This is a genomic window from Ruegeria sp. BHSC026 (assembly GCF_059613065.1).
The window spans coordinates 224,819-278,446 of the sequence record NZ_JBXWRV010000005.1; the positions used below are offsets into that span (position 1 = coordinate 224,819).

General features: G+C 61.4%; 60 protein-coding genes and 1 tRNA gene. 34 read left to right on the top strand and 27 right to left on the bottom strand.

Annotation, left to right across the window (positions count from 1 at the left end):
- Positions 1-83 precede the first annotated feature (83 nt).
- Positions 84-869, bottom strand: a complete 786-nt coding sequence (locus AC2FME_RS08940) for an enoyl-CoA hydratase (RefSeq protein ID WP_496711116.1) — start codon at positions 867-869, stop codon at positions 84-86.
- Between the two features lie 58 nt (positions 870-927).
- Between AC2FME_RS08940 and AC2FME_RS08945 the strand changes: the two genes are divergently transcribed.
- Positions 928-1,371, top strand: coding sequence for a PaaI family thioesterase (locus AC2FME_RS08945; protein ID WP_496800223.1), 444 nt, complete (start codon positions 928-930; stop codon positions 1,369-1,371).
- Positions 1,372-1,432: 61 nt separating this feature from the next.
- Here AC2FME_RS08945 and AC2FME_RS08950 read toward each other — a convergent pair whose 3' ends face one another.
- On the bottom strand, positions 1,433-1,660 hold the full coding sequence (locus tag AC2FME_RS08950; RefSeq protein WP_496800224.1) for a DUF1127 domain-containing protein: 228 nt from the start codon (positions 1,658-1,660) through the stop codon (positions 1,433-1,435).
- A gap of 99 nt (positions 1,661-1,759) precedes the next feature.
- On the opposite strand from AC2FME_RS08950, the gene AC2FME_RS08955 reads away from it, so the two are divergent.
- The 3 genes from AC2FME_RS08955 to rpsI all read left to right on the top strand — a co-directional run bounded on the left by AC2FME_RS08955 (position 1,760) and on the right by rpsI (position 4,279).
- A complete protein-coding gene (locus AC2FME_RS08955) occupies positions 1,760-3,163 on the top strand; it encodes an aminotransferase-like domain-containing protein (RefSeq protein ID WP_496800225.1) in 1,404 nt (467 codons plus the stop codon).
- Between the two features lie 165 nt (positions 3,164-3,328).
- Positions 3,329-3,787: a 50S ribosomal protein L13 gene (rplM, locus tag AC2FME_RS08960; RefSeq protein WP_068344207.1), complete on the top strand. Its 459-nt coding sequence runs from the start codon at positions 3,329-3,331 to the stop codon at positions 3,785-3,787.
- A gap of 6 nt (positions 3,788-3,793) precedes the next feature.
- Positions 3,794-4,279: a 30S ribosomal protein S9 gene (rpsI, locus tag AC2FME_RS08965; RefSeq protein WP_149775125.1), complete on the top strand. Its 486-nt coding sequence runs from the start codon at positions 3,794-3,796 to the stop codon at positions 4,277-4,279.
- A gap of 70 nt (positions 4,280-4,349) precedes the next feature.
- Here the strand turns inward: rpsI and AC2FME_RS08970 are convergent, their stop codons facing one another.
- The 9 genes from AC2FME_RS08970 to AC2FME_RS09010 form a co-directional block, all read right to left on the bottom strand.
- Complete coding sequence (locus AC2FME_RS08970) at positions 4,350-5,510, bottom strand: ABC transporter substrate-binding protein (RefSeq protein WP_496800226.1); 1,161 nt, start codon at positions 5,508-5,510, stop codon at positions 4,350-4,352.
- A gap of 31 nt (positions 5,511-5,541) precedes the next feature.
- Positions 5,542-7,428: an AMP-dependent synthetase/ligase gene (locus AC2FME_RS08975; RefSeq protein WP_496800227.1), complete on the bottom strand. Its 1,887-nt coding sequence runs from the start codon at positions 7,426-7,428 to the stop codon at positions 5,542-5,544.
- A gap of 5 nt (positions 7,429-7,433) precedes the next feature.
- Complete coding sequence (locus AC2FME_RS08980) at positions 7,434-8,207, bottom strand: ABC transporter ATP-binding protein (protein ID WP_496800228.1); 774 nt, start codon at positions 8,205-8,207, stop codon at positions 7,434-7,436.
- Complete coding sequence (locus AC2FME_RS08985) at positions 8,204-8,968, bottom strand: ABC transporter ATP-binding protein (RefSeq protein WP_149775121.1); 765 nt, start codon at positions 8,966-8,968, stop codon at positions 8,204-8,206. The genes AC2FME_RS08980 and AC2FME_RS08985 overlap by 4 nt, the downstream gene beginning before the upstream one ends.
- The gene (locus tag AC2FME_RS08990; RefSeq protein WP_170445877.1) at positions 8,965-10,062 is read right to left on the bottom strand and encodes a branched-chain amino acid ABC transporter permease; all 1,098 of its coding nucleotides are present in this window, start codon (positions 10,060-10,062) and stop codon (positions 8,965-8,967) included. Before AC2FME_RS08990 ends, AC2FME_RS08985 begins: the two co-directional genes overlap by 4 nt.
- 4 nt (positions 10,063-10,066) lie before the next feature.
- The gene (locus tag AC2FME_RS08995) at positions 10,067-10,942 is read right to left on the bottom strand and encodes a branched-chain amino acid ABC transporter permease (protein ID WP_149775119.1); all 876 of its coding nucleotides are present in this window, start codon (positions 10,940-10,942) and stop codon (positions 10,067-10,069) included.
- Between the two features lie 81 nt (positions 10,943-11,023).
- Complete coding sequence (locus tag AC2FME_RS09000) at positions 11,024-12,052, bottom strand: zinc-binding dehydrogenase (protein ID WP_496800229.1); 1,029 nt, start codon at positions 12,050-12,052, stop codon at positions 11,024-11,026.
- Between the two features lie 228 nt (positions 12,053-12,280).
- Positions 12,281-12,799 carry a hypothetical protein gene (locus tag AC2FME_RS09005; protein WP_496800230.1) on the bottom strand — a complete coding sequence of 173 codons (519 nt, stop codon included), beginning with the start codon at positions 12,797-12,799 and terminating at the stop codon, positions 12,281-12,283.
- Between the two features lie 44 nt (positions 12,800-12,843).
- Complete coding sequence (locus AC2FME_RS09010) at positions 12,844-13,140, bottom strand: hypothetical protein (protein ID WP_496800231.1); 297 nt, start codon at positions 13,138-13,140, stop codon at positions 12,844-12,846.
- 47 nt (positions 13,141-13,187) lie between these two features.
- On the opposite strand from AC2FME_RS09010, the gene AC2FME_RS09015 reads away from it, so the two are divergent.
- The 8 genes from AC2FME_RS09015 (at position 13,188) to AC2FME_RS09050 (ending at position 20,350) form a co-directional block, all read left to right on the top strand.
- Positions 13,188-14,402 carry a tyrosine-type recombinase/integrase gene (locus tag AC2FME_RS09015; protein WP_496800232.1) on the top strand — a complete coding sequence of 405 codons (1,215 nt, stop codon included), beginning with the start codon at positions 13,188-13,190 and terminating at the stop codon, positions 14,400-14,402.
- Positions 14,403-14,727: 325 nt separating this feature from the next.
- Positions 14,728-14,913, top strand: coding sequence for a helix-turn-helix transcriptional regulator (locus AC2FME_RS09020; RefSeq protein ID WP_496800233.1), 186 nt, complete (start codon positions 14,728-14,730; stop codon positions 14,911-14,913).
- Positions 14,914-14,916: 3 nt separating this feature from the next.
- Entirely contained in the window at positions 14,917-15,216 is a 300-nt protein-coding gene (locus AC2FME_RS09025; RefSeq protein ID WP_496800234.1) for a hypothetical protein, read from the top strand.
- A gap of 161 nt (positions 15,217-15,377) precedes the next feature.
- Positions 15,378-16,097: a DUF7146 domain-containing protein gene (locus tag AC2FME_RS09030; protein ID WP_496800235.1), complete on the top strand. Its 720-nt coding sequence runs from the start codon at positions 15,378-15,380 to the stop codon at positions 16,095-16,097.
- Positions 16,094-17,593, top strand: coding sequence for a YfjI family protein (locus AC2FME_RS09035; RefSeq protein WP_496800236.1), 1,500 nt, complete (start codon positions 16,094-16,096; stop codon positions 17,591-17,593). The genes AC2FME_RS09030 and AC2FME_RS09035 overlap by 4 nt, the downstream gene beginning before the upstream one ends.
- A gap of 384 nt (positions 17,594-17,977) precedes the next feature.
- Positions 17,978-18,673 carry a hypothetical protein gene (locus tag AC2FME_RS09040; RefSeq protein WP_496800237.1) on the top strand — a complete coding sequence of 232 codons (696 nt, stop codon included), beginning with the start codon at positions 17,978-17,980 and terminating at the stop codon, positions 18,671-18,673.
- Complete coding sequence (locus AC2FME_RS09045; protein WP_496800238.1) at positions 18,670-19,287, top strand: hypothetical protein; 618 nt, start codon at positions 18,670-18,672, stop codon at positions 19,285-19,287. Before AC2FME_RS09040 ends, AC2FME_RS09045 begins: the two co-directional genes overlap by 4 nt.
- Positions 19,262-20,350: an MBL fold metallo-hydrolase gene (locus AC2FME_RS09050; RefSeq protein WP_496800239.1), complete on the top strand. Its 1,089-nt coding sequence runs from the start codon at positions 19,262-19,264 to the stop codon at positions 20,348-20,350. Before AC2FME_RS09045 ends, AC2FME_RS09050 begins: the two co-directional genes overlap by 26 nt.
- A gap of 363 nt (positions 20,351-20,713) precedes the next feature.
- On the opposite strand, the gene AC2FME_RS09055 is transcribed toward AC2FME_RS09050, so the two are convergent.
- Positions 20,714-20,803, bottom strand: a tRNA-Ser gene (locus AC2FME_RS09055).
- Between the two features lie 123 nt (positions 20,804-20,926).
- Here AC2FME_RS09055 and AC2FME_RS09060 point away from each other — a divergent pair.
- From AC2FME_RS09060 to AC2FME_RS09100, 9 genes are all read left to right on the top strand, one after another.
- Entirely contained in the window at positions 20,927-21,769 is an 843-nt protein-coding gene (locus tag AC2FME_RS09060) for a DUF2059 domain-containing protein (protein ID WP_496800240.1), read from the top strand.
- Positions 21,769-22,578 carry a DUF2059 domain-containing protein gene (locus tag AC2FME_RS09065; RefSeq protein WP_496800241.1) on the top strand — a complete coding sequence of 270 codons (810 nt, stop codon included), beginning with the start codon at positions 21,769-21,771 and terminating at the stop codon, positions 22,576-22,578. The genes AC2FME_RS09060 and AC2FME_RS09065 overlap by 1 nt, the downstream gene beginning before the upstream one ends.
- A gap of 209 nt (positions 22,579-22,787) precedes the next feature.
- On the top strand, positions 22,788-23,402 hold the full coding sequence (locus AC2FME_RS09070; RefSeq protein WP_170367097.1) for a 50S ribosomal protein L21: 615 nt from the start codon (positions 22,788-22,790) through the stop codon (positions 23,400-23,402).
- Between the two features lie 11 nt (positions 23,403-23,413).
- Positions 23,414-23,683 (top strand): 50S ribosomal protein L27, encoded by a 270-nt coding sequence (rpmA, locus tag AC2FME_RS09075; protein WP_005983052.1) that lies wholly within the window; start codon positions 23,414-23,416, stop codon positions 23,681-23,683.
- 95 nt (positions 23,684-23,778) lie between these two features.
- Positions 23,779-24,387 carry a LysE family translocator gene (locus AC2FME_RS09080; RefSeq protein WP_093962047.1) on the top strand — a complete coding sequence of 203 codons (609 nt, stop codon included), beginning with the start codon at positions 23,779-23,781 and terminating at the stop codon, positions 24,385-24,387.
- Positions 24,384-24,920: a GNAT family N-acetyltransferase gene (locus AC2FME_RS09085; protein ID WP_093962048.1), complete on the top strand. Its 537-nt coding sequence runs from the start codon at positions 24,384-24,386 to the stop codon at positions 24,918-24,920. The genes AC2FME_RS09080 and AC2FME_RS09085 overlap by 4 nt, the downstream gene beginning before the upstream one ends.
- A 37-nt stretch (positions 24,921-24,957) precedes the next feature.
- A complete protein-coding gene (gene obgE, locus AC2FME_RS09090; RefSeq protein WP_005983058.1) occupies positions 24,958-25,992 on the top strand; it encodes a GTPase ObgE in 1,035 nt (344 codons plus the stop codon).
- A complete protein-coding gene (gene proB / locus AC2FME_RS09095; RefSeq protein WP_496682943.1) occupies positions 25,980-27,086 on the top strand; it encodes a glutamate 5-kinase in 1,107 nt (368 codons plus the stop codon). Before obgE ends, proB begins: the two co-directional genes overlap by 13 nt.
- Before the next feature lie 51 nt (positions 27,087-27,137).
- Positions 27,138-28,400 (top strand): glutamate-5-semialdehyde dehydrogenase, encoded by a 1,263-nt coding sequence (locus tag AC2FME_RS09100; protein WP_496800242.1) that lies wholly within the window; start codon positions 27,138-27,140, stop codon positions 28,398-28,400.
- A 9-nt stretch (positions 28,401-28,409) separates the two neighbouring features.
- Here the strand turns inward: AC2FME_RS09100 and AC2FME_RS09105 are convergent, their stop codons facing one another.
- Complete coding sequence (locus AC2FME_RS09105) at positions 28,410-29,006, bottom strand: histidine phosphotransferase family protein (RefSeq protein ID WP_496800243.1); 597 nt, start codon at positions 29,004-29,006, stop codon at positions 28,410-28,412.
- 46 nt (positions 29,007-29,052) lie between these two features.
- Between AC2FME_RS09105 and AC2FME_RS09110 the strand changes: the two genes are divergently transcribed.
- The 5 genes from AC2FME_RS09110 (at position 29,053) to tsf (ending at position 32,841) form a co-directional block, all read left to right on the top strand.
- Positions 29,053-29,235 (top strand): DUF3553 domain-containing protein, encoded by a 183-nt coding sequence (locus AC2FME_RS09110; RefSeq protein ID WP_496682951.1) that lies wholly within the window; start codon positions 29,053-29,055, stop codon positions 29,233-29,235.
- Between the two features lie 108 nt (positions 29,236-29,343).
- Entirely contained in the window at positions 29,344-30,099 is a 756-nt protein-coding gene (olsB, locus tag AC2FME_RS09115; protein ID WP_496800244.1) for an L-ornithine N(alpha)-acyltransferase, read from the top strand.
- A complete protein-coding gene (gene olsA, locus AC2FME_RS09120) occupies positions 30,086-30,940 on the top strand; it encodes a lyso-ornithine lipid O-acyltransferase (protein WP_496800245.1) in 855 nt (284 codons plus the stop codon). Before olsB ends, olsA begins: the two co-directional genes overlap by 14 nt.
- A 168-nt stretch (positions 30,941-31,108) precedes the next feature.
- Positions 31,109-31,888: a 30S ribosomal protein S2 gene (rpsB, locus tag AC2FME_RS09125; protein WP_496800246.1), complete on the top strand. Its 780-nt coding sequence runs from the start codon at positions 31,109-31,111 to the stop codon at positions 31,886-31,888.
- Between the two features lie 77 nt (positions 31,889-31,965).
- Positions 31,966-32,841 (top strand): translation elongation factor Ts, encoded by an 876-nt coding sequence (gene tsf / locus AC2FME_RS09130; protein ID WP_496711098.1) that lies wholly within the window; start codon positions 31,966-31,968, stop codon positions 32,839-32,841.
- Positions 32,842-33,186: 345 nt separating this feature from the next.
- Here tsf and AC2FME_RS09135 read toward each other — a convergent pair whose 3' ends face one another.
- The 3 genes from AC2FME_RS09135 to AC2FME_RS09145 form a co-directional block, all read right to left on the bottom strand.
- Positions 33,187-33,939: a helix-turn-helix transcriptional regulator gene (locus AC2FME_RS09135; protein WP_496800247.1), complete on the bottom strand. Its 753-nt coding sequence runs from the start codon at positions 33,937-33,939 to the stop codon at positions 33,187-33,189.
- The gene (gene aroQ, locus AC2FME_RS09140) at positions 33,936-34,385 is read right to left on the bottom strand and encodes a type II 3-dehydroquinate dehydratase (RefSeq protein ID WP_496689279.1); all 450 of its coding nucleotides are present in this window, start codon (positions 34,383-34,385) and stop codon (positions 33,936-33,938) included. Before aroQ ends, AC2FME_RS09135 begins: the two co-directional genes overlap by 4 nt.
- Positions 34,386-34,511: 126 nt before the next feature.
- Positions 34,512-35,513 carry an NADPH:quinone oxidoreductase family protein gene (locus tag AC2FME_RS09145; protein ID WP_496800248.1) on the bottom strand — a complete coding sequence of 334 codons (1,002 nt, stop codon included), beginning with the start codon at positions 35,511-35,513 and terminating at the stop codon, positions 34,512-34,514.
- A gap of 151 nt (positions 35,514-35,664) precedes the next feature.
- On the opposite strand from AC2FME_RS09145, the gene AC2FME_RS09150 reads away from it, so the two are divergent.
- From AC2FME_RS09150 to AC2FME_RS09170, 5 genes are read left to right on the top strand one after another with little or no spacing between them, the layout of a single operon-like run.
- Entirely contained in the window at positions 35,665-36,483 is an 819-nt protein-coding gene (locus AC2FME_RS09150) for an SDR family NAD(P)-dependent oxidoreductase (protein WP_496741166.1), read from the top strand.
- A 24-nt stretch (positions 36,484-36,507) separates the two neighbouring features.
- The gene (locus tag AC2FME_RS09155) at positions 36,508-37,545 is read left to right on the top strand and encodes a phosphotransferase (protein WP_496689285.1); all 1,038 of its coding nucleotides are present in this window, start codon (positions 36,508-36,510) and stop codon (positions 37,543-37,545) included.
- 3 nt (positions 37,546-37,548) lie between these two features.
- Positions 37,549-38,343 (top strand): IclR family transcriptional regulator, encoded by a 795-nt coding sequence (locus AC2FME_RS09160; RefSeq protein ID WP_496800249.1) that lies wholly within the window; start codon positions 37,549-37,551, stop codon positions 38,341-38,343.
- 52 nt (positions 38,344-38,395) lie between these two features.
- On the top strand, positions 38,396-39,613 hold the full coding sequence (locus AC2FME_RS09165; protein WP_496800250.1) for a serine hydrolase domain-containing protein: 1,218 nt from the start codon (positions 38,396-38,398) through the stop codon (positions 39,611-39,613).
- Positions 39,614-39,665: 52 nt separating this feature from the next.
- Complete coding sequence (locus AC2FME_RS09170; protein ID WP_496800251.1) at positions 39,666-40,535, top strand: acyl-CoA thioesterase; 870 nt, start codon at positions 39,666-39,668, stop codon at positions 40,533-40,535.
- Here the strand turns inward: AC2FME_RS09170 and AC2FME_RS09175 are convergent.
- Both AC2FME_RS09175 and AC2FME_RS09180 read right to left on the bottom strand, forming a co-directional pair.
- Positions 40,532-41,299, bottom strand: coding sequence for an SDR family oxidoreductase (locus tag AC2FME_RS09175; RefSeq protein WP_496800265.1), 768 nt, complete (start codon positions 41,297-41,299; stop codon positions 40,532-40,534). The genes AC2FME_RS09170 and AC2FME_RS09175 overlap by 4 nt on opposite strands.
- A gap of 129 nt (positions 41,300-41,428) precedes the next feature.
- Entirely contained in the window at positions 41,429-42,658 is a 1,230-nt protein-coding gene (locus AC2FME_RS09180) for an acyl-CoA dehydrogenase (RefSeq protein ID WP_496800252.1), read from the bottom strand.
- 97 nt (positions 42,659-42,755) lie between these two features.
- Here AC2FME_RS09180 and AC2FME_RS09185 point away from each other — a divergent pair, with 97 nt between their 5' ends.
- Complete coding sequence (locus AC2FME_RS09185) at positions 42,756-43,667, top strand: LysR family transcriptional regulator (RefSeq protein ID WP_496800253.1); 912 nt, start codon at positions 42,756-42,758, stop codon at positions 43,665-43,667.
- Positions 43,668-43,678: 11 nt separating this feature from the next.
- Here AC2FME_RS09185 and phoU read toward each other — a convergent pair whose 3' ends face one another.
- From phoU to AC2FME_RS09215, 6 genes are all read right to left on the bottom strand, one after another.
- Entirely contained in the window at positions 43,679-44,380 is a 702-nt protein-coding gene (gene phoU, locus AC2FME_RS09190) for a phosphate signaling complex protein PhoU (protein WP_496711087.1), read from the bottom strand.
- Positions 44,381-44,395: 15 nt separating this feature from the next.
- Positions 44,396-45,163 carry a phosphate ABC transporter ATP-binding protein PstB gene (pstB, locus tag AC2FME_RS09195; protein WP_496796595.1) on the bottom strand — a complete coding sequence of 256 codons (768 nt, stop codon included), beginning with the start codon at positions 45,161-45,163 and terminating at the stop codon, positions 44,396-44,398.
- 140 nt (positions 45,164-45,303) lie between these two features.
- Positions 45,304-46,350: a sensor histidine kinase gene (locus AC2FME_RS09200; RefSeq protein WP_496742307.1), complete on the bottom strand. Its 1,047-nt coding sequence runs from the start codon at positions 46,348-46,350 to the stop codon at positions 45,304-45,306.
- 16 nt (positions 46,351-46,366) lie between these two features.
- Entirely contained in the window at positions 46,367-46,900 is a 534-nt protein-coding gene (locus AC2FME_RS09205) for a gamma carbonic anhydrase family protein (protein ID WP_496800254.1), read from the bottom strand.
- Positions 46,897-47,538, bottom strand: a complete 642-nt coding sequence (gmk, locus tag AC2FME_RS09210; RefSeq protein ID WP_496711083.1) for a guanylate kinase — start codon at positions 47,536-47,538, stop codon at positions 46,897-46,899. The genes AC2FME_RS09205 and gmk overlap by 4 nt, the downstream gene beginning before the upstream one ends.
- Positions 47,539-47,554: 16 nt before the next feature.
- On the bottom strand, positions 47,555-48,445 hold the full coding sequence (locus AC2FME_RS09215; protein WP_496742306.1) for a YicC/YloC family endoribonuclease: 891 nt from the start codon (positions 48,443-48,445) through the stop codon (positions 47,555-47,557).
- A 232-nt stretch (positions 48,446-48,677) separates the two neighbouring features.
- Here AC2FME_RS09215 and AC2FME_RS09220 point away from each other — a divergent pair, with 232 nt between their 5' ends.
- Positions 48,678-49,349, top strand: coding sequence for a PAS domain-containing protein (locus tag AC2FME_RS09220; protein ID WP_496800255.1), 672 nt, complete (start codon positions 48,678-48,680; stop codon positions 49,347-49,349).
- 66 nt (positions 49,350-49,415) lie between these two features.
- Here AC2FME_RS09220 and AC2FME_RS09225 read toward each other — a convergent pair whose 3' ends face one another.
- Positions 49,416-50,786 carry a class II 3-deoxy-7-phosphoheptulonate synthase gene (locus tag AC2FME_RS09225; protein ID WP_496689306.1) on the bottom strand — a complete coding sequence of 457 codons (1,371 nt, stop codon included), beginning with the start codon at positions 50,784-50,786 and terminating at the stop codon, positions 49,416-49,418.
- A 169-nt stretch (positions 50,787-50,955) separates the two neighbouring features.
- On the opposite strand from AC2FME_RS09225, the gene AC2FME_RS09230 reads away from it, so the two are divergent.
- Positions 50,956-51,960, top strand: a complete 1,005-nt coding sequence (locus AC2FME_RS09230) for a GlxA family transcriptional regulator (protein ID WP_496684074.1) — start codon at positions 50,956-50,958, stop codon at positions 51,958-51,960.
- 189 nt (positions 51,961-52,149) lie between these two features.
- On the opposite strand, the gene AC2FME_RS09235 is transcribed toward AC2FME_RS09230, so the two are convergent.
- Together AC2FME_RS09235 and AC2FME_RS09240 are read right to left on the bottom strand one after the other, a co-directional pair.
- A complete protein-coding gene (locus tag AC2FME_RS09235) occupies positions 52,150-52,374 on the bottom strand; it encodes a hypothetical protein (RefSeq protein ID WP_496689308.1) in 225 nt (74 codons plus the stop codon).
- Positions 52,375-52,406: 32 nt separating this feature from the next.
- Complete coding sequence (locus AC2FME_RS09240) at positions 52,407-53,504, bottom strand: PQQ-dependent sugar dehydrogenase (protein ID WP_496800256.1); 1,098 nt, start codon at positions 53,502-53,504, stop codon at positions 52,407-52,409.
- Positions 53,505-53,628: the final 124 nt, after the last annotated feature.

Consider the following 53,628-nt stretch of genomic DNA (forward strand, 5'->3'; position numbering starts at 1 on the left):
TCTGTCTCAGCATTGCCACAGAGTTGCCCTTTTGGAAAGTGAAAAAATGCGAACATTCGAGAATTTTGTTCATCACCTTTGCGTCATTGCGTCCAATTGGGCGGTCGTTTTTCGATGAAGGCGGAAATTCCTTCCTCGGTGTCGCGATGCATCATATTCTGTGCCATTACCTCTCCGGTATAGGCATAGGCCTGTTCCAGCGGCATCTGGATCTGCTCATAGAACGCCTGCTTCCCGATCTTGACGGCAGCCCCCAGTTTCGAGGCCAGCTTTTCGGCCAGGGCCCATGTTTCCTGTTGTAACTCGGTTTCGGGGACCGCGCGATTGATCAGGCCCAACTCGGCTGCGCGTTGGGCCGGGATGAAGTCGCCGGTGGTCAGCATTTCAAAGGCCTGTTTGCGCGGGATGTTGCGACTGAGCGCGACCATCGGCGTCGAGCAGAACAGGCCGATATTCACGCCGTTCACACCGAACCGGGTGCTGTCTGCCGCTATGGCCAGATCACAGGTCGCCACCAACTGGCATCCCGCTGCGGTAGCGATCCCGTGAACCTGCGCGATCACCGGCTGGGGCAGCGACTGGATCGACATCATCATCCGCGCGCAACGGTTGAACAGGTCGGTGAAATAGGCCTTGCCGCCGTCCTCGGCCTGACGGCCCGCCGTCATCTGTTTCAGGTCGTGGCCGGCGCAGAAAGCCTTGCCTGCGCCCGACAGGATCACCGCGCGGATGGACCGGTCATCGCGCAGAGCGTCCAGTTCGGTTTGCATCGCGGCCAGCATCTCGTCGCTCAGGGCGTTCAGTCGCTCGGGCGCGTTCAGTTTCAGATGGGCGATCGCCCCGGTGTCGCTACGTTCCAAAATTGCCATCTTGCCCTCCCGCTGGCTGTCGGGCCAACTCTAGGTCGGCAAATCGAGGAGGGGAAGCATGTCATTGGCAATGAACAAGGAAGAACTGTCGCAGTACCTGGCGCAGGTCTTTCCGCAGGTACACAGGGATTTCGTGATCGAAGCCCTGACCGAGGACACGATCACCTTGCGCTTGGTTGTCGAAGACCGGCACCTGCGCCCGGGCGGCACCGTGTCCGGGCCCTCGATGTTCGCCCTGGCCGATGTGTGCGTCTATTCGATGGTTCTGGCGCGAAGGGGCCGGCAATCGCTGGCGGTGACCACCAACAGTTCGATGGATTTCCTGCGCAAGCCCGAAGGCGGCACCGATCTGATCGCGCATTGCCGGTTGCTCAAGCTGGGGCGGTCGCTGGCCGTGGGGGACGTTTTGATGTATTCGGACGGGGCCGACGCCCCCTGCGCCCGGGCCAGCATGACCTATTCGCTGCCCCCCGCGGGCTCGGCTGCGGCGGCGTTCGGATGAAAAAAGGCCGGGGACTGACCCCGGCCGAGGAAGAGGTCCCGTGAACGGGACTGGGGATGCTTTATCCGATCCAGAAATGGCGCCGGCTTTCGCGGTCCGCCTCGAAGCGGTTCAGTCCGACATCGCGCAGCAGGCGATCATCCAGCTTGCCAAGATTGATGCGGCTGCGGCGCCGACGTTCCCATTTGGTGACAGTAGCCGCAAACCGTACGGCCAATGCGGCGACCAACGGCAGCCGCGGGCTGTCGTTCAGCAGCAGAAGGGCGGAGGTGTGCATTGCGCGTGTCATCTGGGTATCCTTCCAAAATTGTATTGACACAAAACTTAAATACTCGGTACATTGTTGTGGTACACTCGGGATTGTGATGAAGGCAAAGGAAGAATTGTAATGGATACAATTTGGCCGCAGGCGTTGCCTGAATCCAAGGGACCCAAATATACTCTTGTGGCGGACACAATCCGAAGGGCCATAGAAAACAATACGCTAAAGGTTGGAGCGAAACTGCCGCCGGTGCGCGAGCTGGCCTATCGGCTGAAGATCACCCCCGGTACGGTGGCGCGGGCCTATTCAATCCTGACCGACGAGGGATTGCTGAGCGCCGAGGTCGGACGTGGTACATTCGTGGCGCCGCCGAAGACGCCTCTGCTGGATGACGTATGGTCGCGGCAGTTGCATTTGCGCGATGACAAATACGAAAAGAATGTGAGCCTATTCAGCCCCCGTCTGCCGGATGTGGGGCAGGTGGCCCTGATCCGGTCCTGCCTTGCCCGCGTGGCGCAGAGCGATCCGGCCTTGTTCATGAACTATCCCACCCGCGACGCTTATCAGGGCGTGCGGCAGGCGGTGGTCGACTGGCTTTCCGACCTGCCGCTTGGCGCTTTGAACGCCGACGACGTCGTGCTGACCCATGGTGGCCAAAGCGGGTTGTGCGTTGTGTTCCAGACCCTATTGCGCGGGCCGAAACCCGTGGTTCTGGTCGAGGACCTGTCCTATGCCGGGTTCCGCCGCGCCGGTGAGTTGATGCGGGCCGAGGTCGTCGGGGTAAAGATGGACAAGTGGGGCATCGACCCCGAAGCGCTGGATCATGTACTGCGCCAGACTCCGGCGCAGGCGATCTGCGTCTCGCCCGAGGTGCAGAACCCGACCGGCAGCCACACGCCACTGGAGCGGCGTCAGGAAGTGGTCGAGATCGCCCGACGGCACGACCTGCAGATCATCGAGGACGATTGCTATCGCATGGGCGAGGCGCGTGCGCCCAGCTATCGGGCGCTGGCGCCCGAGCGCGGCTGGCATGTCTCGTCCATTTCCAAGACCCTGACACCGGCCCTGCGTGTGGGCTTTGCTATCGCTCCGCGTGACCGCGGCAGTGATCTACGTCGGTCAGCCGAATACGGCTATTTCGGCCTTGCCCAGCCATTGGCCGAGCTGACCCGTCTGCTGCTGACCGATCCCGCGGCCCGTCGGCTGGCGCGGGATGTGCGGGTGAAGATGGGGGAGTATGTGCGTGTGGCGGTAAATGCTCTGGGCGGGTTCGATTTGAGTTGGGATCCGGAAATTCCCTTTGTGTGGCTGCACCTGCCGTCAGGCTGGCGCGCCGCTGCTTTCAGTCGCGCGGCCGAGCGTGAGGGGATTCAGATTCGATCCGCCGATGAATTCGCCCTGCGGGACGGGCGCGCACCCAACGCTGTGCGCATCGCGATGAACGGACACGTCTCCCTGCGGAAATTCGAAGAAGCAATGTTGCGCCTGCGTATCCTGCTGGACAATCCACCCGAGCAAATCAGCGTCTGACTTCGTGGGGTAAATAAATACCTATTTTGCAAGTCATTGAAAATAAACACTTAAAACACGTTGGTTGCGCTTGACCTGAAGTTTCCTTGCGTCTAGATACCCATTCATCGAATTCGGGCCGCCTCGGCAGGGGCGGTCTTTCACATCAAACAGGATTGTCCTGACATGAAAACCTTCTCTGCAACTCCTGCAGACATCGACAAGAAGTGGATCCTGATCGACGCCGAGGGCGTTGTTCTGGGCCGTCTTGCCTCGATCGTCGCCATGCGCCTGCGTGGCAAGCACAAGCCGTCGTTCACCCCGAACATGGACATGGGCGACAACGTCATCGTCATCAACGCCGACAAGGTCCAGATGACCGGCAAGAAGCGCGACGAGCACTTCTACTGGCACACCGGCCATCCGGGTGGCATCAAGTCGCGCACCAAGCAGCAGATCCTGGAAGGCGCGCACCCCGAGCGCGTGGTCTACCAGGCCGTCAAGCGCATGCTGCCGGGCAACCGTCTGTCGCGCAAGCAGATGACCAACCTGCGCATCTATGCCGGTGCCGAGCACCCGCACGAAGCCCAGGCCCCCGAAGTTCTGGATGTCAAATCCATGAACAAGAAAAACACCCGGAGCTAATGACCGATGGCTGATCAGATCAATACTCTCGAAGAGCTGAGCGCCGTCGCAGGCGTTGAAACCGTGGCCGAAGAAACCGTCGTGCGCGAGCCCGTGCGTGACGAGCTGGGTCGCTCCTATGCAACCGGCAAGCGGAAAGACGCTGTTGCCCGCGTTTGGATCAAGCCGGGCTCCGGCAAGGTCACCGTGAACGGCAAAGACCAGGACGTGTATTTCGCACGGCCCGTTCTGCAGCTGATCCTGCGCCAGCCGTTCCAGGTTGCCGGTGTAGAAGGTGAATTCGACGTGGTCGCAACCGTCAAAGGCGGTGGCCTGACCGGTCAGGCCGGTGCGGTCAAGCACGGCATCTCGAAAGCGCTGCAGCTGTACGATCCCAGCCTGCGCGGTGCCCTGAAGGCCGCGGGCTTCCTGACCCGCGACAGCCGCGTCGTGGAACGGAAGAAATACGGCAAGCGCAAAGCCCGCCGTTCGTTCCAGTTCTCGAAGCGTTAATCGCTGCCGAGGGCACAAAATGGAAAGGGCTCGCATCCGCGAGCCCTTTTTTCGTGGTCGGAAGTTGGTGTTATTCCTCGTGCATCTTCTTCCACGCCCCGTTTTCCACCACGCTGACATAGACCGTATCGGCGCCCTGATGGTCGTCGGGGCCAAAGGTCATGTGGTTGCCCACCAGATCATCCTGATAATCCAGTGACTCCATCGCAGCGATAAAGCTGTCATGTGTCAGCTCGGGGCCGGCGGCCTCCAGCGCCTTGACCATCATTTCGGCCGCGGCATAGCCCAGCATCGAAAAGCCCACCGGGTCTTCGCCGGTGGCGGCCTTGTATTCCTCGATGAAGGCCTTGGGGGCGGGTTCATCCGCGCGGGCCCACAGGTCCTGCCACGAGGCGGCGGCGTAAAAGCCGTCGGTCACGCCACCCGGCACCTGTGCCACCACGGTCAGGAAGCTGGCCGAAGTGCCCATGAACTTCATGTCGGTCAGGCCCATCTTTTTGGCGGTGCCGACCACGGTGATGGCCTGCCGCACGCCGAGGGCGATTGTGACGATATCGCAGCCTTCTTCCTTCAGCTTGCTGAGCGAGCCCACGAAATCAGTTTCGTCAGGTTTGTGAGTGGTTTCCGCGGCAAAGGTAATGCCGGCTTCCTTGGCGCCTTCCTGGCTGCCTTCAAGGATTTCCTTGCCGAAATCGGTGGGCAGATACATCGTGCAGACCTTGTCGCCGCCGAATTCCTGCGCCAGATATTTCACGCCCACGCGCGCCTGGTCGTAATAGCTGGAAAACGAGGTGAACTTGTTCTTCATCGGCTCCTGCAGCATCTGCCGCGCGGCCGACAGGGGGGCGACGTTGGGAATGCCTTTTGGGTCCAGCAGTTTGAACCCGGCCAGGTTCATCGGCGTGCCCAGCGATTGCAGCATCGCAAACACCTTGTCGCGGTTCAGCAGCTTGTTGTAGCCCTGCATCGCGCGCGGCATCTGGTAACCGTTGTCTTCGACCACATAGCGGATCTTGCGGCCATGCACGCCGCCATTGGCGTTGACCCGGTCGAACACCACGTTCGCGCCCTTGGTGGCCGGAACCCCCACGGCGGCAAAAATGCCGCTGAGGTCATTGACCGAGCCGATGACGATCTCATCGTCGGTCACGCCTTGGGTTTCGGCCCAGCCCATCGAGGCCAGGGCGGACAGGGCGGTTGCCGCCGCCAGCCGTCTGATTGCTTTGGTCATGTGTCTTCCTCCCTTGGGATTGATCCCTGTTCTATTTGTACATGTCTTCAATGAGATGCGCGTGTTTCTTTTCCACCAGGCTGCGTTTCAGTTTCATCGTCGCGGTCAGTTCGTCATCTTCGGCGGTCAGCAGCACGTCGATCAGGCGGAAATCCTTGATCTGTTCGACCCGCGCGAATTCCTTGTTCACCGCGGCCACTTCCGCGCCGATCAGTTCGCGCACTTCGGCGGCGGCGCAGAGCGAGGCGAAGTTTGAGAACGGCACCTTGCGGTCCTGCGCGAATTTTTCGACGTTTTCCTGATCGATCATCACCAGCGCCGTCAGGTACTTGCGGCGATCGCCGATGATCACCGCGTCCGAGATGTAATGCGAGAACTTCAACCGGCTTTCGATCTCGGCCGGGGTGATGTTCTTGCCGCCGGCGGTGATGATGATGTCCTTGAGGCGGCCGGTGATGGTGACATAGCCGTCCGCGTCCACGTGCCCCATATCGCCGGTGCGCAGCCAGCCATCGGCGGTGAAGGTTTCGGCAGTCTTGGCATTGTTGCGCCAATAGCCCTGGAACACGTTCAGGCCGCGGATCTGGATTTCGCCCTCGTCCGAGATACGCAGGTCGATCCCCGGTGCGGGCTTGCCGATGGTACCGATGTGGTTGGCCTCGGGCGTGTTCAGCGTGGCGATGCCCGAGGTCTCGGTCATGCCGAAGCCCTCGACCAGCGGCACGCCGATGGCCCAGTACCAGTTCAGCAGCTCGGGCGAGATCGGGGCCGCGCCCGACCCGCCGCGCCGCAGCCGGTCCATGCCCAGCATCCGGCGCAGGTTGCGCAGCACCAGCCGGTCCCACAGCCAGAAATTCGCGGCCACCGCCGGCGGCACCGGTTTGCCCTGCAGGATGTACTCGGCCCGTTTCATCCCGGCCTTCAGCGCCATGCCAAAGGCGGCACGCCCGGCCGGGGTGGCCTCTTGCGCCATGATCAGCACCTGCGAATAGATCTTCTCCCACACGCGCGGAACGGCGGTGAAGGTCGAGGGCGACACTTCCTGAAGGTTGGCAAAGACCGTCTCGGGGCTTTCCGCGAAGTTCACCGTGCATTTCGAGGCCAGCGGGAAGTAAATCGAAACATCGCGTTCCAGGATATGACACAGCGGCAGAAAGCAAAGCTGCTCATCCGTCTCCAGCGCGGGCAGGCAGCGTGCGCCGCATTCGATCGCGGCCATGATGTTTTCGTTACTAACCATCGCGCCCTTGGGCATGCCGGTGGTGCCCGAGGTATAGATCAGCAGCGCCGTGTCCTGCGGCGTGGCCAGCGCGATTTCGGCTTCGAATCGGCCCGGCTCTTCGCGCTCGGCCTCACGGCCGAGGGCATAGAGATCCTTGATCATCATGCAGCGGGGATGGGCCAGGTCGTGCAGGCCTTCGTCTTCAAGGATGATGACCTTCAACAGGCCGGGCACCTCGTCTTCAATGTCCAGAAACTTGTCCAGCTGCTCCTCGTCCTCAACGATCAGAAAGCGGCTGTCGCTGTCATTGACCAGGTATTTCAGCTGGCTGGCGGAATCGGTGGTGTAGACTCCCGAGGCGATGCCGCCGACGCATTGGATGCCCAGATCGAACCAGGCCCATTCCTTGCGGTCCTCGGACAGGATCGAGACGACCTCACCGCGTTGCAGTCCCAGCTTGCGCAGCGCCAGCCCGATCCATTTGGCGTGCTGCCAGTAGTCGGCCCAGGAATAGGATTTCCAGATGCCCAGATCCTTTTCCCGATGCGCGGTGCGGTCGCCCAGGGCGGCGCAGCGTTTCTGGAACAGCTCGGGGATGGTAACGCAGCCATCGACCCTCACGGGGCGCTGGCCGGGCGTGGCGTTGAATTGAACGCCGTTGATGGTGGTCTGCGGGGGCAGGGTGGTCATGTTCATCCGGCTCACCTCCACGTCTTCTTGCGTTTCCAGCGGCGGTTTTCCCGCGCGCCTTCCTCCTGCACGCCCAGATAGAAGTTCTGGATGTCCTCGGACCGCATCAGCATGTCGGCGGGGCCGTCCATCACGATGCGCCCGACCTCCATGACATAACCATGATCGGCCAGTTCCAGCGCGGCGTTGGCGTTCTGCTCGACCAGCATCATGGTCATGTTTTGCTCGTCGTTCAAACGTCTGAGGATGCCGAAGATCTCTTGGACCAGCAGCGGCGACAGGCCCAGCGAGGGTTCGTCCAGCAGCATGATGCGCGGGTTGGCCATCAGGCCGCGGCCGATGGCCAGCATCTGCTGCTGCCCACCCGACAAAGTGCCGGCCTCTTGATTGCGGCGTTCCTTCAGGACCGGGAAGTAAGAAAACACCAACTCGCGGTCGCGCTCGATCTGGGCCTTGTCGTGCAGGGTATAGGCCCCCAGGCTGAGGTTTTCGTTCACCGTCAGCAGCGGGAACACCTCGCGCCCCTCGGGCACATGCACGATGCCCTTCTGGACGATCTTGTGCGGCTCTAACCCTTGGATTTCCTCGCCGTCGAAGGTGATGGTTCCCTTTTCCGGGTCCATCACGCCCGAGACGGTCTTCATCAGCGTCGTCTTGCCCGCCCCGTTGGCGCCCAGGATCGAGACGATCTGGCCCGGGTGCACGTCCAGCGACACGCCGCGGATCGCCATGATCGGGCCATAGAAGCTTTCGATGTTGCGGATGCTCAGGATCGGTGCGCTCATGAGGCTTTCCCCAGATAGGCTTCGACGACGGCGGGGTGCGATTGCACCTGCGCCGGTGTCCCCAGGGCCAGTTTCGCCCCATCGGCCATGGCCAGCACCCGGTCGGACACGCCCGAGACCAGCCCCATGTCATGTTCGACCATCAACACTGTGATCCCCATCTGCCGCCGGATGTCGTCGATCCACCAGCGCATGTCGGTGGTTTCTTCGACCGACAGCCCCGAGGCCGGTTCATCCAGCAGCAGCAGCTTGGGGTCGGTGGCCAGCGCGCGCGCGACCTCGACCACCTTGCGGACGCCGTAGGGCAGGCCGGCGATCATCTTGTCGCGATAGGCCTGCAGGTCGAGGAAATCGATGATCTCTTCGACCTTCTCGCGGTTCTCCAGCTCTTGCCGGCGGGCCGAGGGAGTAAAGAATACCTCAGACAGCAGGTTGGTACGCCGGTGGCGGTGCCGCCCGACCAGCAGGTTCTGCAACACGGTTGCATGTTCGAACAGCTCGATGTTCTGGAAGGTGCGCGCCACGCCATAGGCGGCCACGCCCGAGGGCTTCACCTGCAGCAGATCGTGCCCGTCGAACCGGATCTGGCCCGCGTATGGGTCGTAAAAGCGCGAGATCAGGTTGAACACCGTGGATTTGCCCGCCCCGTTCGGGCCGACGATGGCAAAGACCTCGCCTTCTTCGACCGAAAAGGACAGGTCGTTCACCGCCGTCAGGCCACCGAATTTCAGGGTGACGTTCTCGAATTCCAGCAGGCTCATCTCAGGCGCTCCGTCTTGAGATAGGATTTCTGACGCTTGAACATGTCCTTGCGGTAGAAGGGGAACAGCTCGAACCAGGTGCGGATTTTCAGCCAGCGACCATAGATGCCCATCGGCTCGAACAGGATGAACCCGATCAGGATCATGCCGAAGATGCCGAATTCCAGCCCCGGAATGGCGACGGTTCCGCCACCGAAAAGGGCGCCCGCGTATTCCTTGGCGATCGACAGGAATTGCGGCAGAAACCCGATGACGATGGCGCCCAGAAACGCGCCGTGGATCGAGCCCAGCCCGCCGATCACGATCATCATCAGCAGCTGGATCGAGATTACCACGCTGAAGGTTTCGTTGTTGAAGGCCCCGGCATAGAGGCCCATCAGCGCCCCCGCCCATCCGGTCACGGCGCAGGACAGGGCAAAGGACACGGTCTTGGTGCGGGCGATGTCGATGCCCATCGCCTGCGCGGACACTTCCGAGTCGCGCACGGCGATGAAGCTGCGCCCCAGCGGCGTGCGCAGAAGGTTGATATAGCCCAGCGTGACCAGAACCGTGACGGCCAACACCAGCCAGTAGAACTGCTCGGGCGTGCCCCAGCGATCGACCAGATGGCCGAATATTTCGACCCCGCCCATGTACTTGCCCGCCACGCCGCCGGTGATCGGTTCCGCCAGAACGATGAGGTCGTCCATCAGGATCGACAGGGCCAGGGTGAAGATCGCCAGATAGATGCCGTGCAGCCGCAGGGCAGGGATGGCAACCGTGACCCCGGCGATGCCGGTCAGAATGCCGGCCAGCGGAAAAGCCACCAGAAACGGCACGCCGGACTCGATCAGGATCACGTTGGCATAACAGCCAAAGGCCAGAAACGCCGCGTGGCCCAGGCTGGCCTGGCCGGTATGCCCGGTCAGGATCATCAGCCCCAGCCCGGCGATGGCCCAGATCAGAACGTTCGTCAGCTCTCCCAGATAGAACGCGTCCAGCCACCACGGCGCGGCAATGACCACCGCCAGCAGGATCAGGTAGAGCGACAACTGGTATCCGTCCTTCCACGGGCGGATGTCCTGCATGTAGTCGGTTTTGAAAACGATCCTCATGCGCTCAGACCTTCTTGACCCGGACCTGGCTGAACAGGCCGTGCGGACGGAAGATCAGCACCGCCAGCAACAGCGCATAAGGCGCGATCTGACTGTAGCCCGCGGCGATGTAGCGGCTGGCGAAGGGTTCGATCACGCCGACGATCAGACCGCCCGCCAGGGCTCCGGGCAGGCTGCCGAACCCGCCGATGACCGCAGCCGCAAAGGCCTTGATCCCCAGCAGCCCGGTGGTCGGGTCGACCGAACCCTTGGCGGCAAACAGGATGCCCGCGATCCCGGCCACGACACCGGCCAAACCCCAGATGAACCCCTGCACGCGCTTGACCGGGATGCCCATGTAATAGGCCGCCAACTGGTTCTGCGAGGCGCCCTGCATCGCCAGACCCAGCTTGGTCTTGCTGAAAAACACATACAGCCCCCAGGTCAGCAGCACGGTCACGACGATGACCGCCACGTCCTCCATCCCCAGAACCAGCCCGCCAAAGCGGACCTCCTTGCCGGCCAGCGGGTTTTCCAGCGTCTGCGGCTCGTGCCCCCAGATCAGCCCGGCAACAAAGCGGATCACGAAGCCTAGGGCGATGGTCAGGATGACCACGGCGGTCTGGCTTTCCCCGAACAGGCGGCGGATGATCAGCCGATCCAGCAGATACCCCAGCGCGCCCATGATCCCCAGCGAGATGGGCAGGGCCAGCCAGAAGGGCAGGCCCATGTATTCTGTATTGGTCAATCCGATGGTGACGAAGGCACCCAGCATCATGAAATCGCCCTGGGCGAAGTTCACGGCCTCGGTCGCCTTGTAGATCAACACGAAGCCAAGCGCGATCAGGCCGTAGACACAGCCATTCGCCAGCCCGCTGATCAGCAGCTGTGCGTTGTCCAAATTCTCCTCCCATTTGCCGGTTGGCCCGGCATCTTTTGTGTGCGCCCCGGATCTCCTCCAATCTCCGGGGCGCGCATTCTACTATGGCGTGATGATGACCTTTCCGTCACTCTTTTTCAGCGCATCGGCCAACCCGGAAACGATATTTCGCAGCGGCAGGTGTGTGGACACGTCGGTTTTCCAGCGTCCGTCGGCAAACCGGGCTTGCACCTCGGCCACCACGCGCATCTGGTCCTCGGGCGGCGTGGACATCATCCACTGAGTCAGCCAGAACCCTTCGATCCGCTTGCTCATGAAAATCAATTGCCCCATCTGGGTCAGTCGCGGGGCCTCGGTGCTCAGCTTGCCATAGCTGACCCAGCGCGCGCCGTTGGGCATGGCGCAGAAGATCTGCTCGGACAGCTGGTCGCAGACCGCATCCAGAAACACGCGCGGTTTCAGGGTTGCGCTGGTCTGCGCGAATTTCTCGACAACATCGCTGTCGGTGGTCACAAGAACCTCGGCCGCGCCGTGGAATTTCAGCAATTCGACCGCCTCGGCCCGGCGAACCATGGCGATGGGCTTCAGCCCCAGATCACGCCCCAACCCGCACATCAGCTTGCCCAACTGGCTGGTTGCCGCCGATACGACAAAGGACTTTCCGGCCGATTTGGCGATATCGACCATCGCCATCGCAGTCAGCGGGTTCACGATCTGCGCGGCCCCGTCGTCATCCGAAATCTCGGCGCGCAACGGGATGCACATCTGTGCCTGGGTCAGCGCATATTCGGCCCAGGCCCCCGAACCCGAGGCGACGAAAGCCACGCGCTGACCCATCAGCGCCTCGGCCCCTTTTCCGGTGGCGACCACGTCACCGCACCCCTCGAAGCCAGCCGGGGCGCCCTTGACGCGTGGTTGGCCGTATTCACCCTTGATGAAGTGGATGTCGGACGGGTTCACCGAAGCGGCGCGCAGACGGATCAAAACCTGACCGGGCCCCGCAACGGGCACCGGGATTTCGACCTCTTCCAGCCAGTCCGAGGCTTGCTCGATCACAGGTCCGGTGGCGGTTTTGGCGTATCCTTCGAATTTCTGCACCACGGCGAACATGGTTTTGGGCAACTCGGTCACTTTGCTCTTCCTCTTGGGTCGTTACCCGATTTTTTGTGGCCCGTCCCAAGCGGGTGGATTGCCCGCACGCTGGGATCAACCAAGGCCACAGCCGATCAGGGCAGCCTGTTGGAGCCAAGCCAAGCAAATGCGGCCCTGTCCGTCAATCGACCCGTTCTGTTACGTTACGGAAGCGGCTCGGCTTGGCCGGACATCCTGCGCCATGCTGCCGGGCGGCCCAGGAAAACCTCATTGGATCAGCAGGTTGCGTAATTCCTGCAGCTTCAGGGCGGCGGTTTCCGGGGCGGCCTTGATCTCGTCCAGAATGGCAATGACCTTGGCCTGGATGTCCTGGCTCAGCTGACTGTTGCGCACCTCGTCAACCATCTTGTCATAGTCGAACTGATCCGCGGTCAGCATGCCCTCCTGAACCCAAGCGTTGATCAGTTCGCTTCCTTGAGCCGTCAGCGCAGCCACCTGATCGCTGGTCTGATCGGCAAGGTCAGTGGCGGCCTGACCCGCCTGCTCGGCAGTTTCCGAGGCCTGCTCGACGACTGAAGACGCAGCTTCGCTGGCTTGATCTCCAGCTTCCGAAAGTGCTTGCTCTGCGGCTTCGGTCACGGCGGTCGCGGCGTCGCCGATGGCCTCTCCGGCCTGTTGCGCGGCCGATTCAAGTTTCTCGGCTGGAGTGGGTTCGGGTTGTTTCAAATACAAATAGGCGCCGACGCCTAGAACGGCGATGACGGCGACAAGGATCAGGCGGGACATCACGGGTCTCCTCTTTGGATGCATGGTATCGAGATGTGCTCAAACTAGTTGAGTTCAAAGGGGAAAACCCGTGTTTTCCTTCCTCGATCCGCGTTTGAGCCGCCGGGCGCTGATCGGCGCAGTTGGGCCGGCAAGATCACGCCGTCACGGGAAAAAGGCGCGATGAATTCATCCAAGCCGCGTACTGCAATGCGATCATGTATGGTGATAGTGGCGGAGAGACAGGCAGCCATGTGAGGGTCCTGGGTGGTCCACGTGAGTCCGATAAGACTTTTATAATAAACAATATTTCTTAATTTGGCCTCCGAAATGGTCTTGTGAGTTCCGGTGGTTTCCAGCATCAAATGGGGGATAAACTGATGGACAAGAAAGTGGACCTCGCAGACTCATGGCAGCAGGCAAACCCCTGACGGCAACCTTTGTAAAGAACGTAACCAAGCCTGGGAAATACTTCGACAACAGCCGCTACGGCCTGTTTCTGAGAATAGACAAGGATGGCCGCAAATACTGGATTCAGCGGATCGTGATTTCCGGCAAGCGCCGCGAGATCGGCCTTGGCGGCTATCCCCTTGTCACATTGTCGATGGCGCGGGAACAGGCGGCTGAGAACAAGCGCAAGGCGTATCTGGGCGGCGATCCTCTGGCAGAGAAACGCAAAGCCAAGATGGCCACGGACTTTGCCAGCGTCGTGGAAAAGTACCTGGAGGCCAAGCTGGCGGAGTTCCGCAGCGAGAAACACAAGAAGCAGTGGCGCGCGACCCTGGACACCTACGCCATTCCGGTGATCGGGCATATGCCCGTGGAAACCATCGACGTCACGGACGTTGTCTCGGTTCTCAAGCCGATCTGGGAAGAGAAGACCGAAACCGCCAGCCGCTTGCGTGGACGCCTTGAGAAGGTCTTGTCCTGGGCGACCGTGAACGAGTTGCGCACCGGCGACAATCCGGCGCGCTGGAAAGGCAACTTGTCGGAGGTTCTGCCCAAACCCAGCAAGGTCGCAACCGTGAAGCATCACCCTGCGCTGGCGCAGAGTGACACCGGGCGCTGGTGGGCCGATCTTGCGAGTCGGGACGGCATGTCGATCAAGGCGCTTCAATTTGCGGCGCTCACGGCCTCGCGCTCGGGTGAGATACGCGGCATGACCTGGGATGAAGTGGACTTTGAGGCGGGTCATTGGACCATTCCAGCCGCGCGCATGAAGGCGCGGCGGCAGCATCGCGTTCCGCTGACCCCCACAATGATTGCCTTGCTGAAGGAACTTCCCCGGCTTGAGGGCTCGCCTTATGTGTTTTTTGGAGCCAAGGGCGGCATGCTGTCTGACATGGCCTTGTCGTCCGTCATGCGGAAGATGCATCAGGCCGATCTGGCAAAAGGCGGCCCCGGCTATGTTGACGCCAAGAGCGGCGCGCCCGCTGTACCGCATGGGCTGCGCTCAACCTTCCGCGATTGGGCCGCAGAAGAAGGCTATGACCACCACATGGCGGAACTCGCGCTGGCCCATAACGTCGACAGCATGGTCGTGCGCGCCTACCGCCGGACCGATGCCCTGGAGCGCCGCCGCAAGATGATGGTTGCCTGGGAAAAATTCCTGAAAAAAGAATAGTTGAAAAACAGACGCTTAGCATTTCCGTCCAAAAAAAGCGCAATTCATATGAATTCCCGTACCTAATCCCCCAATCCAACAGCCAACCCATTGGGAAATTTACGTTTTGACCTGCCATCGGGAGCCCGTTGGCAGGTGTTTTTTCCTGTGCTTATTCGAACTTACGCGGCGCTTACTGGCAGTTGGCGCTTCGTGTCGGCCCCGGTGCGCCAACACCGGAACCGACGGGACGTCAGGAATTTAGAGCAATCCCTGCCTTCCTCGATACTGCCGACAACAGGTCGCGTCAAAAGAAATGGCGTGGCGTTCGAAGAGGCACTTTGCAATGCAAGAAAAGATCTACCGCAGGCCGGCTGTGGAATCCCTGGTTGGGCTTTCCCGGTCCACCCTCTACGCGATGATCGCGGAGGGCGCGTTTCCGAAACCCATCAAGCTCGGGAAACGGGCTGTCGGCTGGCGTCAGTCCGATGTTTTGAGCTGGCTGGAAAGCCGCGCAAGCGCAGAGGTGTGAGCCATGACTGACACTCTGCAAGCAGCGAGCATCGCGCAAGGAACCGATCACCGAGAAACCTCGGACTTCTATCGTGGCGAGGTGTTCCGTCGCGGGCGCTATCGTGTCGCGGTGTGCCGGGACGGGCTGCAATGGTTGTTCCAGCGCCAGCGGTTCGAGTTTGCGGCTGGTGGAGCGGCGTGGGACACGTTGGGCTACTGTGTGACCCGGAAGGCCCTGATCCGCCTCCACCAGACGCACAAAGCGCCGCAGCACCCAATGCTGCAGACCCTTCCCAAGCGGTTCAAGCGGGAGGTGGCGTGATGCGGGACGCGGAAACCATCACACGTGCGTTGGGCGGGCGGTGGTCCGGGCGGTCGGGCATTGCCTGCTGTCCGGCTCATGAAGATCGCTCCCCGAGTCTCAGCATCGCCAACGGGCATTCTGGTCAGCTTTTGCTGACCTGTCATGCCGGGTGCAGCTTCATGCATGTTCTGGACGCGCTCAAGGGGCTGGGCCTGGTCAATGGTACAGAAACGGCCTCGCAACCCAGCCCCGAGATCGTGCGCAAACGCCAGGAAGACGAACGCCGCCACAATCAGCGGCGCGCGCAGATCGCCCGATCCCTCTGGCGCGAGTCCCGACCCATTCACGGAACACCGGGCGAAACCTACCTGCGCCATCGTGGGGTCACATGTCCGCTGCCGGACAGCCTGCGTTACGTGGCTGCGTGCTGGCATCCGATGGCGGAACGGGTGCCCGCCCTTGTCGGGTATGTCGGCGGCTCCGAAACCTTCGCCGTGCACCGGACGTATCTACGTGTGGACGGCACCGGCAAAACGGACCTGTCCCCCGGCAAGGCCATGTTGGGGGCAACCAGGGGCGGTGCGGTTCAACTTTCTGACGCACCTGGGCGGCTTGTAGTGACGGAAGGCATCGAAACAGGGCTGTCGCTGCTTTCCGGTCTGTTGGATGGCCCTGCAACCGTATGGGCGGCGTTGAGCGCCAGCGGCATGAAGTCTCTGCGCCTGCCGGATCGTCCTGGCGACCTGGTGATAGCCCCCGATGGCGACGCCGTGGGCCGCGAGGCGGCGCAAGTGCTGGCACATCGCGCCTATGCTCTGGGATGGCGCGTCTCATTGCTGCCCGCCCCTGATGGCTTCGACTGGAACGACGTGCTGACGGGAAAGGCAAAAGCGCAATGACCCTCCATCCGAAAGAACAGAGTTTTGCGCCGGATTGGCCGGAACCGGCATCGCGGTTTTTGCGCGATGAGCGTGCGGCTGCGCCAAGATTGCCGCTGGAAGAGGTCTTTGGGCCGACATGGGCGCACTGGATCACCGCTGCCGCTGAGGCAAAGTCATCGCCACCGGATTACATCGTGGCCGCTCTGTTGGCTGTGGCCGGATCGTTGATCGGGAATACGCGTTGGGTATCGCCCTGGGCAGGATGGTCGGAACCGCCGATCCTGTGGACGATGGCAATTGGCCTGCCGTCCAGCGGCAAATCCCCTGGCCTCGACGCGGTGTTGACCCCGCTCCGCAAGGCTGAACGGGAGCTCCGCAAAAACGCGGAAGGCGAACTCGCCCAATGGCGGGAAGCTGCGGAGATCGCGAAGATTGCCGAAAGCACCTGGAGGGAAGCGACCAAGGCCGCCATCAAGGACGGCTCCACACCGCCCGAGCGGCCCGAGGCCGCCAATCCAGGTCAGGAACCTTTTCTGCCGCGTTTGTGCGTCGCGGACGGCACCGTGGAGCGCCTGGCCGTGATCCTGGAAAAGCAGGCGCGCGGAACACTGGCGGCTCGGGATGAGTTGGCCGGGTGGCTGCAAGGCATGACACGCTATTCCGGCGGCGGATCGGATCGGCCGTTCTGGCTCGAAGCCTATGGCGGTCGTGCCTATACGGTCGAACGTATGGGGCGCGATCCTGTATACATAGATCGGCTGTCCATCGGCGTTGTGGGCGGTATCCAACCTGACAAGCTGAATGGCTTGCTCATCAATACCGATGATGACGGCCTGTTGGCGCGGTTCATGCCGATCTGGCCCGATCCCGTTCCGATACGGCGTCCGCGATGCAGCCCGGATGATGCGTTCATAGAGCGCGCGTTGAGCAGGCTTCTATCCCTACATATGGTAACAGACGATCACGACGTCACGCGGCCTTGGCTGATACCGTTTACGGAAGAGGCTTGTGACCGCCTCGATGCGTTACGTAGCTATGTAAGGCAGTTGGAATCCGAGGCCGACGGGCTATTGCTCTCATATATAGGTAAGCTGCCCGGTATGACGGTTCGGCTTGCCCTGGTGCTATCTTACCTGGACTGGGCAACAGGGATCGAAGAGGAAACGCACCAGGTCAGCGCGGAGGAATTCGACCGGGCGGCGGAGTTCGTCAAATCCTACGCCTTGCCGATGGCGCGGCGCGCCTATGCCAGCGCGTCCTTGTCAAAGACCGAACGCGCCGCACGCCGCCTGGTGGCCGTGATCCGGGACCAAGGCTGGGAGCGCTTCACGTCCCGCGAGGTCTTGCGCCTGGATCGGTCAGGATTGGCGACCGCTACTGAGTTAAATCCAGCCCTCAAGGCACTGGAAGAAGGCGATATTGTTCGACAGGTGGAGCAACCGTCAGGTGCCATGGGCGGGCGGCGCTCACGTCTCTACATCGTCAACCCTGCAATCCACCTGGCAGGCAAGTGATAAGCCCCATGACAAAACCGACAAATCTGACAGAATCCCCAAGCGCGCAGGTTTTGTCGGTTGTGTCGGTTTTGTCAGGTCAGTGACTAGAGGGCGGAAGCGGGCGTTCGCTACGTTAGCGAGATATTTTAAGAGTTGGGCGACAAACGGACGGTGCCTTACGGCCCAAGAGGGTGACGTTTTGTTGCGGGCTCTCATGCAAACCAGTTGTGCTAACACCCAGTTATCGAAACCTTATGTTACTGGTAGTTTCTTGGTGACAGGCCGCTATCATGAGAAGTGGCGGAAACTGGCAAGTGTTGCCACATCGGCCCAACAGCGGTATGTGCCGAAGAGGTGGGAGTGCGTCAAGGCACACATATTTGTTTGTTTGGAGGACCGGACTTGGCAGCAGAGATTGAACGCTCGCATTGGTCTATCGTGCTTCTGGGTAGTTTCAACCCGTCCATTTTTCACCCCGCATGGTTCGCCCAGAACGAGGTGATTTCACAAGAACATGTAGAATCATCCGAAGTTGGCGTCATCCATAGGGAGGTAGCCTCAATGACGCTCGGCAATCAAATCAGAGTAACTTGCGAAGCGAATAGATTTCAGGTGGAAGTTTCAAAAGCACCGGAAATCATACTTCTCGACCTGGTATCCAAGGTTTTCGGAGATTTGCTTCCTCACTCGCGAGTGCAAAGCTTTGGGATCAATAAATCCGTGCATTTCCGCGCATCGTCGCCGGAGAGAAGAACACAGATTGGTAGGATGCTCGCACCGACCGACCCATGGGGTGAGTTTGGAAAGCGCATCCAACGCAGCGAAGGTGAACAAGTTGGCGGATTGATGTCTCTCAGAATGAGAGAAATCAAAAACGACGACGACACAACAGGATCACTTGAAGCCCGAATCGAGCCATCTCAGGCATTGGACAAAATGAGTGGTATTTTCGTTGCGGTGAACCGCCACTTCGATCTTCGAGACTACAAAGAGGGCTCCGGGGCACTTCAGGCAATTAGGAAGCTTGATCAAGAGTTTGCTCAGGCCTTAATAGATAGCGACGAAATAATTGACTCTATAGCGAGTATTTCAGCATGAGCGCCACTGCCATAAGAGAGATCGACGACAGCGCGAGCGCTTCTAGGGTTCGAGCGCGAGAGGAACTAAATTTTTTGCCTCTCGACTTGAATATCGAAGAGGTGACGGACGAACAGGCTGAAAATATGGACATGTCTGCAGACCGGTTTTTGGCATGGGCCGAAGAACTGGGGCCGCGCTTTATTGGCGTGGATGTTGAAGAATTCAAAGCGTTTCGTTGCCCGGCAGTCCGCAGCCACCATCAAGTGCGCACCGATCCTTCCACAACCGGTAACGTCGTTGAGTGGGAAGGGATTGTCGAAACAGTCGAAGAGGACGCATTTTTCGCCCGGCTCGTGGCGGTGAAGGGTTTAAAAAACGATTTCGACGAGTTTACAAGCTTTGATCTCTCCGATGTTCAACCCGGCGACCGCAACTTAGTCGAGCCGGGTGCGATTTTCAGGCTTTTGTTGGGAACTCAAGCAATTGGAGGGACCCGGGAAAAGGTCTGTAATATTGTGTTTCGCAGATTGCCCGCTTGGAAGAAGAGTAGCATGCACGAAGCGCAACGGCGCCTTGATGCAATGTTCGATCGTATCGAGTGGGTAGATGCAGCAGAAGCCGAAGGCGACTGAAGCCGAGATCACGGTTTTCGGGCCGGGTTACGGTGAATCGGTGGTCGTCCACTTTGGTGATGACCGCTGGTTCATAGTAGATTCGACACTCGGCAACCGGAAAGAAGAACCCGCATCGATTCAATACCTTCGATCGCTCGGTGTTGATCTTGAAAATTCCGTCGAACTGGTGGTCATCACTCATTGGCACGACGATCACATACGCGGTGCGGTGGCCACAATAGACGCTTGTCCAAGCGCAAAAATCTGCATTTCTCAGGCTCTTACGGAACAGGAGTTCAAAAAATTTGCGGGGGCATTGTCTTCAAACACTCAGTCGGCACACGGATCCGGCGTCGACGAATTCATTGGTGTGGTCAAGAGGATGATGATGGCCGGACGCGGCCCCCACAGAGGAAGCCAAGACAAGCGCATTCTGTCGGTCGGTTCGGAACATCTGTCACACTCTCAATCCTTCGAGCTTTGGACACTCTCTCCTTCCGATTTCCAAACTACAATAAGTGAAGCAAAGTTTGCGGAGCGGCTGCCTGAAACCGGGAAAGCAATCAAGCGTGCCGTTCCCACCGGACCGAACAACCACTCTGTGGCGCTTTGGCTCGTGTTCGGCGAAGCAAATGTAGTCCTAGGTGCAGACCTCGAAACTACGGCAGACCCCCGTGCAGGTTGGGACTCTGTCGTCTCGTCAAGAAACCGCCCACAAGGATCGGCCGACTATCTCAAAGTACCTCACCATGGTTCCATCACGGGCCACCATGATGGCCTTTGGAACAATGTTCTCGAAAAAAATCCAGTGGCAGTCCTAACACCTTGGAATCGGAACAAGGGCCTCCCTCAGGCGTCCGACGTCGAGCGCCTTGGAGGATTGACGAAAAGGCTGTATCTGACAGCGCCGACGAACGCCTTAGTCCGCTCGAAGCACGATCATGAGGTAGAAAAGCTGATGCGAAGATTCGGCGTGAAGACTTTCCGACATCCGACGCGGATTGCGGTAGTGACCGCGCGAAGGGAGCTTGAAGGCGGTATCGGAGAGTGGATCGTTACTAAATGGGAAATGGGCAACTAGCTGTTGCGAGCTGCGCATGGGAGAGCCGCGCCGGACGTGGAGCAAGCTGTTGGTTCACCAAGATTTCGGCGGCGGTTTTTCGCCCTCACAATAGACTTTGCTGGACCAGAATTTCGATCAAACGATCAATTTACGCTTTGGCGAAGCGCCACTGCAGCGATGTATTGCTCGACGAAAGTCCGACTTGAGCCGATAGCCGATAAATTTAGATTCGGCCATACCAGCATGGGAGCTTATTGACGACCGAGCTTTGTCTGTGCCCACTATGGCCAGACCCACTTTCGAGGGGGGGGGTAAATGGGGGGGTACGCTACGAACGATTTGCTAAAATGACTATAAATACAGTCACTTAAGAAAAATTGATGGCGGAGAGACAGGGATTCGAACCCTGGGTGGGCTTGCACCCACAACGGTTTTCGAGACCGCCCCGTTCGACCACTCCGGCACCTCTCCGCGGGGGTCTGTGAGGGGGGGATTTAGTGATGATCGCCGGAGGGTGCAAGCAGAAAATTCGTCAATATCGCATCCGGCCGATTTTCCATTGCCTGAGCGGTGAAATATCCTAGGCTGAAGCCCATGCAATACTCCATTACCTTCATCGCTCGTATCGCTATTTTCTCGCTGGGTCTGCTGTTTGCGCTTGGGCAGGCGGCGCAGGCCGCAAGCCGAGACCGGATTGAGGCCTTCCTCGAAACCACCGGATTCGACGTGGCGCTGGAGAGCATCGCGCTGGCGTCCGCTTCGGCGCCTCAGATGGTGGGGATCGACCCCGAGGGGTTCGGTTCGCAATGGACACGGTTGTCGGAAGAGGTGTTCGACACCGAAAAGATGCACGAAACCGCTGTGTCCATACTGGAGCAGACGCTTAGCGACGAGGCCCTGACCCATGCGGTCGAGTTCTATGCCTCGGATCTGGGACAGCGACTGGTCGAGGCGGAGAACGCCTCGCACATGATCGAGGACGATGACGCCAAGCAGGCCGAGGGTCTCAGGATCGTGGCCGATCTGGTCCGAGAGGGGTCGATGCGGGTCGAGATCCTCAAGCGGATGAACAGGGCAATCGACGCCAGCGAAACGGCGCTGCGGGCGGTCCAGGAAATCCAGGTGCGTTTTCTTCTGGCGGCCAGTGCGGCCGGTGTCATCGATCTGCAACTCGACGCCGACGGCCTGCGCGCGATGATGAAGGCGAACGAGACCCAGATGCGCCAATCAATGCAGCAGTCGGCGTTGGCCAATGCCGCTTATACTTATCAAACCTTCTCGGACGCCGATCTCGAGGCCTACACCCGGGCGCTCGAGCATCCGTTAATGCAGCAGGTCTATGAACTGCTCAATGCGGTGCAGTACGAGATCATGGCGAACCGGTTCGAGACGCTGGCCGCGCGGATGGCCGAGCTGCGCCCGGTTCAGGACATCTGATGCAAGTCGTTCTGACCCTGTGGCTGATCTGCGCCGGATGGGCGGCCGCCGCGGCAACGTCCGAGACGGCCGAGCGGTTGGCTGCAGCGCTGCACCTGCGCGAGGTGGCGCAGATTCTCAGCAACGAGGGCGTTCAGCAAGTCGATGACATCGACGGGGCCATGCTGGAGGGCCGGGGCGGCTCGTATCTGCGGGCTCAGATCGAGGACTTCTATGACCCTGCGTGGATGCATGATCGGCTGATCGAATCCCTGGCCGCCGGGATGACCGCGACCGAGATGACACAGGCGGCCGTGTTTTTCGAGGGCGAGACCGGCCGGACGGTCGTTCGGCTCGAGAATTCCGCCCGGCGGGCCTTTTCGGAAGAATCGATCCGGCAGGCGGCCTTGGACGCCCTTGCCGGGGCGGATCAGGAGGCCGAGTTCTTTCGCTTGATCGACGAATTTGTCCAGATCAATGATCTAGTGGACCAGAATGTCGCCGGCACTCTCGGCGCGGATTACGCGTTTCTGCGCGGGCTCGCCGACGGGCAGGGCGTGGTCGCGGACAGTGACCAGATGCTGGCGCAACTGCTCGAACAGGCCGGAGAAACCGAGGATGACACGCGCGAATGGCTGTATTCGTTCCTGATGTTGGCCTATGGTCCGCTTGATCCGGCGCAGCTGCGCGAAAACATCGCCTTTTCCCGGACCGAGGCCGGCCGGGCGCTGAACCGCGCGTTGTTTGCGGGGCTTGGCGACATGTACGAGGATCTTTCCTATCAGGTTGGCTTTACAGTAGGGCAGGTTCTGAACGCATCAGATCTTTAGGCGCGGTTTGGTGTTGACTTTGGGCCGGTATCCATGGATAAGCGCGCATCCCGGCCGGAACCTCCGCGCCGGGTCTCGTTATTGCTGGCCGGACGGGTGCGCCCTGATGGTCGTTCATCCGCCCGAAAAGGGCGCGCTGTTCGAGGTGGCTTTGGCCGAAACACCCGTCTGACGGGGACCACAGAACGCGGTAGAAAAAGGAAAGACGCATGTTTGCAGTCCTCAAGACTGGCGGCAAGCAGTACAAGGTTCAGGCGGGCGACGTGCTCCGCGTTGAAAAACTGGCTGCCGACGCAGGTGAAAAAGTCCAATTCAACGACGTTCTGATGCTGGGTGGCGATGCCCCCGTTGTCGGTGCGCCGTTCATCGATGGCGCGGCCGTTCAGGCAGAAGTGATCGAACAGATCAAAGGTGACAAGGTCATCAAATTCGTCAAGCGCCGCCGCAAGCACAGCTCGAAGCGCACCGTTGGCCACCGTCAGAAGCTGACCCTGGTCAAGATCACCGACATCCTGCCCTCGGGTGCGGACAAGTCGGGCGTCAAGGCCGCCACCGGTTCCGCACCGGCAGGTGAAGTTGCGAAAGCAGCGAAACCCGCCAAAAAAGCCGCTGCCAAGGCAGAGGCCCCGGCCGCTGCTGCTGCCGCTGACGATCTGACCAAGATCACCGGTGTTGGTCCCGCAGCTGCCAAGAAACTGGCCGAAGCCGGTATCGAAAGCTTTGCCGCTCTGGCCGCCTTGTCGGACGAGCAGATTGCTGCTATCGAGACGGTCAAAGTGAAACCCGAATGGGTTGAGCAGGCCAAAGAGCTGGCCAAAGGCTAAGGAGAGAGAGAATGGCACATAAAAAAGCTGGCGGTTCCTCCCGTAACGGCCGCGACTCAGCGGGTCGTCGCCTTGGCGTGAAACTGTATGGTGGCCAGGCTGCCGTTGCAGGCAACATCATTGTGCGTCAGCGCGGCACCAAGTTTTGGCCGGGCGAAGGCGTTGGCATGGGCAAGGATCATACCATCTTTGCAACCGTTGATGGCGCCGTGAAGTTCCACAAGGGACTTAAAAACCGCACCTTCATTTCGGTCCTGCCAGTGGCGGAGGCCGCAGAGTAAGCCGAAACCCAGAAGGTTTAAGAAAAATTCATGGGGGACCGGCACAAAGTGCCGGTCCCTTTTTCGTTTTGACGCAGATGTGATCGAAAACCCCGATGCCCGTTGCGACCACCAGTTTCCTGATCTTTGCCGCCAGCCAGGTCGGCACGCCGGGACCGGCCAACATGGTCCTGTTGGGAACGGGTGCGCGCTATGGGTTCCGCGCGGCACTGCCTTTCGTGGCAGGTGTTATTCTGGGTAAGCAGCTGATCATTTGGCCGCTGGGCTTTGGCCTTCTGCAACTGGCAGAACAGGCTCCAACCGCGTTTGCAGTTCTGAAATACGCTTCGGCGGCTTATATTTGCTGGCTTGCGTGGAAAATCGCCAACCTGCGCCTGTCCAATCAGGGCGCAGGCGAGTCGGTTCCCGGATTCTGGGCCGGGTTGGTGGTGCATCCACTGAACCCCAAGGCGTGGGCGATGATCATCGCGGGGTTCACCGGTTTCGTAGCGGCGGGGACATCGGTGCTGAGTGCGACGCTCACGATCGCGCTCGTTCTGTTGACCTGCCAGTTGGTCCTGCATCCGATCTGGACCTTTGCGGGGGATAGAATTGCCCGTGTGGTTGCGGGACGGCCGGCGGAAAAATATCTGATGTGGACTCTCGCGGGTCTGACTGTTGCATCCGTACTTTTCGTGTTGTTCGGAGGAGGAACACACCAATGAAACTTGAGGCAATCATAAATCAGCCGGTCATTGAAACCGAGCGGTTCGACCTGCGCCCGCTGCGCCGGTCGGACATGGGCCTGATCGAGCATTACGCAGGGGACGAGCGCGTGGCGCGCATGACCACGTCGATCCCGCACCCTTTGCCGCCCGGTTCGATCGAGGCTTTCGTGACCCGCGCCATGGCCGAGGACCGGGACGAGGACGTCTGGGCCATGGACGCCACCAAGGATGGCGGGCCCGAGTTGATCGGGGTGATCTCGCTCAAGCGGCTTGATCGCAACCAGTCCGAAGTGGGCTATTGGGTCGCGCCCTTGTACTGGAACACGGGCATCGCCTCGCTGGCAGTGGAAGCGCTGGTTCAGGCGAACCCGCTGGAAAACGCCACGATGTTTGCCAGCGTGTTTCAGGACAATCCCGCCTCGGCGCGTGTTCTGACCCATTGCGGGTTCCAGTATCTTGGCGATGCCGAAAGCTTCTCGGTGGCGCGCGACGCAAATGTGCCCACCTGGACGTACAGCAAAAAACTCTGACTTGTGGCCGATGGGGCCTTTGCAGTAGGGGACTGACATGAAATTTCTCGATCTTGCAAAGGTCTACATCCGGTCCGGGGCCGGCGGTAGCGGGTGCGTCAGCTTCCGACGCGAAAAGTACATCGAATACGGCGGCCCCGATGGCGGGGACGGCGGCAAGGGCGGGTCCGTCTGGGCCGAGGTCGTGGACGGGCTGAACACCCTGATCGACTTCCGTTATCAGCAGCATTTCTTTGCCAAGAACGGCCAGCCCGGCCGGGGCCAGCAGCGCACCGGCAAGGATGGCGACGACATCATCCTGCGTGTGCCCGTCGGAACCGAGATCTTGGACGAGGATCAGGAGACGGTGATCGCCGACCTGACCGAGGTGGGGCAACGTGTCCTGCTGGCGCGGGGTGGCAATGGTGGTTTTGGCAACCTGCATTTCAAATCGGCCACAAACCAGGCGCCGCGCCGGGCCAATCCGGGGCAGCCGGGCGTAGACCGTACAATCTGGTTGCGTCTCAAATTGATTGCCGATGTGGGGCTGCTGGGCCTGCCGAATGCGGGCAAATCGACCTTTCTGGCCGCCACCTCGAACGCCCGGCCCAAGATCGCCGATTATCCCTTTACCACGCTGCACCCCAATCTGGGCGTCGTCGGCGTGGACAACGTAGAGTTCGTGGTGGCCGACATTCCCGGCCTGATCGAAGGCGCGCATGAAGGCCGCGGCATCGGCGACCGTTTCCTGGGCCATGTCGAACGCTGCGCGGTGTTGCTGCATCTGGTCGATGGCACGTCTGAGACCATCGCGCAGGACTATCACACCATCATCCACGAGCTTGAGGCCTATGGCGGCGCGCTGGCCGACAAGCCCCGTATCACCGTGCTGAACAAGATTGACGCGTTGGACGAAGAACAGCTTGAACTGGCCAAGGCCGAGCTGGAAGAGGCCGTGGGTGGCCCTGTCATGACCATGTCGGGCGTCGCCCGGCAGGGCGTGACCGAAGTTCTGCGAGCCCTGCGCGCCCAGATCGACGAGAACCGCCTGCGCCAGAAACCCACCGAGGAGCGCGAGACGTGGCAGCCCTGACCGACGCAAAGCGCCTGGTGGTCAAGATCGGCTCGGCGTTGCTGGTCGATCGTGCGACCGGCAAGCTGCGTTCGGACTGGTTGCATTCGCTGGCGCAGGACGTGGCGTGGCTCAAAGGGCAGGGGACGGATGTGGTTCTGGTCTCTTCCGGTTCGATCGCCCTGGGGCGCGGTGTTCTGGGCCTGCCCGCAACCGCACTGTCGCTGGAGCAATCTCAAGCCGCTGCCGCCGTCGGGCAGATCCGGCTGGCGCGGGCCTATGAAGAGGCGTTGGCACCGCACAACATCACCACGGCGCAGGTTCTGGTGACGCTCGAAGACAGCGAGAACCGCCGCCGGTACTTGAATTCGCGCGCGACGCTGGAAACTCTGCTGGGTTTGGGTGTTGTGCCCATCGTGAACGAGAACGATACGGTGGCCACGGATGAAATCCGTTACGGCGACAATGATCGCCTAGCCGCGCAGATCGCCGTGACCGTCGGTGCGGACCAATTGATTCTGCTGTCCGATGTCGATGGATTCTACACCGGCAACCCTGCCGAGGACCTTTCTGCCACCCGGTTTGACGTGATCGACGCGATCACGCCCGAGATCGAAGCGATGGCCGGTGACGCCGGTTCCGGGCTGTCCAAGGGCGGCATGAAGACCAAGCTGATGGCCGCGCAGATGGCGACGGCGGCGGGCTGCGACATGGCGATTACGGAAGGATCGCCTTTGAACCCGCTGAAACTGCTGAACAATGGCGCGAACAGCACTTGGTTCAAGGCCAAGCTGGACCCGCATGCGGCGCGCAAACGCTGGATCTCGGCGATGAAGCCGCGGGGCGAGATCACGGTCGATGCAGGGGCCGCGCGCGCGCTGGAGAATGGCAAAAGCCTGTTGCCGGCCGGCATCGTCGAGGTGACGGGCGATTTCGGACGGGGCGACCCGGTGGCCATCAAGGACCACGAGGGCCGACGCATGGGATTGGGGCTCAGCCGCTACACCGCGTACGAGGCCGACGCCATCAAGGGGCGCAAATCCTCCGAGATCGAGGACACCCTCGGCTATCCCGGCCGTGCGGTGATGATCCACCGTGACGATCTGGCTTTGTAGCCGCGAAAACTGATAGATTTGGCTGGTCCGACGACCGGAAAGGCAGATGACATGAAGGACTTTGACAGCATTCCCGCCCTGATGGCCGATCTTGGCAAGCGCGCCAAGGATGCGTCTCGGGACCTGGCCTTCGCCTCGGCCGAACGCAAACACGCGGCGTTGATGGCCGCCGCCGAAGCCGTGTGGAAGAAGCGCGCGCAGATCATCGAGGCCAACAAGAAAGACCTGGACTATGGCCGCGAAAAGGGTCTGAGCCCGGCCATGATGGACCGTCTGATGCTGGACGAGGCGCGCATTCAGGGCATGGTCGACGGGTTGCGCACCGTGGCCGAACAGACCGATCCGGTGGGTGAGGTTCTGACCGAATGGGACATGCCCTCGGGGCTGAACATCCGCCGGGTACGCACCCCGCTTGGCGTGATCGGCGTGATCTATGAAAGCCGCCCGAACGTGACCGCGGATGCCGGGGCGCTGTGCCTGAAATCGGGCAACGCCGTGATCCTGCGCGGCGGATCCGAGAGCTTTCATTCCTCGACCACGATCCACGCCTGTCTGGTCGAGGGTCTGAAGGCCGCAAACCTGCCCGAGGATGCGATCCAGCTGGTCCCGACCCGTGACCGGGCGGCGGTGCAGGAATTGCTGACCATGACCGACTATGTCGACGTCATCGTTCCGCGAGGCGGCAAGGGGCTGGTCGGGCTGGTTCAGCGCGAGGCGCGGGTGCCGGTTTTTGCCCATCTTGAAGGGATCGTGCACATCTACATCGACAAGGCAGCGGATCCGCAGAAAACGCTGGACGTGGTGCTGAACGCCAAGACCCGCCGCACCGGCATCTGCGGGGCGGCAGAATGCCTGCTGGTGCATCAGGATATCGCGGAAACGCTGGGGCGCGACGTAATCGCCGCGCTGTTGGCCGCGGGCGTCGAGGTGCATGCCGCAGGTGCGCTGGCCACCGACGGCACTGTGCCGGCCAGCGATGACGATTGGGGCAAGGAGTTTCTGGACAGCATCATCGCCGCAAAACCGGTGGCCGATATCGACGCGGCAATCGCGCATATCCGCCAATACGGATCGAACCACACCGATTGCATCATGACCGAGGATCCGTCCGCCGCCGACCGCTTCTTTGAACGGCTCGACAGTGCGATCTTGATGCACAACGCCTCGACCCAGTTTGCCGACGGAGGTGAGTTCGGAATGGGCGCCGAGATCGGGATCGCCACGGGCAAGATGCACGCACGCGGCCCGGTGGGGGCGGCGCAGCTGACCAGCTTCAAATACCTGGTGCGCGGCAACGGCACGACGCGCGCCTGAGTCGCCGCGTCAAAACCGCAGCACCACGCGGGTCGCGCCCGTCTCGGCCGTGACCCGTCGGCCCTGTGCGGCCGCCGTCTGCGGCAGCAGGGCGAATTGCACCTGCGCCGGCGTAACCTTGTTGGCGAATGTGCCGGTCGGAAGGCTTTTCCACAGGACCGGATCCACATTCATGCGGTCGGCCGTACCAGTGACCGTCCATTTGTCGCCCACGCTATCGATCTTGACCTCGCCGCCCATCGGCATGGCGCTTTCGCAGCACATGATGGCCAGAAAGGCCAGTTTGATCTGATTGCGCGGCATCGCCTCGGTGACGTTCCAATGCACCCAGACACGGCCCGCACGCTCGACATCACGCAGCAGGTCCGTCACTTCACTGCGGCCCAGCGGCTGATCGCTGGCCGCGCCAAAGGCCACGCGGAAGAACCGGATTCGCGCCCCGGCGCTGCCCACGCTGCCTGTGATCAGCTCCATCTCGGGGCCTTGGGTGCCGCCAACCATTTCCAACAGCTCCAGCCCATTGGTGATCGCGCCGATCGGGCTGATCAGATCGTGGCAGATCCGAGAGCCGATCAACTCGGCCAGGTTGACGTTGGTGTCGCCCATGCGTACCTCCTGAAATATCCGCCCATGCACGACCCGGAGCCGCCGCATGACAGATATGAATGCCATTCTTGCACCGGGCATGTATGTCCGCCACCCCGATTTCCCCGATTGGGGTGTTGGACAGGTCCAGTCCAACATCGCGGGCAAGATCACCGTGAACTTTCGCGACCAGGGCAAAGTGGTGATTGACGGAACACGCATCGCCTTGATGCCGGTTCTTGATCCCTGAAACTGGTTTAGGAAAGGTTAACGGTGCTCGCCACCCGGTTCGTGTTGCCATTCGCCGTGCGGCTGCGGTATCAGCGCTGAGATCGCAACTGGAAACCGACCTTGCCAAATGCCGGACGCAGGCCTTTCATTCAAAGTCAAACTTGCCGAAACCGATGACGAACTGCGCGCGGCGCAGCGACTGCGTTATGAGGTCTTCGTGCAAGAACTGGGCGGCGGTGGTGAGATGGTCGATCATGCCGAACGCCTTGAGCGCGACCGGTTCGATCCGTATTTCGATCACATGCTGGCCTATGACGACTCGACCGGTGCGGTTGTCGGCGTCTATCGCCTGCTGCCCGGAGACCGGGCGGCCGAACTGGGCCAGTTCTATTCCGAAGACGAATATGACCTGACGGTCCTGAAGCACAGCGGGCGCAAGCTGCTGGAGCTGGGCCGGTCATGCCTGCATCCCGATTATCGCGGCGGAACCGCGATGTATCATCTGTGGAACGGGCTGGCGCGCTATGTGGCCGAGCGGGACATCGAGGTTCTGTTCGGAGTCGCCAGTTTCCACGGAACCGACGTGCAGGCGCTGGCGCAGCCCTTGTCGATGCTGCACCACAACCACCTGGCCCCGCCAGAACTGCGCGTGCGGGCGCAACCAGACGTGTTTCAAAGCATGGACCTGGTCGCCCCCGACAAGCTGGACCGCCGCGCGGCGATGGTGCAGGTGCCCGCGCTGATCAAGGCCTATCTGCGGCTGGGCGGGTTCGTAGGGGAGGGGGCCTTCATCGACCGCGCCTTCAACACCACCGATGTCTGCCTGATCCTGGACACCGCGCGCATGAACGACCGGCAGAGGCGCATCTATGGCGGAGCGTGACGTGACGAACCAGGCGCTTTGGTACAGCGACGACGCCCCCGACCCGGTCCGGCTGGGCCTGCTGGGCTGGGTTCTGGTGCTGGTGCGCGGGCTGCCGTTGGCGCTGTTGGTGGTCGTTGGGCTGATCGTTCTGCTGACCATCCGCCTGTTCGAACGCCCCCTATGCGGGATACGCCGCCCGGTTTCGGCCTTTGTCCCGCAATTCGTGTCGCGCAACGCATTTCGTATCCTGGGCATCGGTTTCCAGACCTCGGGCGCGTTGATGCGACAGCACGGCGCGGTTGTGGCCAACCATTCATCGTGGCTGGACATCTTCGCGCTCAATGCCCGAAAGCGGGTGTATTTCGTGTCCAAGGCCGAGGTGGCCAAATGGCCCGGCATCGGCTTTCTAGCCCGCGCCGCCGGGACCGTGTTCATCGAACGTGACCGCAGAAAGGCCCACGCGCAGACCAAGCTGTTCGAAGAGCGCCTGAAAGCCGGGCACAAACTGCTATTCTTCCCAGAAGGCACCTCGACCGACGGGTTGCGGGTTCTGCCCTTCAAAACAACGCTTTTTGCGGCGTTCTTCGCCGAGGAACTGCGTGACTTCATGTATGTTCAGCCGGTGACGGTGATCTATCATGCACCAGCCGGGCAACCGGTCAGGTTCTATGGCTGGTGGGGCGACATGGATTTCGGGCCGCATCTGCTCAAGACACTGGGCGCGCGGCGTCAGGGGCGGGTCGAACTGATCTATCACGCGCCGGCCAAGGTCAGCGATTTTCCCGACCGCAAGGCGCTGGCGGCCCATTGCGAAGAGGCCATCCGCCATGCGCACGCCTTGGCGCGCCCTGAAAAATAGGGGCGGTTACCCCTTGCGTTGCCCGATATCCTGCCGTATACGCGCGCCATTCAAACCCGCAGGCGGGGTTTGGCCGTTTTGAGGGAGACATCCTCATCACGGCCGCCGGTTGGAGCAACCGCTTCTTTCACCCCCGCCAAGGCGTAAACCGGAAAAGGAAAACACAGCATGGCTCTTCCCGAGTTCACCATGCGTCAGCTGTTGGAAGCTGGCGTTCACTTCGGCCACCAGACCCAACGTTGGAACCCGCGCATGGCTCCGTACATCTACGGCGCGCGCAACGGCATCCACATCATCGACCTGACCCAGACCGTTCCGATGCTGGACCAGGCGCTGCAGGCCGTTCGTGACACCGTCGCCAAGGGCGGGCGTGTTCTGTTCGTGGGCACCAAGCGTCAGGCTGCTGGCCCGATCGCCGAAGCCGCCGAGAAGTCGGCCCAATACTACATGAACCACCGCTGGCTGGGCGGCACGCTGACCAACTGGAAAACCGTTTCCCAGTCGATCCAGCGTTTGAACCAGATCGACGAAGCCATGGAAACGGGCGCCGAAGGCCTGACCAAAAAAGAGCGTCTGGGCATGGAGCGTGACCAGGCCAAGCTGCAGGCCTCGCTGGGCGGTATCCGCGAGATGGGCGGCGTTCCGGATCTGCTGTTCGTCATCGACGTCAAGAAAGAAGCCCTGGCCATTGCCGAAGCCAACAAGCTGGGCATCCCGGTCGTGGCCGTGGTTGACACCAACTGCTCGCCCGATGGCGTGGACTATGTGATCCCGGGCAACGACGACGCAGCCCGCGCGATCGCGCTGTACTGCGACCTGGCAGCACGCGCGGCGCTGGACGGCATGTCGGCGCAGCTGGGTGCCGCTGGCGTCGATCTGGGCGCATTGGAGGAAGCTCCGGCAGAAGAAGCCGTGGCCGAAACCAGCGAAGCCCCCGCCGAGGCGTAAGCTGCCTGTCACATGACTGACATATGGGGCAGGGTATGACCTGCCCCAATCCCATTTGAATTGAGGAGAGCCGAACCATGGCAATCACAGCAGCACTGGTGAAAGAACTGCGCGACGCGACGGGCGCAGGCATGATGGACGCCAAGAAGGCGCTGACCGAAACCAATGGTGACATGGATGCCGCCGTAGACTGGCTGCGCACCAAGGGTCTGGCCAAAGCGGCCAAGAAATCGGGCCGCACCGCGGCCGAAGGCCTGGTGGCCGTCATCGTCGATGGGGGCAAGGGTGTTGCCGTCGAAGTCAACGCCGAAACCGACTTCGTCGCCAAGAATGCCGAGTTCCAGGAAATGGTCGGCGAGATCGCAAAAGCGGCGCTGAATGTCGACGATGTCGAAGCGCTGAAGGCCGCCGATCTGGGCGGAAAGACCGTTGCCGACATCCTGACCGACAAGATCGCCAAGATCGGCGAGAACATGTCGCTGCGCCGGATGGCCAAGATCGAAGGCGACAGCGTGGTGTCCTATGTGCACAACGCCGCAAACCCCGGCATGGGCAAGATCGGTGTTCTGGTTGCTCTGTCGGGTGGTGACGAAGCAATCGGCAAACAGATTGCTATGCACATCGCCGCCGTGAACCCGGCTGCTCTGTCTGAAGCCGATCTGGATCCGGCCGTGGTCGAGAAGGAAAAGCAGGTTCAGATGGACATCGCCCGCGAATCCGGCAAGCCCGAGCAGGTGATCGAAAAGATGATCGAAGGCCGCATGAAGAAGTTCGTGGCCGAGTCGACCCTGCTGAACCAGCAGTTCGTGGTGAACCCGGACCTGACCGTCGAAGCCGCGGCCAAGGAAGCCGGCGCAACCATCACCGGTTTCGTGCGCCTGGAAGTGGGCGAAGGCATCGTGGTCGAGAAAGAAGACTTTGCCGCCGAGGTCGCCAAGGCCGCGCAAGGCTGACCCGGCCAGCGCCCGGCAATTGTGCCGGGCCAACCAGACCGAACCGGTTGCGCCCCGCGCAGCCGGTTTTTTTTAGTGCGAAAGTCGGAAGAAGAATGTCGGGAGGCCTCGCTACTAATGGGGATGGACGAGGCCCCCCGTGATTACCAACAACGGATCGCGGACGAATAAGCGCCCGTCGCCAGAGGTGGTCGAACTGCCTTGGAAATACAAGGATCCGACCCAATGTTCCCTGGCCAAAGCCACCACTCACGGAACGATATCACTGTGCGATTTTGGGGGCGTTCGGGAAAGTCATGTATTCCTTACCTAGCGTCAACTTGAAGTTGGGCGCGGGTGTGCAGGTTAGGCTTCCATGACGAATATCTGATTGTGCAGCGACGCCTTCAGCACGGCTTGGGCCGTGGTTTCGACCGATAGCGCCTCGCGCGCGAGACGCAGGTGTTTTTCGACCGTGGCCGAGGTCAGCCCCATCAGCAGCGCGATGTCCTGCGTCGTCTTGCCGTCTCCGACCCACTCCAGCGCCTCTCGTTGCCGTTTGGTCAGCGCGCGGTTCGGCGGAACATAGGGCAGGGTGAGGATCTTGAGATGCGCGACATTGTTCATGAGCAGGATATCGGCACCATGCTCGGCCCAGATCGCGTCCAATTCGTCCTGCGTGCGGCTCAGCGAGGCCAGCGAGATCGCACCCTTCGAGCGAACCGACACCGAGGTAAAGCTGACCGTGTAACCGACTGTTATTCCCTTGGATTTGTTGAAATCGTAGACCTTACGCTCCTCGGCCGTCATGGTGCCGCTGGACATCATATCCTGAATCATGCGCCAACTGGCCGCACCTTCGTGATTCAGGGCCCATTTCAGCATCGGCGCGTGGAAATACAGCCCATCGCGCAGGAACCCGTCCATGTATTCCTTGCAGTGGTTGGTCAGGATCACGAAATCTTCGGGATCTCCCAGCGATGTAGGCGTGCGGTATTGAGTATGGCCATACAAAAGCCGATCGAACCCGTATTGCTCCATCTGGTCGGTATGAGCGGCCCAGAGCTCTTCTAGGGTTTTCACATAGCTCAGGAAATTCAGATACTCGCCTAGGTTCATGCGCCCCCCGTGTCCTGCAAATGAGCGGCAAGGGCGTCCAAAGCCAGAACATAGCTCTGTGCGCCGAAACCGCAGATCTGCCCGAGCGCGACCGGCGCGATGTAGGATCTGTGCCGAAAGGATTCGCGTGCATGGATGTTGGACATGTGCACTTCGACCACCGGTAACTGGACGGATGAGATCGCATCCATCAACGCGATCGAGCTGTGCGTGTAGGCGCCGGCGTTCAGGATGATGCCATCATGGACACCGCGTGCGGCATGAATGGCATCGATCAGGGCGCCCTCATGGTTGGACTGAAAGGTTTCGACCATCACGCCGATGGCTTTGCCATGCGCAACGCACTGGTCTTCCAGCATCTGCAGGGTCGCATGGCCATAGACCTCGGGTTGCCGGCTGCCCAGCAGATTCAAATTCGGCCCGTTCAATACAAGAATACTGTGCATTATCATCCTGTCCCCATGCCTTTTCATAACCTTGAATCGCGCATGCGTCTACAAAGCCTGCTCGCATGAGGCGAACAAGGAGAATCGCACTGGCATTTTTGTTTTTCGGTATGGCCGCGTAGGCGTTCAGGCTGTCTCTATCGTGACCACAACTTTCCCGAGCACCGAACGATCCTCGATCAGTTCAAGCGCCTTGCCCGCCTCTTCGAGCGGAAATTTCGCGGTTATACGCGGTCGGATCTTACCTGCCAGGTACAGTCCGAACAGCTCGTTGACGTTTTCCGCATGGCCCTTGGGGTCACGAAACACCGACGCGCCCCAGAACACGCCGACGATTTCGCAGCCTTTCAAAAGGGGCAGGTTGAGGGGAATATTGGGAATGCCGGCCGGGAACCCGACCACAAGATACCGGCCTTTCCACGCCATCGCCCGCAAGGCGGGTTCGGCATAGTCGCCGCCGACCGCGTCATAGACGATATCTACGCCTTCACCACCCGCAAGTTTCTTGATCTCGGCAGACAGGGCTTTTTGGGCTTCGCGATCGATGTCGCGGGGATAGACTAGGGTTTCGTCTGCGCCCAGGTCGCGGCAGAAATCGGCCTTGTCCTGCGAGGACACCGCTGCAATCACCCGTGCGCCCATAGCTTTGCCCAGTTCCACCGCCGCCGAACCGACGCCGCCCGCGGCGCCCAGCACCAGCAGGGTCTGGCCAGGCCGCAACGCCGCGCGGTCCTTGAGCCCATGATACGAGGTGCCATAGGTGAAGATGAAGCCTGCGGCGTCTTCGTAGGACATAGAATCGGGAAACCTGACGGCGCTGGTGGCCGAAACGCAGATCTGTTCGGCAAAGCCGCCATGCCCGGTCAGGGCCAGCACACGGTCGCCGACCTCCAGATCCGACACGCCATCGCCCAACGCGATCACGTCGCCCGCAATCTCGCCGCCGGGGGCAAATGGGCGGGGCGGCTTCATCTGGTACAGATCGCGGATGATCAGCGTGTCGGGAAAGTTAACGCCGGCGGCGCGGACGCGGACAGCAATCTGACCCTTTTTCGGCGCGGGATCGGGCAGGGTGTTCAGTTTCAGGGTTTCCGGACCGCCCGGGGCGACGCTGAGTAAAGCTTGCATTTGGTATTCCGATCCTCGTCATCTGTTGGCTTGAAGGTCCGATTGCGGCGCGATGTTGTCAAGGAAGTTGTGAAATGCAATTCTGCACAGTGAAACGGATCGCGGCCGATCGGCAGGACGAATCGAAAAATTCGGATTGGGGAGGAGAGCCATGACACCAGACAACCTGTTTTCTCTGAACGGAAAAACGGCGTTGGTTACCGGAGGCGCCACGGGAATCGGGCGCATGGCCGCCGAGGCTTTGGTGCGCGCCGGCGCGCGCGTGCTGATTGCCTCGCGCAAGGGCGCGGACTGCGCGGCCGTGGCCGATGAACTCAACGCGCTGGATGCGCCGGGTCGCGCCGAAGGGTTTGCCGGGGACGTCGGCTGCGAGGACGGGATCGACGCGCTGGTATCCGAGGTCAACACCCGAACGCAACGTCTTGATATCCTGATGAACAACGCGGGCGTATCCTGGGGCGCACCTTTGGGGCAGTTCCCCTATGACGCGTGGGACAAGGTCATGTCGGTGAACGTGACCGGTGTGTTTCACCTGACGCAGAAACTGCTGCCGCTGTTGATCAAGTCCGGGTCCGATGATGACCCGGCCCGGGTGGTCAATGTCGGCTCGGTCATGGGCGAGGTTCCGATGGGCGATGGCGCCTACAGCTATTCGGCCTCGAAAGCGGCGGTGATCCACCTGACCAAGATCCTCGCCAAAGAGCTGTCGCCCCACCGCGTCACCGTCAATGCGTTGGCACCGGGGCCGTTCGTATCGCGGATGACCGCCTTTGCTACGGCGGACGAGGACAAACGCGAGAAGGTCGGGAAATCGGTGCCGCTGGGCCGTGTGGGTCGTGATGAGGACATCGCGGGATCGATGCTGTTTCTGTGCGGGCGCGGCGGCAGCTATGTGACAGGCGCCGTGATTCCCGTCTCGGGCGGTATCAACGTTCTGACCGGGGGGAACATCTTTGCCGATGCCATGTAACGGTCTCCGAACAGGACGGGTGACATGACCCAAGGCTCCAACGAACTGGACCTCGCTGCGGTCGATGCCTATCTGGGCGCGCATCTACCGGGCTATCGCGGCCCGCTCGACGCCACCAAATTCGCGGTCGGGCAATCCAACCCGACCTACGAATTGCGGACACCGGAACGGCGCTATGTCCTGCGGCGCAAACCGCCGGGCGCGTTGCTGAAATCCGCCCACGCCGTTGACCGCGAATACCGGGTGCAACGCGCTTTGGCCGACAGCAATGTGCCTGTGCCGCGCATGTTGCTGTTGTGCGAAGACGAGTCGGTGATCGGCTCGGCCTTCTACGTCATGGAGCGGCTTGAGGGGCGCATCTTCCTTGAACCCACGATGAAAGGCGAAAGCAACGAAACCCGCGCCGCGATCCTGCACGAGATGAACCGGGTGCTGGCCGAGTTGCACATGGTCGACATCGATGCGGTCGGCCTGTCAGATTATGGGCCGACGGGCAACTACTATGAACGGCAGATCTCGCGCTGGACCAAACAGTACCGCGCATCCGAGACCAGTACCATCGGTGACATGGATCGGTTGATCGGCGCGCTGACCGCCTCGATCCCCGAGGAGGACGGGCAGAGAACGCTTGTTCACGGTGACTACCGTATCGACAATCTGATGTTTGACACCGTCGGCACCCGCTGCGTGGGCGTTCTGGATTGGGAGTTGTCGACGATCGGCCACCCCTATGCCGATCTGGCCGCGGTCATCATGCAATGGCAGATGCCGCCCGGAAAAGAGGGGCGCGGCCTGGCCGGCATAGACCGCGCAGCGCTTGGACTTCCGTCCGATGCGGAATTCATCGCCGAATACTGTGCCCGGCGCGGGTTGTCAGGAATCGACAATTTCGGCTTTTACCTGGCGTTCAATTTCTTCAGGATGGCGGCCATCCTTCAGGGGGTCTACAAACGGGCGCTGGACGGCAATGCATCCGACCCGACCCGCGCACAGGCTTTCGGCGCGTATGTTCCGATCTTCGCCCAACACGGGCTTGCGGCCCTGGAATCGCGGGGCGATTGACCAGTGACCACCCGTCGGGCACAGCTGGAACCAGATGAAAAGGACCGCAACTTCGTCACGGCCCTGGCTCGGGGGCTGCAGATCCTGCGGGCATTCCGGCACGGCGATACCGCGCTGACCAATACCGACTTTGCCGACCGCACCGGCCTGCCAAAGCCGACCATTTCCCGGTTGACGCATACGCTGTGCCAATTGGGGTACCTGGTGCAGGATCAGCCCGGCGGCGCCTATCGTCTGGGGGTCGGAGTTCTGCGGCTGGGCTTCGGCGTTCTGGGCAGCACCGATATCTGCGAACGCGCTGGCGAGGTTCTGCGTGAACTGCGCGACGGCGCCAACCCATATCTGACGGCGGCCCTGGGCGAAGCGCACCGCGCCGAGGTCGTCTATGTAGCCGTCAGCCGATCCACCCAGAACGTCGCGCTGACGATGCATGTCGGTTCACGGTTGCCGCTGTTCTCGTCGGCGATGGGGCGCGCCATTCTGGTGGGCATGACGCCCGATCAACGCGCTGCCGCCGTCGAGGCGGCCCAGCAGGATCTGGGGCTGCAACGCGACGATCTGCAGCGATCGATAGAAATGGCGCAGGATGAATATGTTGCGCGCGGATATTGCACCGGTTTCTCGCTGTGGCGGGATGACGTGCACGCAATTTCGGTGCCGGTTCCTTCGGCGGATGACGGGCGGGTGTTCGGCCTGAACATCGGCGGCCCGAGCTTTTATGTGACGCCCGAAGAGCTTGCCTCTGAACACGCCGCCAAGCTGATCGACGCGGCCAGGCAACTGAGTCTGCGGCCATGACGGTTGCCACACGCCCCTGCATTGGTGGATTTACTATCAGGGAGGTCGCGCCATGACCTTTGCCCCTACACGGCTGGAACGCATCAATTCCTGGATGCAAGCCTATGTCGATAGGAAAAAATATCCCGGCTGCTCGGTTCTGCTGCGCCACGGCGGCGACGAGGTGCATTTTCACGCTTGCGGTCAGCGCAACATCGAGGCGGGCTTGCCTTTCAGGCGCGACACGATCGTGCGCATCTATTCCATGACCAAGCCGATCACCTCGGTTGCGTTGATGATGCTGGCAGAACGGGGACTGTTTCACCTAGATGCCCCGGTGTCCGAGTTTTTGCCCGAATTCTTGGACATGCAGGCGCTGATCCCGAATGCGACACGGTTGGATCAGACCGAACCGGCGCCGTCGCCGACATTGCACCAATTGCTGACCCATACCAGTGGGTTGAGCTACCCGTTCAATCCGGGCCTTCTGCCGGCGGAGATGGACGCGCGCGACCTGATCTTCAAGCCCGATCAAGGCTGCCTTGCCGATCAGGTGCAGGCGCTGGCCGACCTGCCGCTGGCCTTTCAACCGGGCGCGCGATGGGAATACTCGGTGGGCATCGACGTGATCGGGCGCGTGATCGAGGTTGCATCGGGCCAGACTCTGGACCGGTTCCTGGCCGAAAACGTATTTGCGCCGCTGGGCATGACCGAAACCGGGTTTTCCGTTCCTACGGGGGCAGGGGAGCGGTTCGCGAACCTGTACACCCCGCTCGAAGGCGACGCGATGGCTCTGAATGCCGCCAAAGCAGGCAATGAGACGCTGCGGTTGGTCGATCAGCCCGGCGAGTCCGCCTTCGAGGCAGCTACGCTGTTTTCCGGTGGCGGCGGGCTGGTCGGTACCATCGACGACTATGCCCGCTTCGCCGATATGCTGCGCAACCGGGGCACCGGTAACGGCAATCGTCTGCTGGGGCCAAGAACCGTGGAATTCATGGTGCGCAACCACTTGCCGGGCGACATTGCATCAATGGGACCGCAGAGTTTCGCCGAACAGCCGATGGAGGGCATGGGGTTCGGCATCGGCGGTGCAGTGGTTTTGGACCCGGCCCGCGCCCGCACGCCCGGCTCGGTCGGAGATTTCAGTTGGGGCGGCATGGCGTCCACATTTTTCTGGATCGACCCGGTTCTCGATCTGACCGTGGTGTTCTTCACGCAACTGGCACCGTCCAGTTCCTATCCGTCGCGATCTCAGTTGAAGGCACTGGTCCAAGCCGCCCTGATTGAATGACCGTCGCGGGGCTGCTAGGCGAGGCCTGAACCGTGATTCCGGAGACAAGCCCATGACCGAAGCCGAACGCATTCTGCTGGATCTGCTGGATATCGAACGCCTCGAGGTGGACCTGTTCCGCGGCGTGGGCTCGGGCGGAGAAACGCCAACGCGGATTTTCGGCGGCCAGGTGATCGCCCAGGCTCTGGCGGCGGCCTACAAGACGGTCGAGGACCGGCTGTGCCATTCGTTGCACGCCTATTTTATCCGCCCCGGTGACCCGGATATTCCAGTTGTTTATCAAGTGGATCGCGCACGAGACGGAGGCAGTTTCACAACCCGTCGCGTGGTGGCGATTCAGCACGGCAAGCAGATCCTGAACATGTCGGCCTCGTTCCACATTCAGGATGAGGGTTGGGAGCACCAGCACCCGATGCCGGATGTCGCGCCGCCCGAAAAGCACCCCTCGCGCGATGAGCTGCGGCAGCGGTATCTTACCCGCGTACCGGACCATCTGCGCGCGGAATTGCTGCGTGAGCGCCCGATCGAAGTGCGAGAGGTCGATCCGCTGGACATCTTTCAACCCGCAAAGGCCGATGACCGCAATTTCCTGTGGTTCCGCATGGGCGCAGCCGATCAGGCCGATCACGTCACGCAGCACCTTCTGCTGGCCTATGCCTCCGACATGGCGCTGCTGAGCTCGGGGATGAGGCCGCATGGTCTGAGTTGGTTCTCCGGAGAGATCAACGGCGCCAGCCTGGACCATGCGATCTGGTTCCACGCGCCGGTGCAATTCCAGAACTGGCACCTCTACGCGATGGATGCGCCGTGGACGGGGCAGGGGCGCAGCTTCAACCGCGGTGCGATCTATGCGCAGGACGGTACGCTGGTGGCGTCGGTCGCGCAGGAAGGCCTGCTGCGACGCGCCCGAAAACCGCGTTAGATATCTCCGACAAACTTTTGATTAAGCTTCCGCATTCCGCTCAGCCAGCGGTCATAATCGGCAGTTTTCAGCCGCATGTAGTCCAGAACCTGCGCATGCGGAAGCACCAGAAAAGTCTCGGCTCGGATGGCATCGACGCAGGCCTGGGCCACGTCCTCGGGCTCGAGCATTCCGTCGATCGAGGCGACCGAGTCCTCGAACCCCTTGGTCATTTCCGAGCGTACCGCCTGGGGGCATAGGACCGAAACGCGGATACCCTTGTCGCCATAGGTCAGCGCCAGCCATTCGGCAAAACCCACGGCCGCGTGTTTGGTCACGCCATAAGGCGCCGCGCCGGGCTGGTTCAGCAGACCGGCGGCGGAAGCGGTCGTCAGGATATAGCCGCCACCGCGCGCGACCATGCGCGGCACCAGATGACGGGCCGTCCAGACATGCGACATCACGTTGATCTTCCAAATCCGGTCCCAGTGGTCGTCGAGCACGTTCAGTCCGCCCAGGGTCAGTATCCCGGCATTGGCACAGAATAGATCGATCGGGCCGACCGAGGCCTCGACGTTGTCGATCAGATCACGGATGTCATCCTCATTGGCAACGTCGCATCGGATCGCATGACCACCAATGGTGCTGGCAACCATCTGGGCGCCATCCAGATCAATATCGGCGCAGACGACCCGGGCGCCTTCGCGGGCGAAGCGCTCGGCCAATCCTTTGCCAATTCCATGGGCCGCGCCGGTGATGACAGCGATCTTGTCCTGCAATTCCATGTCGTGTTCCGCCTTCATTGGTTTTGCTGTCGACGGTAACAGCATGAAAACACGCCGCCAACGTGGACGTGGCGGCGTTGGCACTACCTTAAGTTACCATAATACAGATTACGCGTAATTCGTGTGGGATCAGTAGAAAGCCTGCAAACCGGTCTGTGCCCGCCCCAGGATCAAGGCGTGGACATCATGCGTGCCTTCATAGGTATTCACAGTTTCCAAGTTGACCATGTGCCGGATCACCTGGAATTCCAGCGAGATCCCGTTCCCACCATGCATGTCGCGGGCCATGCGCGCGATGTCCAGCGCCTTGCCGCAATTGTTGCGCTTGATGATCGAGATCATCTCGGGCGCGGCTTCGGCCTGATCCATCAGGCGCCCGACCCGCAGGCTGGCCTGCAGGCCCAAAGCGATCTCAGTCTGGATGTCGGCCAGCTTCTTCTGGAACAGCTGCGTCTGGGCCAGCGGACGGTTGAACTGTTTGCGATCCAGCCCATATTGCCGTGCCGCGTGCCAACAGCACTCGGCCGCGCCCATCACGCCCCAGCTGATACCATAGCGTGCGCGGTTCAGACAGCCGAACGGCCCCTTGAGACCCTGAACATGCGGCAACAGCGCGTCCTCGCCGACTTCGACGCCGTCCAGAACGATCTCGCCGGTGATTGAAGCACGCAGGCTGAGCTTGTTCTCGATCTTGGGCGCGCTGAGCCCTTTGGCGCCTTTGTCCAGCACGAAACCGCGGATCTTGCCGTCATGCGCATCGGACTTGGCCCAGACGACGAACACGTCGGCGATCGGCGCGTTCGAAATCCACATCTTGCTGCCGGTCAACCGATAGCCGCCGTCGATCTTCTCGGCCCGGGTCTTCATCCCGGCCGGATCCGATCCGGCATCCGGCTCGGTCAGTCCGAAACAGCCGATCCATTCGCCGCTGGCCAGTTTGGGCAGGTATTTGCGGCGCTGCTCCTCGCTGCCATAAGCATAGATTGGATACATCACCAGCGAGCTTTGCACCGACATCATAGAGCGATAGCCGGAATCCACGCGCTCGACCTCGCGCGCGACCAGGCCATAGGTCACATAGCCCGCGCCGATGCCGCCATATTCCTCGGGGATCGTGGTGCCCAGCAGGCCCATTTCGCCCATCTCGCGAAAGATCTCGGGGTCGGTTTCCTCATTCTGGAAAGCAGCCGTGACCCGAGGCTGCAGCTTTTCCTGCGCATAAGCGCGGGCGCTGTCGGCCACCAGGCGTTCGTCCTCGGTCAGTTGATCGTTCAGGCGGAACGGATCATCCCAGGCAAATCGGCCCAGATCGGGCGCATCCTTGGCGCGCAGCGCAGGTTTTGTATCGGGGGCATTCATGTCTTCGCTCCGGATTTCAAGGTTTGCGGCACCCTACCCCGCAATTTGCGCAAAATACAGCGAGACATTTGCAAGGTTTCATGAGTAAAACGCATGGATGGAAACCAAACGCCGCCTGTTCCCGTCGATCTCATCCCTGCGCGCGCTCGAGGCGTTGGATCGTCTCGGCTCGGCCTCCGCCGCCGCGGACGAACTGTCCTTGACCCAGAGCGCGGTCAGCCGGCAATTGCAGACGCTCGAGGCGCAGCTGGGTGTTCGGTTGATCCAGCGTGACCGGAAACGGCTGTCGTTGACCCCGGCGGCTCGGGAGTATGTGGCCGAGATCCGTCAAAGCCTGAACCAGATCGCGCAGGCTTCGTTGCGGCTGCATGTGACGCCGGCGGGCGGCACATTGCAGTTGGCCATTCTTCCGACCTTCGGGATGCGCTGGCTGGTGCCACGCTTGCCCGATTTTGCGCGACTGCATCCCGACATCACGATCAATATGTCGACCCGGCTGCGCCCGTTCAATTTTTCCGCCGAACCCTTTGATGCAGCGATACATTTCGGCGAACCGGATTGGCCCGGAACCGAGCGGCTGCTGCTGAAGGTCGAGCGTGTCGTCCCGGTGTGTGCGCCCGCGCTGCTGCCGTCCGGTGCGCCCAAGGATGCGGCAGAGTTGCTGAAACTGCCTTTGCTGCACATTCAGACCCGACCGCGCGCCTGGCAGGAGTGGTTCGCGCAGCAGGGCGTGACAGCGCCCAGCCCCCTGCCCGGCACCGTCCATGACCAGTTTACCACCATCAACCAGGCGGCGGTTCACGGGTTGGGCGTGGCGCTGCTGCCCAGCTATCTTATCGAGCAGGATTTGGCCACCGGGCGGCTGATCACCGCCTTTTTGGGCACCGTCGAGACGATGGGCGCCTATTACCTGGTCTGGCCCAGCACGAAGTCAGGCGATCCGTCGCTGCGCGAATTCCGGCACTGGCTGACATCGCAGGCCCAAAACGAAGAAACCCTGCCCCGCTGATCGCGCCGCGTTCAGACGGTTTGCGATGTCGTGTCCGCCTTGGGCCGCGACTCGGTCGGACGCTCGCCGGTGACAAGATAGATCACCTGCTCGGCGATCGCCGTCACGTGGTCGCCCATGCGCTCGGTGTTCTTGGCGATGAAATGCAGATGCATGCAGGCCGTGATGTTGCGCGGGTCCTCGGCCATGAAGGTCAGAAGCTCGCGGAACAGGCCGTTGTACATCAGGTCCACGTCCTCGTCGCGTCGGATGACGTCCTGCGCCAGTTCGGAGTCGCGCTGGATATAGGCGTCGAGCGCATCACGCAGCATCGTTTCGACATCTCGCGCCATACGGCGCAGCGCGGCCGCGCTGCTGCCGATATGCGGGGCCTCGACCAGCGTGGTCGTGCGCTTGGCGATGTTCTTGGCATAGTCGCCGATGCGCTCAAGGTTGCCCGACACTTTCAGCACCGACAGCACAAGCCGCAGGTCGCCGGCCGTGGGCGCGCGCAGGGCGATCAACCGCGCCGTTTCTTCATTGATCATGTCCTCGAGCGCGTCGATCTCCTTGTCGCCCTGACGCACCTGCTGGGCCAGTTCTTCGTCGCGTGTCTCGAGCGACCGGGCGGCGTTGCTGATGGCGACTTCGACCAGACCGCCCATCTTCATGATATGGGCTTGGACAGCTTCAAGATCGCGGTCGAATGCAGAGGCGATATGTTGTTCACTCATGGCGTATTCCTGTCCTCAGCCGATGCGGCCGGTAATATAGCTTTCGGTTCTCGGGTCCTGGGGCTTGGTGAAGATCTGGCCGGTGTCACCGTATTCGACAAGGCTGCCCAGGTGGAAAAACGCGGTTTTCTGGCTGACGCGGGCGGCCTGCTGCATCGAATGGGTCACGATCACAACCGAGAACCGCTCGCGCAGTTCGTCGATCAGTTCTTCCACCTGCGCGGTGGCGATCGGGTCCAGTGCCGAGCATGGCTCGTCCATCAGCAGAACCTCGGGCGAGGTGGCGATGGCGCGGGCGATGCACAGGCGCTGCTGCTGGCCGCCCGACAGCCCGGTGCCGGGCGCATCCAGGCGGTCCTTGACCTCGTCCCAGATGGCGCCGCGGCGCAGGGATTTTTCCACGATCTCGTCCAGCTCGGCCTTGGTCTTGGCCAGGCCGTGGATGCGCGGGCCGTAGGCGATGTTGTCATAGATCGACTTGGGGAACGGGTTGGGCTTCTGGAACACCATCCCCACCCGCGCCCGCAACTGCACCGGATCAACGCTCTTGTCATAGATGTTTTCGCCATCCAGCCGGATATCACCTTCAACCCGGCAGATGTCGATCGTGTCGTTCATTCGGTTGAGGCAGCGAAGGAACGTCGACTTGCCGCAGCCCGACGGCCCGATGAAGGCCGTGACCGTTTTGTCCTCGATTTCGACGTTCACGTCCTTGATGGCATGCGTGTCGCCGTAGTGGACATTGACGTCCCGCGCCGAGATCTTGATCGTTTTTTCGCCCACTTCCTGCTCCGCTCGCGCCAGTTTATCCGGTTGCCGCAGGTAAAGACGCACATTGCCGAAAGGGCGTCCCCCGCAACTGGGCCATCGCATGCCGGGCGGTCAAAGGTCAAGCTTTGCCGCTTGTGCGGGGATCGGATCGATCACAGCGGCAGAATGACCGTAAACACCGCGCCCTTGCCCAGATCGCTCTCGACCCGCAGCCGGCCCCGATGCCGGTTGACGATATGTTTCACGATGGCCAGGCCCAGGCCCGTGCCGCCCAGTTGCCGCGACCGGTGGCTGTCGGCGCGATAGAACCGCTCGGTCAGGCGCGGCAGGTGCACCGGGTCGATGCCCGGGCCCTTGTCGATGACCTGAACCCGAACCGCAGCGCCGCGCACGGCTGGATCGCGCTCGGCAACCGCAACCCGCAGTTCGACGCTGCCGCCGCTGCCGCCATACTTGATCGCGTTCTCGACCAGATTCGTGAACACCTGCCGCAACTGGTCGGCGTCTCCGGGCAGGTGCACCGGCGCCTCGGGCGTCGTCAGAGCCAGCGTCACGCCCGCGCTCTCGGCTAGGGGGCGCAGAGTGGCCAAGGTAGACTCCAGCACTTCGGTCAGGTTCAGCCTTTCCGTCGGGCGCACCCTCTCTTCGCTTTCGACCCGGTTCAACGACAGCAAGTCCCCGACCAGCCGGTTCATGCGGCTGGCCTCGTCGGCCATGATCTGCAGGAACCTGTCCCGCGCGGCAGGGTCGTCGCGGGCCGGGCCGCGCAGGGTTTCAATGAACCCCATCAGGGCCGTCAGCGGCGTGCGCAGCTCATGGCTGACATTGGCCACGAAATCCCGGCGCATCTGCCGCGCCTGTTCCAGATGGGTCACGTCCAAGAAACTGGCCAGAACAGCACCGGCCGACACAGCGCCGACACCATCAATGTAACGGCAGTGGACCTGAAAGGTAGTGTCCTGCGCCCCGTCATTGGCCAGGTGCCGCGCGCTGGCCGACCCCTTGGCGCGCAGGCTCTTCTCGATCGCTTCGACGACCGGCGGCTGGCGCAGGATTGTGGCGAAGTGCCGGTTGTCGAGATTGCGCCCCAACAGGGTTCTGGCTTCGGCGTTCGCGACGATAATCCGCTCGGTCTGGTCGATCACAAGCGCTGGCATCGGCACGGCCGAAACGAATTCGGCAAGGTTGGCGTCGGACATGAATGGCCCCTTGCGTCTAGTCTCCGGCACGCACGGGTTTCAGGCCGTCGCGGAATTTGCGCATGTTGTCCTGATAGTGCAGCGCGCTGAGCGCGATCTGCTGCGCTGCCGCCTCGTCCAGTTCGCGCACCACTTTGCCGGGCGCACCCATGACCAGTGAATTGTCCGGGATTTCCTTGCCTTCGGTGATCAGGGCGCCGGCCCCGATCAGGCAGTTCCGCCCGATCTTAGCGCCGTTCAGCACGATCGCCCCCATCCCGATCAGGCTGTTGTCGCCGATCGTGCAGCCGTGCAGCATGACCTTGTGGCCGATCGTACAATTCTTGCCGATGGTCAGCGGAAACCCGGCATCGATATGCATCACGCAGTTTTCCTGCACGTTGCTGCCCTGCCCTATGCGAATCTCCTCGTGATCGGCGCGGATCGTGCAGCCGAACCAGACCGAGGCGCCCTGTTCCAGCACCACCTTGCCGATCAGGTTGGCATCGGGGGCTACCCAGGTGTCCTCGTGGATTTGCGGGGCGTAATCGCCCAGGGCATAGATCGTCATTTCATGCTCTCGAATTCTTGTTGCAAGGCGCGGACGTGCTCTTGCAGCTTGGGTTGCTGGATCCGCCGCATCCGCTCGGCGCTGACGATGGTTTTCAGCTTGTCCTCGGTCGCATCCAGATCGTCGTTGATCAGCACATAGTCGTAATAGCCCCAATGGCTGATCTCGTCCCAGCTTTTCATCATGCGCTTGGCGATCACCTCGGGCGCGTCCTGCCCGCGTGTTTCAAGCCTGCGGCGCAGTTCCTTGATCGAGGGCGGCAGGATGAAGATCGACAGCGCGTGCTTGCCCAGTTCCGAGTTGCGGATCTGCACCTCGCCCTGCCAGTCCACGTCGAACAGCACGTCCCGGCCGCTTTGGATCGCTTCGCGAACCGGGTCAGCGGGCGAGCCGTAGAAATTGCCGAAGACATGCGCGTGTTCCAGCATCTGCCCGCTGGCAACCTGCTGACGAAACTCGTCCTCGGACAGAAAGTAGTAGTCCGTCCCGTGAACCTCGCCCGGGCGGGGCTTGCGCGTCGTCGCTGAAACCGAGAACTGAAGATCGGGGTCCCAGTTCATCAGCCGATGGGCCAGCGTCGATTTACCCGCGCCCGAAGGCGACGACAGAATGATGAGAAGGCCCCGGCGATCCGCCATCTGTGATTGTCCTTGTTTATTCAACGTTTTGTACCTGTTCGCGCAACTGGTCTATCACCGCCTTTAACTCCAGGCCAACCGCCGTCAGCTCGGCGTTCTGCGATTTGGAGCACAAAGTGTTGGCCTCGCGGTTGAACTCCTGCGCCAGAAAATCCAGCTTGCGGCCCACCGGGCCGTCCTGCGCCAGCAGCGCCCGTGCCGCGGCGACATGGGCGGTCAGCCGATCGAGCTCTTCGGTGATGTCGGATTTCACGGCGATCAGCGCAAGTTCTTGGGCCACGCGGTCCGGGTCGGCACCCTGGGCGTTGTCCAGAACTCGGGCCAGATTCTGACGCAGCGCAACGGCCATCGCGTCGGCGCGGGCCTGGGCCAGATCGACGGCTTTCGCGGTCAGCGCCTCGATCCGGTCCAGATGTTCGGCCAGGACCGCAGCAAGGGCCTCGCCTTCGGTACGGCGCATCTCGATGAAATCCGCCAGCAGCTTTCCGAACGCGGCCTTCAGCGCCTCGACTAGTGGCGCGGGGTCATCGTCTTCGACGCCGGTATCCAGCATCCCTTTCAGCGCCAACAGGTCGCCGGCCCGCGTGGGAGCCAGGGAAACGCCCTGTTGCGCCGCCAGTTCCTCAGCCCGCGCGATCGCCGAAAGCGCCGCGCGCATCGCCGGTTCGTTCAGGCTCAGGTCGGTGGCCGATTCCTGCCGCGTGATGCGCAGGGTCAGCGTTACGTTGCCGCGGCTGATCATGCGCGACAGCTCGGCCCGCAGCGCCGCTTCGAGCCCGGTCAGCCACTCGGGCACCCGCAGCCGCATGTCCAGCCCCTTGCCGTTCACGCTGCGCAGTTCCCAGCTCCAGCCATGCGGCCCGCAGCCCCCCTTGCCCGAAGCAAAACCCGTCATGGATTTGATCATGCCTGCCCTTTCCGACTTTCGCCCTGCGCTGCTGCACCTAATGCCATCGCACCGGTCAGGGCAAGGGTTTGCTGATGGCTGACTTCATCCGGACAAGTTAACCATTCGTTAAAGATTTGCTCCAATTTTAAGTAAACCCGTGTCAATCTGTCAGTCACAAGGACAGGTCGGTTGCAGTTGGCCGCAGCGCCGCAGCAGACCAAAGGACGGCCATTCGACACGAGGTGATGAAATGAAAACCTTCTTCGGGAACGGTTCCGGGCCGAAACTTGGAAAGATCATCGCAATGGACCGCTTTGGCAGTGGGCGCAGTCTGTCGCCGATCCGTCAGGCAGAATCTTACTGGACCGCGCTGCTGGGCGACGACGGGGTTCCCCGGCGGTCGCAGATCGATCCGCGCGGACTGGAAAACATTCTGGAATACACGTTCATCCTCGAACGCATCGCCCCCGGGCTGGCCCGGTTCCGGCTGGCCGGAAGCCATCTAAGCAAGATCGCCGGCATGGAAGTGCGCGGCATGCCGCTGACCGCTTTTTTCGAGCCCTCGTCGCGCGACCGGATCACCGAAGAGTTGGAAACGGTTTTTTCCGAACCCGCGATCGGAGAGTTCGGCTTGGTTTCGAAAGGCAAGCTGGGTCGGGTCCGGCTCGAGGCGCGGATGATCCTGCTGCCGCTGCGCAGCGACCTGGGCGATGTCAGCCGGATTCTTGGCGTTCTGGTCAGTGATGGCGCAATCGGCGCCACGCCCCGCCGTTTTACGATCGAAGCCAGCCAGGTCCGGCCGCTAGTCGCGGTTCGGCGGCGGGCTGAAAAAACCCGGCTCGAGTCCGGGTTTGCCGAGGAACAGGCCGAGTTCAAGGGCCCGTCTGGCCATCTGAAGCTTGTCTATTCCCGAGACGATTGATCCCTGCTGGGTCGAACGAAAAACGGCGGGCCGAGGCCCGCCGTTCCCGTTTCGGATCAACCGAGATCAGCCTGCTGCGCGATTCTTGCGTTCGCGGCGCAGGTTGGTCAGCTCTTCGGCCACCAAGAACGCCAGCTCGAGCGACTGCGACGCGTTCAGGCGCGGGTCGCAGGCGGTGTGGTAGCGGTCCGACAGGTCCTCTTCGCTGACGGCGCGGACGCCGCCGGTGCATTCGGTCACGTCCAAACCGGTCATCTCGAAATGCACGCCGCCGGGGATCGTGCCCTCGGCCTGATGCACGCCGAAGAAATCCCGCACCTCGCGCAGGACCGATTCGAACGGCCGGGTCTTGTATCCGGTGGCCGACTTGATCGTGTTTCCGTGCATCGGGTCGCAGACCCAGGTCACCTTGGCACCCTCTTCCTTTACGGCTTTGATCAGGCGCGGCAGATGCTCGCCCGCCTTGCCCGCGCCGAAGCGCGCGATCAGGGTCAGACGGCCTTCTTCGTTGTCCGGGTTCAGCTTGGACATCAGAACCTTGAGGTCCTCGGCGGTTGTGGTCGGCCCACATTTCAGACCAATCGGGTTCAGCACGCCCCGGCAGAATTCAACATGCGCGCCGTCGGGCTGACGGGTGCGGTCACCGATCCAGATCATGTGGCCCGAGCCGGCCAGCCACTTGCCCGAGGTCGAGTCCAGTCGCGTCAGCGCTTCTTCGTACTCCAGCAGCAGCCCTTCATGGCTGGTGTAGAATTCGACGGTCGAGAATTCATGGGTGGTGTCGGCGGTGATGCCGGCGGCTTCCATGAAGTCGATCGTGTCCTGAATGCGGTCAGCGATCTCGGAGTATTTCTGCACGTCCTGTTCGTCGGTGAAGCCCAGCGTCCAGGAATGCACGCGGCTCATGTCGGCGAAGCCGCCGGTCGAGAATGCGCGCAGCAGGTTCAGCGTGGCCGCGGCCTGGGTATAGGCCTGCAACATCTTCTCAGGCTTGGGCTCACGCGCCTCGGGCGTGAAGGCCAGCTCGTTGATGATGTCGCCGCGATAGCTGGGCAGCTCGACCCCGTCGATGACTTCGGTCGGGGCGCTGCGGGGCTTGGCGAACTGGCCGGCCATGCGGCCCACCTTGATCACCGGAACTTTGGCGCCATAAGTCAGCACCATCGCCATCTGAAGCATCACCTTGAAGGTGTCGCGGATCGCGTCGGCGCTGAACTGGTCGAAACTTTCGGCGCAATCCCCACCCTGCAGCAAAAAGGCCTCGCCGCGACCGGCGGCACCCAAATGTTGCTTGAGGCGCCGCGCCTCGCCTGCAAAGACCAGCGGGGGATACTGCGAAAGCTTGGCCTCGACCTTGGCCAAGGCGGCCTTGTCGGTATAGTCTGGCATCTGAACCCGCGGCTTGCTGCGCCAGTTCGATTTTTGCCACTCGGTCATAGCTTTGATCTCCGCTGATGTATTTCAGGTGGTCTCTATACAAAATCAACGGACCAGAGACCATAACCGATTTGCGCCTCTTGACGTCGGAAACAAGCTTTGAGCATGGTGGCGGTCAAATTCGCCGCAGGCCCCGTGCCTCGGCCCGCCGAATCAAGGACAGTTCGCCATGCAAGAACAACGCCAAGTTGTCACCGTGGACACGGACGCGGCGAAGCCGCGCAATTTCGTTTTTGTTCTGTTGGACAAGTTTTCCTTGCTCTCATTCGCTTCGGCGCTGGACAGTCTGCGCATCGCGAACCGCATGGCGGACCGGCAGATCTATGCCTGGAGCCTCGCCGGCGAAGGCGGCGAGACGGTGCAATGCTCGGCCGGAACCACGTTCCAGCTGGATCGCGATCTGGACGAGTTGCAGCGCGATGACGTTATCATCGTCTGCGGCGGGGTCGATGTGCAGGCCGCCACGACCAAGAAGGTGTTGAACTGGCTGCGCCGCGAGGCCCGTAAGGGGCTGCGGATCGGCGGGCTGTGCACCGCAGCCTATACCCTGGCCAAGGCCGGGTTGCTGGACGGCAAACGCGCCACGATCCACTGGGAAAACGCCGACAGTTTCGCCGAGGAATTCGAAGACGTCGAACTGACCAAATCGGTGTTTGTGCTGGACGGCAACCGGATGACGACGGCGGGCGGTACCTCGTCGATCGATTTGATGCTGAAACTGATCGCCGATGACTTCGGCGAAGAACTGGCCAATGCGGTGGCCGACCAGATGATCTATTCCTCGATCCGCACCGATCAGGACACCCAGCGCTTGTCGACACCCACCCGGATCGGCGTGCGGCACCCCAAGCTGAGCCAGGTCATCTTGATGATGGAAAAGAACATCGAGGAGCCGATCTCGCCCTCGATCCTGGCCAAGGAGGTCGGCATGTCCACCCGCCAGCTCGAGCGGCTGTTCCGGCGGTATCTGAGCCGTTCACCCAAGCGCTATTACATGGAGCTGCGCCTACACAAAGCGCGCAACCTGCTGATGCAGACCGACATGAGCGTGATAAACGTGGCGCTGGCCTGCGGCTTTGCCAGCCCCAGCCATTTCTCGAAATGCTACCGCGCACATTACAACACCACGCCCTATCGCGAGCGTGGGACGCAGAGCGGACGGCTGTCGGTCTGAGCGCCTAGAACTTGTCCAGAATGAGCTCGTCGGGCGTGTTGATACTGAACTGCAGAACCGTCACGCCGTCGTTGCGTTGATGCAGAAGGGCTTATTGGTAGAGATAGCTGTTCTTGCCGTTCCAATAGATCCGCATTTCCTGCGAAAAACCATTCTCGAGCTCTATCCGCTTGGCCACATCTGCATTCGTCAGGCAATACGGAACAAGGTCACGCAGCTGACCTTGCAGGGTTTGCATCTGCTGCGGCGTGTATGCGTCAGCCCCCCAAATCGGCTGATAGCGTTCGAGAATTCGCGGTTTTTCATCTTGGTGTCGACGAAGGATTCATAATCGGCATAGGCCATAAGAACCTTGTCGGCCGCGGCGGGAAGGGGCGACAGGCAAAAGACTACGGCTTCGAGAAGGCGGACCATGTCAATCCGCTTTGAAGTGTATCGCTACACCCTTAGGATGATCTGGCTAGCCTGTAAACGGCACCCTGCCCGACCGAGATGAACCAGATCGCCCCGTCTGGGGCCTGTACGATGTCGCGGACCCGTTCGGTTTCTTGGCCTTTGATCTGCTCGACCTCGCGCAGCGGGTTTCCGGTCAGCCGGGCGATATAGTCGAATTTCAGCGAGCCCACGAAAATATCACCGCGCCATTCGGGAAACATGTCGCCCGAATAGACCAACAACCCCGAAGGCGCGATGGACGGATCCCAATACAGGCGCGGCTGCTCCATGCCGGGTTTGCTGGTGCCCTCGCCGATCTTATTCCCTGAATAATGCGTGCCGTAGGAAATCACCGGCCAGCCGTAGTTGGCGCCGAGTTTGACAAGATTCACCTCGTCTCCACCCTTGGCGCCATGTTCGGAAACCCACAAGCGACCTCGCGCATCGATGTCGGCGCCTTGCGGGTTGCGATGGCCATACGACCAGATCTCGGGGCGGGCATTAGCCTGCCCGACGAAGGGGTTGTCAGCCGGGACCGTGCCATCCCGATTGACGCGCACGACCGTCCCCATATGGGTCGTCAGGTCCTGCGCGCTCGGCCGGTCTCCACGGTCGCCCAGTGTCACGAACAAGGTGCCGTCTGGCGATTCGACCACGCGCGATCCGAAATGCCGCCCGCCCGAGCCGCCGGGAACGGCCTCGAAGATCACTCGCAGGTTGGTCAGGCGGCGGCCGTCTTCGGACAGGCGTGCCACGGCAAGCGCGGTTCCGGCCCCGCCGGGTTGCGGTTTGGAAAAGGTCAGAAAGATCTCGCGACTGGTCGCGAAATCACGGGCCACGGTCACGTCCAGCAACCCGCCCTGCCCCCGCGCTGCAACCTTCGGCACGCCCCGCACGCGCTGTGCCTGACCATTGCGGGCCAACAGCAGGTCTCCGTCGCGTTCCGTCACCAGAAAGCTGCCGTCGGGCAGTAGCCCGATGGCCCAGGGCGTGTCCAACCCACCCAGCATCCGGGTTGCAGTCAACGGGCCGAACGATGTCCGCAAGCCGTCCGCCGCCGCGGCCACAGTCGATGCCATCAGCCAGAGAATCGCGAAAATCCGGATCATGATGAAGCCTTACATGCTGTCTGGGTGGGCGATGGCCCATACCAAGCCCATCAAATCAAATAGTGTTAACGCCACCAAAGGCACATCTTCGTTTGGACTTTTCTTTTTCCGACAGCTTGCCTAG

What these genes read in the sequence shown, in the direction of transcription:
- AC2FME_RS08940 (WP_496711116.1), bottom strand. Translation starts at nt 869, where the DNA reads ATGGCAATTTTGGAACGTAGCGACACCGGGGCGATCGCCCATCTGAAA.
- AC2FME_RS08945 (WP_496800223.1), top strand. Translation starts at nt 928, where the DNA reads ATGTCATTGGCAATGAACAAGGAAGAACTGTCGCAGTACCTGGCGCAG.
- AC2FME_RS08950 (WP_496800224.1), bottom strand. Translation starts at nt 1,660, where the DNA reads ATGACACGCGCAATGCACACCTCCGCCCTTCTGCTGCTGAACGACAGC.
- AC2FME_RS08955 (WP_496800225.1), top strand. Translation starts at nt 1,760, where the DNA reads ATGGATACAATTTGGCCGCAGGCGTTGCCTGAATCCAAGGGACCCAAA.
- rplM (WP_068344207.1), top strand. Translation starts at nt 3,329, where the DNA reads ATGAAAACCTTCTCTGCAACTCCTGCAGACATCGACAAGAAGTGGATC.
- rpsI (WP_149775125.1), top strand. Translation starts at nt 3,794, where the DNA reads ATGGCTGATCAGATCAATACTCTCGAAGAGCTGAGCGCCGTCGCAGGC.
- AC2FME_RS08970 (WP_496800226.1), bottom strand. Translation starts at nt 5,510, where the DNA reads ATGACCAAAGCAATCAGACGGCTGGCGGCGGCAACCGCCCTGTCCGCC.
- AC2FME_RS08975 (WP_496800227.1), bottom strand. Translation starts at nt 7,428, where the DNA reads ATGAACATGACCACCCTGCCCCCGCAGACCACCATCAACGGCGTTCAA.
- AC2FME_RS08980 (WP_496800228.1), bottom strand. Translation starts at nt 8,207, where the DNA reads ATGAGCGCACCGATCCTGAGCATCCGCAACATCGAAAGCTTCTATGGC.
- AC2FME_RS08985 (WP_149775121.1), bottom strand. Translation starts at nt 8,968, where the DNA reads ATGAGCCTGCTGGAATTCGAGAACGTCACCCTGAAATTCGGTGGCCTG.
- AC2FME_RS08990 (WP_170445877.1), bottom strand. Translation starts at nt 10,062, where the DNA reads ATGAGGATCGTTTTCAAAACCGACTACATGCAGGACATCCGCCCGTGG.
- AC2FME_RS09005 (WP_496800230.1), bottom strand. Translation starts at nt 12,799, where the DNA reads ATGTCCCGCCTGATCCTTGTCGCCGTCATCGCCGTTCTAGGCGTCGGC.
- AC2FME_RS09010 (WP_496800231.1), bottom strand. Translation starts at nt 13,140, where the DNA reads ATGCTGGAAACCACCGGAACTCACAAGACCATTTCGGAGGCCAAATTA.
- AC2FME_RS09015 (WP_496800232.1), top strand. Translation starts at nt 13,188, where the DNA reads ATGGCAGCAGGCAAACCCCTGACGGCAACCTTTGTAAAGAACGTAACC.
- AC2FME_RS09020 (WP_496800233.1), top strand. Translation starts at nt 14,728, where the DNA reads ATGCAAGAAAAGATCTACCGCAGGCCGGCTGTGGAATCCCTGGTTGGG.
- AC2FME_RS09025 (WP_496800234.1), top strand. Translation starts at nt 14,917, where the DNA reads ATGACTGACACTCTGCAAGCAGCGAGCATCGCGCAAGGAACCGATCAC.
- AC2FME_RS09030 (WP_496800235.1), top strand. Translation starts at nt 15,378, where the DNA reads ATGCATGTTCTGGACGCGCTCAAGGGGCTGGGCCTGGTCAATGGTACA.
- AC2FME_RS09035 (WP_496800236.1), top strand. Translation starts at nt 16,094, where the DNA reads ATGACCCTCCATCCGAAAGAACAGAGTTTTGCGCCGGATTGGCCGGAA.
- AC2FME_RS09045 (WP_496800238.1), top strand. Translation starts at nt 18,670, where the DNA reads ATGAGCGCCACTGCCATAAGAGAGATCGACGACAGCGCGAGCGCTTCT.
- AC2FME_RS09050 (WP_496800239.1), top strand. Translation starts at nt 19,262, where the DNA reads ATGCAGCAGAAGCCGAAGGCGACTGAAGCCGAGATCACGGTTTTCGGG.
- AC2FME_RS09060 (WP_496800240.1), top strand. Translation starts at nt 20,927, where the DNA reads ATGCAATACTCCATTACCTTCATCGCTCGTATCGCTATTTTCTCGCTG.
- AC2FME_RS09065 (WP_496800241.1), top strand. Translation starts at nt 21,769, where the DNA reads ATGCAAGTCGTTCTGACCCTGTGGCTGATCTGCGCCGGATGGGCGGCC.
- AC2FME_RS09070 (WP_170367097.1), top strand. Translation starts at nt 22,788, where the DNA reads ATGTTTGCAGTCCTCAAGACTGGCGGCAAGCAGTACAAGGTTCAGGCG.
- rpmA (WP_005983052.1), top strand. Translation starts at nt 23,414, where the DNA reads ATGGCACATAAAAAAGCTGGCGGTTCCTCCCGTAACGGCCGCGACTCA.
- AC2FME_RS09080 (WP_093962047.1), top strand. Translation starts at nt 23,779, where the DNA reads ATGCCCGTTGCGACCACCAGTTTCCTGATCTTTGCCGCCAGCCAGGTC.
- AC2FME_RS09085 (WP_093962048.1), top strand. Translation starts at nt 24,384, where the DNA reads ATGAAACTTGAGGCAATCATAAATCAGCCGGTCATTGAAACCGAGCGG.
- obgE (WP_005983058.1), top strand. Translation starts at nt 24,958, where the DNA reads ATGAAATTTCTCGATCTTGCAAAGGTCTACATCCGGTCCGGGGCCGGC.
- AC2FME_RS09100 (WP_496800242.1), top strand. Translation starts at nt 27,138, where the DNA reads ATGAAGGACTTTGACAGCATTCCCGCCCTGATGGCCGATCTTGGCAAG.
- AC2FME_RS09105 (WP_496800243.1), bottom strand. Translation starts at nt 29,006, where the DNA reads ATGGGCGACACCAACGTCAACCTGGCCGAGTTGATCGGCTCTCGGATC.
- AC2FME_RS09110 (WP_496682951.1), top strand. Translation starts at nt 29,053, where the DNA reads ATGACAGATATGAATGCCATTCTTGCACCGGGCATGTATGTCCGCCAC.
- olsB (WP_496800244.1), top strand. Translation starts at nt 29,344, where the DNA reads ATGCCGGACGCAGGCCTTTCATTCAAAGTCAAACTTGCCGAAACCGAT.
- olsA (WP_496800245.1), top strand. Translation starts at nt 30,086, where the DNA reads ATGGCGGAGCGTGACGTGACGAACCAGGCGCTTTGGTACAGCGACGAC.
- rpsB (WP_496800246.1), top strand. Translation starts at nt 31,109, where the DNA reads ATGGCTCTTCCCGAGTTCACCATGCGTCAGCTGTTGGAAGCTGGCGTT.
- tsf (WP_496711098.1), top strand. Translation starts at nt 31,966, where the DNA reads ATGGCAATCACAGCAGCACTGGTGAAAGAACTGCGCGACGCGACGGGC.
- AC2FME_RS09135 (WP_496800247.1), bottom strand. Translation starts at nt 33,939, where the DNA reads ATGAACCTAGGCGAGTATCTGAATTTCCTGAGCTATGTGAAAACCCTA.
- aroQ (WP_496689279.1), bottom strand. Translation starts at nt 34,385, where the DNA reads ATGCACAGTATTCTTGTATTGAACGGGCCGAATTTGAATCTGCTGGGC.
- AC2FME_RS09145 (WP_496800248.1), bottom strand. Translation starts at nt 35,513, where the DNA reads ATGCAAGCTTTACTCAGCGTCGCCCCGGGCGGTCCGGAAACCCTGAAA.
- AC2FME_RS09150 (WP_496741166.1), top strand. Translation starts at nt 35,665, where the DNA reads ATGACACCAGACAACCTGTTTTCTCTGAACGGAAAAACGGCGTTGGTT.
- AC2FME_RS09155 (WP_496689285.1), top strand. Translation starts at nt 36,508, where the DNA reads ATGACCCAAGGCTCCAACGAACTGGACCTCGCTGCGGTCGATGCCTAT.
- AC2FME_RS09165 (WP_496800250.1), top strand. Translation starts at nt 38,396, where the DNA reads ATGACCTTTGCCCCTACACGGCTGGAACGCATCAATTCCTGGATGCAA.
- AC2FME_RS09170 (WP_496800251.1), top strand. Translation starts at nt 39,666, where the DNA reads ATGACCGAAGCCGAACGCATTCTGCTGGATCTGCTGGATATCGAACGC.
- AC2FME_RS09175 (WP_496800265.1), bottom strand. Translation starts at nt 41,299, where the DNA reads ATGGAATTGCAGGACAAGATCGCTGTCATCACCGGCGCGGCCCATGGA.
- AC2FME_RS09180 (WP_496800252.1), bottom strand. Translation starts at nt 42,658, where the DNA reads ATGAATGCCCCCGATACAAAACCTGCGCTGCGCGCCAAGGATGCGCCC.
- AC2FME_RS09185 (WP_496800253.1), top strand. Translation starts at nt 42,756, where the DNA reads ATGGAAACCAAACGCCGCCTGTTCCCGTCGATCTCATCCCTGCGCGCG.
- phoU (WP_496711087.1), bottom strand. Translation starts at nt 44,380, where the DNA reads ATGAGTGAACAACATATCGCCTCTGCATTCGACCGCGATCTTGAAGCT.
- AC2FME_RS09200 (WP_496742307.1), bottom strand. Translation starts at nt 46,350, where the DNA reads ATGTCCGACGCCAACCTTGCCGAATTCGTTTCGGCCGTGCCGATGCCA.
- AC2FME_RS09205 (WP_496800254.1), bottom strand. Translation starts at nt 46,900, where the DNA reads ATGACGATCTATGCCCTGGGCGATTACGCCCCGCAAATCCACGAGGAC.
- gmk (WP_496711083.1), bottom strand. Translation starts at nt 47,538, where the DNA reads ATGGCGGATCGCCGGGGCCTTCTCATCATTCTGTCGTCGCCTTCGGGC.
- AC2FME_RS09215 (WP_496742306.1), bottom strand. Translation starts at nt 48,445, where the DNA reads ATGATCAAATCCATGACGGGTTTTGCTTCGGGCAAGGGGGGCTGCGGG.
- AC2FME_RS09220 (WP_496800255.1), top strand. Translation starts at nt 48,678, where the DNA reads ATGAAAACCTTCTTCGGGAACGGTTCCGGGCCGAAACTTGGAAAGATC.
- AC2FME_RS09225 (WP_496689306.1), bottom strand. Translation starts at nt 50,786, where the DNA reads ATGACCGAGTGGCAAAAATCGAACTGGCGCAGCAAGCCGCGGGTTCAG.
- AC2FME_RS09230 (WP_496684074.1), top strand. Translation starts at nt 50,956, where the DNA reads ATGCAAGAACAACGCCAAGTTGTCACCGTGGACACGGACGCGGCGAAG.
- AC2FME_RS09235 (WP_496689308.1), bottom strand. Translation starts at nt 52,374, where the DNA reads ATGGTCCGCCTTCTCGAAGCCGTAGTCTTTTGCCTGTCGCCCCTTCCC.
- AC2FME_RS09240 (WP_496800256.1), bottom strand. Translation starts at nt 53,504, where the DNA reads ATGATCCGGATTTTCGCGATTCTCTGGCTGATGGCATCGACTGTGGCC.